General features: G+C 33.1%; 48 protein-coding genes and 3 pseudogenes. 3 read left to right on the top strand and 48 right to left on the bottom strand.

Annotation, left to right across the window (positions count from 1 at the left end; translation table 11 throughout):
• Positions 1 to 349 precede the first annotated feature (349 nt).
• The 41 genes and pseudogenes from ACI48Q_RS19715 to ACI48Q_RS19915 form a co-directional block, all read right to left on the bottom strand.
• On the bottom strand, positions 350 to 508 hold the full coding sequence (locus ACI48Q_RS19715) for a hypothetical protein (protein WP_474920831.1): 159 nt from the start codon (positions 506 to 508) through the stop codon (positions 350 to 352).
• Between the two features lie 350 nt (positions 509 to 858).
• Entirely contained in the window at positions 859 to 1,632 is a 774-nt protein-coding gene (locus ACI48Q_RS19720; RefSeq protein WP_474920890.1) for a CPBP family intramembrane glutamic endopeptidase, read from the bottom strand.
• Positions 1,633 to 1,873: 241 nt separating this feature from the next.
• Complete coding sequence (locus ACI48Q_RS19725) at positions 1,874 to 2,311, bottom strand: DUF3788 family protein (protein ID WP_474920832.1); 438 nt, start codon at positions 2,309 to 2,311, stop codon at positions 1,874 to 1,876.
• Between the two features lie 156 nt (positions 2,312 to 2,467).
• Positions 2,468 to 3,040 (bottom strand): GNAT family N-acetyltransferase, encoded by a 573-nt coding sequence (locus ACI48Q_RS19730; protein ID WP_474920833.1) that lies wholly within the window; start codon positions 3,038 to 3,040, stop codon positions 2,468 to 2,470.
• A 180-nt stretch (positions 3,041 to 3,220) separates the two neighbouring features.
• Positions 3,221 to 3,655, bottom strand: coding sequence for a GyrI-like domain-containing protein (locus ACI48Q_RS19735; protein WP_474920834.1), 435 nt, complete (start codon positions 3,653 to 3,655; stop codon positions 3,221 to 3,223).
• Positions 3,656 to 3,943: 288 nt separating this feature from the next.
• Entirely contained in the window at positions 3,944 to 4,756 is an 813-nt protein-coding gene (locus ACI48Q_RS19740; protein WP_474920835.1) for an alpha/beta fold hydrolase, read from the bottom strand.
• 271 nt (positions 4,757 to 5,027) lie between these two features.
• Entirely contained in the window at positions 5,028 to 5,534 is a 507-nt protein-coding gene (locus ACI48Q_RS19745) for a GNAT family N-acetyltransferase (RefSeq protein ID WP_474920836.1), read from the bottom strand.
• Between the two features lie 368 nt (positions 5,535 to 5,902).
• Positions 5,903 to 6,979 carry an HD domain-containing protein gene (locus ACI48Q_RS19750; RefSeq protein WP_474920837.1) on the bottom strand — a complete coding sequence of 359 codons (1,077 nt, stop codon included), beginning with the start codon at positions 6,977 to 6,979 and terminating at the stop codon, positions 5,903 to 5,905.
• A 219-nt stretch (positions 6,980 to 7,198) separates the two neighbouring features.
• Positions 7,199 to 7,684, bottom strand: a complete 486-nt coding sequence (locus ACI48Q_RS19755; protein WP_474920838.1) for a DUF3888 domain-containing protein — start codon at positions 7,682 to 7,684, stop codon at positions 7,199 to 7,201.
• 279 nt (positions 7,685 to 7,963) lie between these two features.
• Entirely contained in the window at positions 7,964 to 8,902 is a 939-nt protein-coding gene (locus ACI48Q_RS19760) for an aminoglycoside phosphotransferase family protein (protein ID WP_474920839.1), read from the bottom strand.
• Between the two features lie 156 nt (positions 8,903 to 9,058).
• On the bottom strand, positions 9,059 to 9,304 hold the full coding sequence (locus ACI48Q_RS19765; protein ID WP_474920840.1) for a hypothetical protein: 246 nt from the start codon (positions 9,302 to 9,304) through the stop codon (positions 9,059 to 9,061).
• Positions 9,305 to 9,540: 236 nt separating this feature from the next.
• Entirely contained in the window at positions 9,541 to 9,954 is a 414-nt protein-coding gene (locus tag ACI48Q_RS19770; protein WP_474920841.1) for a RidA family protein, read from the bottom strand.
• 177 nt (positions 9,955 to 10,131) lie between these two features.
• Positions 10,132 to 10,401 carry a CD3324 family protein gene (locus ACI48Q_RS19775; protein WP_027625631.1) on the bottom strand — a complete coding sequence of 90 codons (270 nt, stop codon included), beginning with the start codon at positions 10,399 to 10,401 and terminating at the stop codon, positions 10,132 to 10,134.
• Between the two features lie 495 nt (positions 10,402 to 10,896).
• On the bottom strand, positions 10,897 to 11,745 hold the full coding sequence (locus ACI48Q_RS19780) for a PhzF family phenazine biosynthesis protein (RefSeq protein ID WP_474920842.1): 849 nt from the start codon (positions 11,743 to 11,745) through the stop codon (positions 10,897 to 10,899).
• A gap of 299 nt (positions 11,746 to 12,044) precedes the next feature.
• The gene (locus ACI48Q_RS19785) at positions 12,045 to 12,503 is read right to left on the bottom strand and encodes an N-acetyltransferase family protein (RefSeq protein ID WP_474920843.1); all 459 of its coding nucleotides are present in this window, start codon (positions 12,501 to 12,503) and stop codon (positions 12,045 to 12,047) included.
• 490 nt (positions 12,504 to 12,993) lie between these two features.
• Positions 12,994 to 15,351, bottom strand: coding sequence for a virulence-associated E family protein (locus ACI48Q_RS19790; RefSeq protein WP_474920844.1), 2,358 nt, complete (start codon positions 15,349 to 15,351; stop codon positions 12,994 to 12,996).
• A gap of 291 nt (positions 15,352 to 15,642) precedes the next feature.
• Complete coding sequence (locus ACI48Q_RS19795; protein ID WP_474920845.1) at positions 15,643 to 17,580, bottom strand: DNA polymerase; 1,938 nt, start codon at positions 17,578 to 17,580, stop codon at positions 15,643 to 15,645.
• A 13-nt stretch (positions 17,581 to 17,593) separates the two neighbouring features.
• A complete protein-coding gene (locus tag ACI48Q_RS19800; RefSeq protein WP_474920846.1) occupies positions 17,594 to 18,136 on the bottom strand; it encodes a DUF2815 family protein in 543 nt (180 codons plus the stop codon).
• Between the two features lie 89 nt (positions 18,137 to 18,225).
• Positions 18,226 to 18,534, bottom strand: a complete 309-nt coding sequence (locus tag ACI48Q_RS19805) for an rRNA biogenesis protein rrp5 (RefSeq protein WP_474920847.1) — start codon at positions 18,532 to 18,534, stop codon at positions 18,226 to 18,228.
• 35 nt (positions 18,535 to 18,569) lie between these two features.
• Positions 18,570 to 18,716 (bottom strand): hypothetical protein, encoded by a 147-nt coding sequence (locus ACI48Q_RS19810; RefSeq protein ID WP_474920848.1) that lies wholly within the window; start codon positions 18,714 to 18,716, stop codon positions 18,570 to 18,572.
• A gap of 548 nt (positions 18,717 to 19,264) precedes the next feature.
• On the bottom strand, positions 19,265 to 20,122 hold the full coding sequence (locus ACI48Q_RS19815) for an AraC family transcriptional regulator (protein WP_474920849.1): 858 nt from the start codon (positions 20,120 to 20,122) through the stop codon (positions 19,265 to 19,267).
• A gap of 163 nt (positions 20,123 to 20,285) precedes the next feature.
• Entirely contained in the window at positions 20,286 to 20,678 is a 393-nt protein-coding gene (locus ACI48Q_RS19820; RefSeq protein ID WP_474920850.1) for an RNA polymerase sigma factor, read from the bottom strand.
• A 635-nt stretch (positions 20,679 to 21,313) separates the two neighbouring features.
• Complete coding sequence (locus ACI48Q_RS19825) at positions 21,314 to 21,499, bottom strand: hypothetical protein (RefSeq protein WP_474920851.1); 186 nt, start codon at positions 21,497 to 21,499, stop codon at positions 21,314 to 21,316.
• A gap of 192 nt (positions 21,500 to 21,691) precedes the next feature.
• Complete coding sequence (locus tag ACI48Q_RS19830; protein WP_474920852.1) at positions 21,692 to 22,891, bottom strand: helix-turn-helix domain-containing protein; 1,200 nt, start codon at positions 22,889 to 22,891, stop codon at positions 21,692 to 21,694.
• A 25-nt stretch (positions 22,892 to 22,916) separates the two neighbouring features.
• A complete protein-coding gene (locus tag ACI48Q_RS19835) occupies positions 22,917 to 23,657 on the bottom strand; it encodes a DUF5986 family protein (RefSeq protein WP_474920853.1) in 741 nt (246 codons plus the stop codon).
• 902 nt (positions 23,658 to 24,559) lie between these two features.
• On the bottom strand, positions 24,560 to 24,757 hold the full coding sequence (locus ACI48Q_RS19840; protein ID WP_474920854.1) for a hypothetical protein: 198 nt from the start codon (positions 24,755 to 24,757) through the stop codon (positions 24,560 to 24,562).
• A gap of 469 nt (positions 24,758 to 25,226) precedes the next feature.
• Positions 25,227 to 26,717: a BREX system Lon protease-like protein BrxL gene (gene brxL / locus ACI48Q_RS19845; RefSeq protein ID WP_474920855.1), complete on the bottom strand. Its 1,491-nt coding sequence runs from the start codon at positions 26,715 to 26,717 to the stop codon at positions 25,227 to 25,229.
• A gap of 13 nt (positions 26,718 to 26,730) precedes the next feature.
• Complete coding sequence (gene pglZ / locus ACI48Q_RS19850) at positions 26,731 to 28,977, bottom strand: BREX-4 system phosphatase PglZ (RefSeq protein WP_474920856.1); 2,247 nt, start codon at positions 28,975 to 28,977, stop codon at positions 26,731 to 26,733.
• Position 28,978: 1 nt separating this feature from the next.
• The gene (locus ACI48Q_RS19855; protein WP_474920857.1) at positions 28,979 to 33,139 is read right to left on the bottom strand and encodes a hypothetical protein; all 4,161 of its coding nucleotides are present in this window, start codon (positions 33,137 to 33,139) and stop codon (positions 28,979 to 28,981) included.
• Positions 33,132 to 35,528: a phosphoadenosine phosphosulfate reductase domain-containing protein gene (locus tag ACI48Q_RS19860; protein WP_474920858.1), complete on the bottom strand. Its 2,397-nt coding sequence runs from the start codon at positions 35,526 to 35,528 to the stop codon at positions 33,132 to 33,134. Before ACI48Q_RS19860 ends, ACI48Q_RS19855 begins: the two co-directional genes overlap by 8 nt.
• 2 nt (positions 35,529 to 35,530) lie before the next feature.
• Positions 35,531 to 37,711: a hypothetical protein gene (locus ACI48Q_RS19865; RefSeq protein WP_474920859.1), complete on the bottom strand. Its 2,181-nt coding sequence runs from the start codon at positions 37,709 to 37,711 to the stop codon at positions 35,531 to 35,533.
• A 31-nt stretch (positions 37,712 to 37,742) separates the two neighbouring features.
• The gene (locus tag ACI48Q_RS19870; RefSeq protein ID WP_474920860.1) at positions 37,743 to 38,039 is read right to left on the bottom strand and encodes a helix-turn-helix transcriptional regulator; all 297 of its coding nucleotides are present in this window, start codon (positions 38,037 to 38,039) and stop codon (positions 37,743 to 37,745) included.
• Between the two features lie 353 nt (positions 38,040 to 38,392).
• Positions 38,393 to 38,587, bottom strand: a complete 195-nt coding sequence (locus ACI48Q_RS19875; RefSeq protein ID WP_474920861.1) for a hypothetical protein — start codon at positions 38,585 to 38,587, stop codon at positions 38,393 to 38,395.
• A gap of 56 nt (positions 38,588 to 38,643) precedes the next feature.
• Positions 38,644 to 38,994: pseudogene (gene tnpB, locus ACI48Q_RS19880) on the bottom strand (IS66 family insertion sequence element accessory protein TnpB).
• Entirely contained in the window at positions 38,982 to 39,317 is a 336-nt protein-coding gene (locus ACI48Q_RS19885) for a hypothetical protein (protein WP_474920862.1), read from the bottom strand. The pseudogene tnpB and the gene ACI48Q_RS19885 overlap by 13 nt, the downstream one beginning before the upstream one ends.
• An 86-nt stretch (positions 39,318 to 39,403) precedes the next feature.
• The gene (locus ACI48Q_RS19890) at positions 39,404 to 39,688 is read right to left on the bottom strand and encodes a transposase (RefSeq protein ID WP_474920891.1); all 285 of its coding nucleotides are present in this window, start codon (positions 39,686 to 39,688) and stop codon (positions 39,404 to 39,406) included.
• 60 nt (positions 39,689 to 39,748) lie between these two features.
• On the bottom strand, positions 39,749 to 39,943 hold the full coding sequence (locus ACI48Q_RS19895; RefSeq protein WP_474920892.1) for a transposase domain-containing protein: 195 nt from the start codon (positions 39,941 to 39,943) through the stop codon (positions 39,749 to 39,751).
• The gene (locus tag ACI48Q_RS19900) at positions 39,943 to 40,098 is read right to left on the bottom strand and encodes an IS66 family transposase (RefSeq protein WP_474920893.1); all 156 of its coding nucleotides are present in this window, start codon (positions 40,096 to 40,098) and stop codon (positions 39,943 to 39,945) included. The genes ACI48Q_RS19895 and ACI48Q_RS19900 overlap by 1 nt, the downstream gene beginning before the upstream one ends.
• A 467-nt stretch (positions 40,099 to 40,565) precedes the next feature.
• Positions 40,566 to 43,517 carry an ATP-binding protein gene (locus ACI48Q_RS19905; protein WP_474920863.1) on the bottom strand — a complete coding sequence of 984 codons (2,952 nt, stop codon included), beginning with the start codon at positions 43,515 to 43,517 and terminating at the stop codon, positions 40,566 to 40,568.
• A gap of 1,124 nt (positions 43,518 to 44,641) precedes the next feature.
• Positions 44,642 to 47,812 (bottom strand): DUF3427 domain-containing protein, encoded by a 3,171-nt coding sequence (locus ACI48Q_RS19910; RefSeq protein WP_474920864.1) that lies wholly within the window; start codon positions 47,810 to 47,812, stop codon positions 44,642 to 44,644.
• Between the two features lie 93 nt (positions 47,813 to 47,905).
• On the bottom strand, positions 47,906 to 48,031 hold the full coding sequence (locus ACI48Q_RS19915) for a hypothetical protein (protein ID WP_474920865.1): 126 nt from the start codon (positions 48,029 to 48,031) through the stop codon (positions 47,906 to 47,908).
• 446 nt (positions 48,032 to 48,477) lie between these two features.
• Between ACI48Q_RS19915 and ACI48Q_RS19920 the strand changes: the two genes are divergently transcribed.
• Complete coding sequence (locus ACI48Q_RS19920) at positions 48,478 to 49,395, top strand: alpha/beta hydrolase (RefSeq protein WP_474920866.1); 918 nt, start codon at positions 48,478 to 48,480, stop codon at positions 49,393 to 49,395.
• Positions 49,396 to 49,609: 214 nt separating this feature from the next.
• Here ACI48Q_RS19920 and ACI48Q_RS19925 read toward each other — a convergent pair whose 3' ends face one another.
• The 7 genes and pseudogenes from ACI48Q_RS19925 to ACI48Q_RS19955 all read right to left on the bottom strand — a co-directional run bounded on the left by ACI48Q_RS19925 (position 49,610) and on the right by ACI48Q_RS19955 (position 55,145).
• The gene (locus ACI48Q_RS19925; protein ID WP_474920867.1) at positions 49,610 to 50,707 is read right to left on the bottom strand and encodes a hypothetical protein; all 1,098 of its coding nucleotides are present in this window, start codon (positions 50,705 to 50,707) and stop codon (positions 49,610 to 49,612) included.
• 341 nt (positions 50,708 to 51,048) lie between these two features.
• The gene (locus tag ACI48Q_RS19930; RefSeq protein WP_474920868.1) at positions 51,049 to 51,813 is read right to left on the bottom strand and encodes a hypothetical protein; all 765 of its coding nucleotides are present in this window, start codon (positions 51,811 to 51,813) and stop codon (positions 51,049 to 51,051) included.
• Between the two features lie 115 nt (positions 51,814 to 51,928).
• Positions 51,929 to 53,347, bottom strand: coding sequence for a sensor histidine kinase (locus ACI48Q_RS19935; RefSeq protein ID WP_474920869.1), 1,419 nt, complete (start codon positions 53,345 to 53,347; stop codon positions 51,929 to 51,931).
• Complete coding sequence (locus ACI48Q_RS19940) at positions 53,348 to 54,001, bottom strand: response regulator transcription factor (protein ID WP_474920870.1); 654 nt, start codon at positions 53,999 to 54,001, stop codon at positions 53,348 to 53,350. It lies immediately after the preceding gene.
• 403 nt (positions 54,002 to 54,404) lie between these two features.
• Positions 54,405 to 54,548 (bottom strand): annotated as a pseudogene (locus tag ACI48Q_RS19945) (IS66 family transposase); the annotation flags it as partial.
• Positions 54,549 to 54,786: 238 nt separating this feature from the next.
• Positions 54,787 to 54,930 (bottom strand): annotated as a pseudogene (locus ACI48Q_RS19950) (PC4/YdbC family ssDNA-binding protein); the annotation flags it as partial.
• 5 nt (positions 54,931 to 54,935) lie between these two features.
• Entirely contained in the window at positions 54,936 to 55,145 is a 210-nt protein-coding gene (locus ACI48Q_RS19955) for a hypothetical protein (RefSeq protein WP_474920871.1), read from the bottom strand.
• A 221-nt stretch (positions 55,146 to 55,366) separates the two neighbouring features.
• On the opposite strand from ACI48Q_RS19955, the gene ACI48Q_RS19960 reads away from it, so the two are divergent.
• Together ACI48Q_RS19960 and ACI48Q_RS19965 are read left to right on the top strand one after the other, a co-directional pair.
• Positions 55,367 to 55,921, top strand: coding sequence for an AAA family ATPase (locus ACI48Q_RS19960; protein ID WP_474920872.1), 555 nt, complete (start codon positions 55,367 to 55,369; stop codon positions 55,919 to 55,921).
• Between the two features lie 428 nt (positions 55,922 to 56,349).
• On the top strand, positions 56,350 to 57,342 hold the full coding sequence (locus ACI48Q_RS19965; protein ID WP_474920873.1) for a phosphotransferase: 993 nt from the start codon (positions 56,350 to 56,352) through the stop codon (positions 57,340 to 57,342).
• Positions 57,343 to 57,671 lie beyond the last annotated feature (329 nt).

The following is a 57,671-nucleotide window of genomic DNA, read 5'->3' on the forward strand; positions in this document are numbered from 1 at the left end:
AATGCATCTAAATCATTCATAAATTAATAACTCCTTATATATCTAAATTTTTTGTACATTAACACCTTACACTTAATGGTATTTATTTTACTTCATGAAATCAAAAAACTGCTGAATATAAGATGCAACAACACATTCAAGTATCAATATATATCCCATCCATGAAATCGTGCGGCAATCTTTGCATGCGTAATATCTAAAAGTAATGACACATCATTATCATGTAACAATCTATTTATTTGATCTGGAAAGACATATGGAACAAATTTATAAAATCGTCTTTCTACAAGACAGTCCGGCGTGTTTTCAATTAACAAAGGTACTGATAATTCCTTTTTAAACGAACTAATTACAGAACTTCATCAAGAGTAATCTTATCATTGAATTTATTTAGATATTCTGTTAAATATACTAACCCTTGTACATCTTTTTCATCATCTGATTTACCATAATGAAATTGCAATAAGGTATTTCTCATATCAAAAAATATTACTTTAATCCCATCCATAATTTCACCTCACATCAATATAGTTATTTAGTCATAATTTACTATTATGACTTTATTGTAACATATTTTGTAAATACCGTATTATTCAATTTTCCAAGAACATTTTTTTATTAATTAGTTCGTTCTATGATGTTAAAATGAATCAATACCTCATCCTATTTTTGTAGGACGAAACAAAATACCGCATATTCATTTCTGAATAATATGGCATTATGAATAACTTATCTAATTGCATATTGATTTCATCATTTAAGAAAGATATGACAAAACTGAATCTAAAATTATCTTGCGGCAACTCTACAAATTGGAATTTCTTTGAACTTCGCATTATTCTCACAATCTTTATTCACTTATAATGCTTCGTGTATTATTTTTCTAATTACAATTATTGCTACTATAATAAGCATAAATGCAGTTATCAAACCCGTTTCTCCTACAAAATACGCTTGTTTATTAGCACTGGTTAATGGTCCACATATCACTTGATCAATATAATTATGGCTTGCATGGAGTATAATAGCAGGCCATACACTTTTTGATTTCAAACGCAAATAAGCCATTATCGTTGTCATAGCAACAATTTCAATAGTAAACATTGGAAGCTGATACCAAATACTTGTCCCTGTTTGATACAAACCTGCTATCATAAGAGGGAAATGCCATACTGCCCATATTAACCCACTTATCAAAATAGCAATCTTAACATTCCAAATTTCAGTCAGTTTCGGTAGTAAAAATCCTCTCCATCCAATTTCTTCACCAGTTGCAGTCAATAAAGAAGAAGGAATTAGTAACAGTAATAATCCAATAGAGTTTGTATAGATTTCTCCAGTAAATGCTGTTTGATTTACGATCCAGTAAAGCCCATATGAAAATCCCAAATAAATAACTGGAATGAATACACCTGCCATAATATATTTTACTTGGCAACCATTCCATCCTAATACTTTTTCTTTGCGATAAAACTTACCTCGAACTATAAATGCTGCTATTGCAGGACACCACATCAGTATAGATGTCATCCCAGCTGCAGCATCGCCACCTCTTATTCTTATGTAATAGCATATACTGCTTAGCATTAATGTGATTATTAAAAATACAACCACTGCCTTTTTATTCTTCATATCTTCCACCTTTTTTCCTCCTTCATATTTTATTGATTAGTTCCTCCTATGATGCTAAGATAAATTATTAACTCATCCTATTTTTGTATTGCGACATAAAAAATATCGCAAATTCATCTCTGAATAATACGGTATTCTGAATAAATTATTTAATTGTATTTTTGTTACTCCATTTATGGAGATAGTTGATTAATAGATTCCTTACAATAAAAATATTTTCATCAATGTTGTATCTAAATCTCTATGACTTTATAACAGGCTTCTTTTTAAAAGCCAACAATCGCATTATCTCTGTAATATCTTCCTGTGCCTTAGGTCTATAATTAATCCATCCGCCATCACTACAAGGATATCTATTCTTCCATACTTCTTTTGTTAAAGCTAACCCTTCATTAATAACTTCATTGAGTTTTTCCTCATCTTTTGAACTTATTTGCATCATTATATCTATTTCTCCAATTTCAAAAAACACATAACATAAATGCTTGGTTTTATGCGAATATTTATATCCCCAACCATAATTATTTCCAAATGGGAACTTTAAATCTTTTTTCATATCATATTCTTTGTCAAACGCTTCCTCAAACTGCTTCAATAACACTTTTGCATTATTGCCGATATGTTCAAAAATCTCTGTTTCTGTAGGTATATTATTTTTCTGTAACATCCTATCACCCATACCATCGTCTCCAATCACATATTATATAAATAATCTATAACTCGCTGTTTCTTACTGTTCTAATTTGATTATAAGAAAATCATACTATATATTGTATGTTTTTGTATAAACACTTTACGCAACATATTAATTATCTTTATTCGCACTTTAAAAATATTATGATTTAATTAAATGATAATCTGACTTTAATAATGATAGTATTGTTAAATCTTTAAATTTTCCTTTATAAAATTCATATTCATACAAAATACCTTCCCCATTAAACCCAATCTTATGTAACAGATAAATTGAATTTTTATTCTCAGGTTCAACTAATGCTTGTATCCTATTCAATAACATATTGTTAAATCCAAAATCAATTATTGCTTGTAGAGCTTCTTTCATTAATCCTTGTCCCCAAAACTCCTTGGACATTTCATACCCTATATCTGTACGGAGTGAGTGTATATCTATGCTCTGATATCCACATGTACCAATTAATTTATCTGTATCCTTTAGATGTATTCCCCATCTAATTCCTTTCTTATTTTTAAATCTTCTACCAAATAGTAGTATTAACTTATTTGCTTCTTCCAAAGTCTTTAATGGCTCAATATCATAGTATTTCAAAACCTCTTCATCTGAAAATATTTCAAGTAGATCGTTACAATCTTTCACGGATATTTTTTTAAGTATTAATCTTTTAGTCTCGATTTGTGGAAAGTCATCGCAAATTATTTCAATAGGCATTCTTTCATACACTTCCTCTTCTAAAATATATAATATTATTATAAATGAAAACTCAATAGAGTGGACTTTTTTTAATGTCTACTCCATTGGGTACATTTTACTTGAATAATACGGTATTATGAATAAAGTATTTAATTATTTAATGTGTACGTGATTTAAGAATATTACGATCTGTCAAAATTATAGTATCTTAAGATAAAGTTCATGAACTAATTCATTGTTTTCCAAATTGGCATCAATTTTAAAGTCTTGTATATCTATCGTATATCCATTCTCTTTTGCCCAATTTTTCATATTCCAAAATGACACCCATATATCTTTTACATTTCCTTGATGCTTATAATGAATATATTTTTGAGATGGAATTATTATAGACTCCATTCCAATTGGCACAAAATTAAAGTTGTCAACTTTTAAACAAATACATTGGATGTAATTTTTCTCAACAACCTCTAAACAAACATCCATTATATAGCTATCAACTCTATTCTTTACTTCATGTACTCTATCCTTAAAAGACTTCCATAACTTAGGCATCTCAATTCCTAATTGATCTTCGCTACAAGTTAATCTTAATCCTATTACCTTAAATTCATCTAAAATAGTTATTTCCATATTCTTACCTCCATAAATTACTATCACAAATTAATTATAACATATTTTGTAAATACCGTATTATTCAGTTTTCAAAGAACACTTCTATTAGTTATTTCACCCTATATTCATAGTCTGAAGTAATAATTGTTTCGACCTTTTTTTGTAGTCCTAACTTATATTTCACTTTCGTCCCTCAATTTTTGTACTTCGACGTAAAAACACCGTATTATTCAATGAATCTTACGGTGTTTAAATTAATTATTCGTTTTCAATATTTTTATTAAGACCATCTACATTACAAAAACTTTACTCTTCAATAAATTTCATCAATTCTTCATTAAATTTATCACGTTGGTCATAGAAAGTTGCATGACCGCTGTATTTAAAGGGTAAGAGTTTTGAATTTTTAATACATTTGTTTTGTACTTCACCCAATGAAAATGGAACAACTTTGTCATGAATACCATGAATTATTAAAGTTGGAACATTTATTTTTTCTAGATCGGAAAATAATACTTCCTCTATCCACATTTTTTCGATGGATGCAGTTGCCCACCCTGCTGCCTGTAATCCCAATTGAAAGAACCAATCAGAGAATGGTCCAGTTATATGCTGGAAGAAAAATATATCGCCAAAATCACTCAGCATTTTGGGACGATCAGTATATGTTGCCTCAATCATTTTCTCTATATCCTCTTTATCTGACCCATAAGGAAAATTAGGACGCTTGATAAGACTTGGAGCCGCCGCTGCAAAAAGGGCAAGTTTAGACACTCCATATCCTTTGTGACGTGCCATGTATCGAATTGCTATAGCTCCTCCTGTTGAATGTCCTGCTAATATAAAATCTTCTAGTTTTAATGCATTAACCACACATCTTACATCATCCGACAATCGATCATAATTGTACCCTCCATAGGGTTTATCTGAGTTTCCAAACCCTCTAATATCTATTCCAATGCACCTGTACCCCATCTGTGGAAGCTGATTAAACTGATATTCAAATAAATTATGATTACCTGGCCAGCCGTGTATGAACAAGATTGTCTTCTTGCCCTCTGGATTAAGATCCTCTACAAAAATTTTTACATTTGGTTCTACTCTAATATAGAAGCCCACTTTTAACCTCCAATAATAAAATAATTCTATTAATAGGGTATTCACTAAAAAATAATTTGTGAATGATTGAGCCGGCTTTTAAATACCGTATTATTCAGTTTTCAAAGAGCATTGTTCGTAGTCTAAAATTTAAAACTTACGTCGCATTTTATTCAAATTGTGAAATAAAAAATACCGCATATTCATTTTGAATAATACGGTATTTAGAAAAATTATTCGGTTTTATAGTTTAGTTGTTAAATAAGAAAGTTGTGAAGTAATTTCTTTAACTTTATACTCTGGTATAACGTAGTTCTTTTAGTTCTTTGCCTGTGTTAATTATTTGAGATGTATTATCATGTTTAAATCCTATTTTCTCATAGAAGTTTCTAGCTCGTATATTCTCTTCTAATACCCAAAGTTCTATGTTGTTGAAATGCTCTTTTAGAATTTCATTGATTCCCCATTCCATTAACTCTTTAGCAACTCCACTTCCCCAGAATTTTGGAATAACATAAACTCTCCAAATCTCTATCCATGATTTATCATTATCACCATACCTACACTTCCCAAATGATAGTAATCCTGCTGGTTCATTTCCCTCAAAAGCAATAGCTGTTTTAGGAGAACCTTCTAATAATTCACTTGTAAAACATTTTGTTCTCCTTTCAGCAGAAAAAACATCATTCAAAACATGTTCTGGAATAATATCTTTGAATGCATTCTGTGATGATTCTGAATGCATTTTGCCTAAAGCATCTGAATCTTCTAATTTGGCATAACGAATTAATCTACTCAAAATAATTCCCCCTCAGTTTACTTCGTCTTAATTTACTATTATGAATTGATTATAACATATTCTGTAAATACCGTATTATTCAATTTTCAAAGAACATTTTTTATTATTTAGTTCGTCCTATGATGCTAAGATGAATTAATACCTCATCCTATATTTGAAATGCGACGTAAAAACACCGCAGAATTCAATCCTGCGGTGTTTAGAATAATTATTCGGTTTTTTATTGTTGTGACGCTAAATATTCAAATTGTGAAATAAAAAATACCGCTTATTTTTTAGAATAACACGGTATTTGAAAAAATTATTTAATTATATATTAGTTGCATCATTTAAGAAGATTGTGAAGTAAAAATAACTTCTAATTCAGATTACAATGCTTGTTTTAAATATGTCTTGTAATCGTATTTCCAGCCGTCATATTTAAAATCATCAGGTATTCTAACAAAACATCCAATTGTATTATCACGCTTTCTTTTTATTACCCCTGAAACATTCTGATTGTCTATATTACCTTCAGCAACGATAATAAATTCACTTTCACAAGATAGTACTATCCCGATATGGTCATGCCATGGACCTTTGGGTTTGTTATTTGGAGGAATAATATTATTATAAATAACAATATCACCTCGTGAGGGTACAAAGCCGTCTTTATCATAAAAGCATAAATCATTGGATTTACCCCATTCATACCACGTTCCTACACCTGCAAATCTGTATTGAAATGGTGGTAGCCTAATAGGAAGTTCAAGCCCTGCTATTATTGCACAATGATAGACAAAAGCGGCACACCATCCATTTCTCAATTCGTCAAATGCAGTAGTCTCTGGATAATACTTGATTATATCCTTATAAAACTTACTGTCTCTTTCACCATTAATGCTTTTTACAGCAAGTTCCTCCGCAATATCAGCAAATACCGACTTTTTAAACATCTTTTTCATTGACTTTTCTTGCTTTCGTACATATTCAGCTGGTATTGCTGTAATTTTAAATTCATAAAGCAGTTTATTTAGACGTGGGACAGCAAGATAAGAAATTTGAGAACATGAGTCATCTAAAAAAGGCTGTAAAATATCTGCATCTTTTAAAACTTCATCATATTCATCATGGATAATCTCTTTCTTGGAGTGGTAATATATTGCTGATAGAATAAGTATTTTCTCAGCATCTGAAAAGATATTCATATTTCTGATTGCTGGACGAGCCATATCCGCACCACTTTGGGCATGGCATAGGTAACTACCTGTATAATAAGCATATATGTCATGTAAAAGTCCACATATATATGATAGTTCGGAATTGAGTCCTCTTCTTCTAGCAATTATTGAACAACATTGAGCAACCCCATAAGTATGGATATATGCGTTTTTACGTTCCTCAGCAGATGCTATATTTTCAATAATTTTATCAACATATTGTTTTATCATTGAAATTCTATTCACATTCTCATTCCCCTTCATACTATATAAATAATCATTTATCGCATTAAATTACTATCATGAGGTAATTATAACATACTTTGTAAATACCGTACTATTCAATTTTCAAGGAACATTTTTTATTAATTAGTTCACCCTATATTTGCAGGGCGAAACAAAATACCGCATATTCACGTTGAATAATACGGTATGAATAAATTATTCATTTTTATAACTGAGTAGTTAAGGAATTGGATTCTTGTAACCTTTCCTAATAATATTTTGATAATTAGGAGGTAATTCATAACTCTTTATATGTTCAAATTTTTCAATTTTAACATCCCCTGAACCTCCAACAGTAGCAGTTATATAGTCAAGTCCAACACCAATATGAGGTCCTATATATGAATTAACTTGAAGCTTTAAATTGAAGAGAAATGTACGATATCCATTTGGTCTCTCAGCACTTAATACATACACTGTATAAGGAGCAACCATTGGAGTATCTATTAAATACTTTGAATAATATCTATCAATTTCCTTCTCAATATATGGCAATAGTAAAGATATAAAAATATCTTGATATAACTCTTCCTTTGATTGCTCTGGTGGCTTATATGGTAAATCCTGTGGATATAGGGTATTAGCATAAATAAGTGTAGTAAACGTAAATTGAAATCCTAACATTAGGCTAATTATCATTAAAATAGCTTTACTAGCTTTTCTCATCTTATCACCCTCTTCACAAATATTGATATTATTATCTGCATTAATCTTAAATTCTTACTAGAAAACTAGAATAATGTGAATATAAATATCTTTTCAATACCGTATTATTCAGTTTTCAAAGAACATTGTTGGTATTTTAAATTTCAATAGTTACGTCATGTTTTATTCAAATTGTGAAATAAAAAATATCGCATATTCACGTTTGAATAATACGATATTTAGAAAAATTATTCGGTTTTATAGTTTAGTTGTTAAATTAGAAGATTGTATCCTAACTTTTCAGCATGAGCATGTGCTTCTTATCAGCCTAATCAAGTCTCTATCTTTATTTTGTAAATCATGTTCGGAATTTAATAGTTGTAGAAGATTAACAAGGTCTCTTAATTTTGCCAGTTCCTTATAGTCACATGGTAGCTTGTTCTTGGAATAATAATTATAATTGTCAATAAATGAATTCTCATTCTGCGGTGTGATTTGCTCATTAAATCTTAAAAATTGTCCAATATCACCAAAAACATGCCCAGCCATTGTGCCTTCCCAATCAATAAAATATGGTCTATTATTACTAGCTACGATTATATTAATTGGCCGAAAATCGTTGTGAACAAATGTTACTCTTTCATCAATTCGCTTAATATTTTCATTATTACTTTCTATGTAAATTCTCACATCTTCTGTTAACTTTTCCCCTAATTTCTGTACTGCATTTTCTTTTAAGAACATATCATACCATGATTTTAGTTTAGGTAATACAGTGGTTACATTTAAACTTCCATTAAAGAATCCCACTTGATTATATGAAGTTTCATGTATTATTGCTAAACTCTGTCCTATTTCACAAACCACATTCTTGTTATAAACTTCATTTTGCAAATATTCATCTAAAGTAGGGCCACTAATATATTCAAACACTGCATAAGGCTTATCGATTACCTCAAATTCATTATTTAAATATAATAATTCTGGAACACTTATCTTATCCTTTATATGTTCGAAAACTGACTTTTCTTTTTCCCACCAGTTATCATCAGTTCCATAAATCCTTAATAGAAATTTATAATCTTCATATTCAACACAATAATTACTATTTCTTAATCCCTTTCTTATTAAATTAACTTTCTTAATTTTCCCTCTGGGTTTCACGCATGACATCATTCTATCAAGCATTGCACCGTTTAGTTTAATATATGGTTGTATTCTTTCCCATTTTGAATCCATTTTTCTCCCTTCCATTTCCAGAGATTATGCTGAACTAGGTCGTTATCTTCACTTGAAAATTAAATATCATGGTTATAATGTTAAATAGTCATTTGATATTAGTTCGTCTTAAAATACTATCATGAATTAATTATAACATATTTTGTAAATACCGTATTATTCAATGTAAATTAATACCCCAATTATTTTGAAAACTATTACTGTAATAAATCCAATTATGATTAATCTATTTGCTACCTTAAGTTCGTCTAAAATTTCCTTGCTAACTATTTCTGTGTCATCATGCTTCTTTAGTTTTTTGGATATCTTTATATGTCTTATATATCCCCAAAGTATTATACAATAAATAAGCAAAGAAAGTAGTTCTAGTAAAACAGGAAATTCTCTTAATATATCCCTCAAATCTATCCCCCCTCATATAGTAGTGCGTAATAGCTTACTATCATGGATTGATTATAACATATTTTGTAAATACCGTATTATTCAATTTTCAAAGAACATTATTTAGTTCTATATTTGAAATGCGACGTAAAAGCACCGCAGAATTCAATTCTGCGGTGTTTAGAATAGTTATTCGGTTTTTTATTGTTGTGACGCTAAATAAGAATGGTGCGAATTAGTTCAACTCTATACTTCAATCATTTTGTATTGTTTTCTACTGCTGCTACTGCTTCAATTTCCACCAATTGATTTGTATATCCTAATACTGTAACTCCAGATAAGGTGCTTGGGACATCATGATTACCAAACTTTTTTCTTATTGCTTCCCATGCAGTTACCAAATCTGACTGATTGTGAGATGCTACAAGAACTCTGGTATATACTACGTCTTCCAAAGTAGCCCCACAGTCCTTCAGTGCTTCCTTCAAATTCTCTACACAAAGTTTTGCCTGAAGCTCATAATCGCTCAAGCTTGGTACTTCTCCATCTTTATTAATAGGACATGCCCCCGCCAAAAATAATAAGTCCATTCCTGAAGGTATACGTCCAGCATAAGCATAATCTACTGGGGCTAAATTTGTAGAATGAATTAATGATATTTTTTTATTCACTTTGATTCTCTCCTTTTATTCTAATATCTACGAGAAGAATTATAAATTCATTTTTTAAATGAATTTTATGTTCAATATCATTTTAAAGCTTCTACATTTTTTAAGAAAGATAATAATCATTTCTATATCATCTTTTACACAAAAGCTACCACACATTACAAGAGTGGCAGCTTTAACCTACTTATCTTTTTTATATACAATTTTCTTAATACTACTATCTGAAAGAAAGAATTCTTCAGCCAGATTGCTAATTGATTGTCCACCTATATATTGGTTTAGTATCTTTGCATTTCTGGCTTTTATGTAATCTCGGCTTTTAGATTTTTCACCCCATCTTTTTCTCTTTTCAGGAAGGGAAGGGATGTATACATATTCACCTTGGATATACTTTTGAATTTCTTTAACTAAATCATCTGGTAATATTCTATCAATTCTTACATATTTCATAAAGCTCACTTCCTTAAATTTATTATTTAATTAAGGAAACAAAGCCTGTATATGTATGAATTTATTTATCAAAAGCGACTAAATATCTATCTCTGTGCAAATTGTCGCCCAAACTCATAACTACAGACTTTGCACAGAGCATTTTAATCATTTTTCTATCCATGAGATTAATATTCATGATATCACACTCCTTATCTGTATTAAATCAATTATATTCTTTATTAAGAGGATACGTGATTTTCTACAATATTATGAATTGATTATAACATATTTCGTAAATACCGCATTATTCAATTTTCAACGAATCATGACTTACTTCACAGCTGCCAATGAAAATAAAAACTGTTCTATTTTCGTAGCAAAGAACAAATTTTATTAATTACTTCATCTTTTATTCATAGGATGAAGTAGCATTTACTTCATCCTGTATTTGGATTGCGCAATAAAAAATCGCAAATTCAATCTCTTGAATAATGCGATTTTTTACGTTTATTATTATAGTAAAATAGTTCCCTTTGCCAAAATAGCTACCTCTCCAGACACTAATATTTCTTTTTCAGAAATGCTCATAGAAACCTTAATTTTACTAGGTCTGCCGACAAATCTTCCTTGATTTATTATAATCTCATGACCTACATTAAAAATATTATGCTTATATAAATATGCACCTAATGGTCCAGCTGCACTTCCTGTTGCAACATCCTCAACGTTTCCTTGATTATCCCAGGTCCGTCCTTCTATATAATTCACATCAAATATATAAGCAAATTTAGCACCTACTTCTTTTAACATTTCTTCAAATTTAGAACTAATTATTTTTGCATTCTCTATTCCTGAAGTTAATGGTACTAATAAGTATGGTAACCCTGTTGATACAACTTCCATAGGAAATTCTTCGCTTAAATTCTCTTCTGACAAGTTCAATGCATGTACATATTTATTTCTCTTCTCTTTTGAAACTTCACAGAGGAATTCCGCTTTTCCTTGATTCATTTGTACTTCATAATACTCCTCTACCTTTTTTGAATTAACTATAATTGTTTTTTGATTTAATTGAAATGTAATTGCTATATCTTCTTCATTTCTAAAAATATGACTATGAATAGTAGCAGCTGCTCCCAAAATAGGATGCCCCGCAAAATCCAATTCTTCATCTACTGTAAAAATTCTTGCATTAAATATACTATCATCTATTCTTCTCACAAAAATTGTTTCAAATTGCTTAAACTCTTGTGTTAATTTCAACATAAGATTATCTTCTAATTCCTCATTACAAAAAACAACAGTTAATCCATTGCCAGATAAAATTTCATTGCTAAAAACATCAACATGAAAATATTCCATTTTAATTCCTCCTTATATAAAAAATATAATTAACATTTATTTCACCTAAAATTATAACATATAGTGTAAATACCGCATTATTTAATTTTCAAAGAACATTTTTTATTAATTAGTTCGTCCTATGATGCTAAGATGAATCAATACCTCATCCTATATTTGTAGTGCGACGCAAAAATACCACAAAATTCATGATTGAATGATGCGGTGTTTAAAACAATTATTCGGTTTTTCATTGTTGTGACGTTAAATAAGAATATTGTGAATTAATATAACTTCTGATTATGCTTATTTTGCGGGAGTTAGAGGAACTTATTCATTGATGTATAATTTGATACTCGAAATCCAAGATTTTCATATAATGGTTTCCCTTTTTCAGTCGACATTAAATCAACTGCGGCAACGCCTAATAGCTTTGCTTCCGATAAAAGTTCAATCATAACTTTCGTTGCAATGCCTTTTCCTCTATATTGAGGGTATGTAAAAACATTGTATACCGTACCGACAAGATATGATGAAAACGCTATTAGCGGAGGTCTTTCCACGATTGACATAAATGCAGTTGCTAATACTTCATTTTCATTCTCGGCAATGATAGCAATAAATCCCTTGTTAAGGTGTTGAGTAAAATATTCTTCTAACTTCGTTCTAATATCTTGCACTTCTTCCGAAGAAGACACACCTTTTTCTGCAAACAGGTATTCCATACGAATCTTTATGAGGAGGTCAATATCCTCTTTAACCGTTTTTCTTACTTTCATGTTTTGCACCACCTTATATTTATAATCTTCAGTTCGCACTTTTCTACTATTATGAATTAATTATAACATATTTTGTAAATACCCTGCTATTCAATTTTCAAAGAACATTTTTATTAGTTAGTTCGTCCTATAATGCAATTATGAACTATAACTAACTATACCATATTTTTCAAACCAGACTCTTCCTTCTAGCTATAATAATTATTAGAATTTCTGTTAGAACCTTAACCCCTTGATTTTAAAGGAGTTCTGATATCTCTACTATCAAAGTGTAGTTTTCCCTATACGTGTATATGGGATTTTACGCGGGTACTGCTTATATATTAATAATTTATAAAGTCCTATATATTTTAGTTATTTGAGTAGAATCAGCCTAAGCCCTTTAATATCAACGCCTTTTAACTCTAACTAAAGCCTAACTAAAAGTTCTAACAAAATTCCAGCTAAAATCTAACTAAAAAATTCTAACAAAGTTCTAGCTAAAATCTAACTAAAACTTAGTTCTCTTAAAAGTCCTCGTATTTCCATATAAACTATTCCATTTTTGTTTAGGCTCTTGTACCCAGCCTGGGATTCTTTTTAGCATTTTTGTAATTTCAAAGGACTTGAATCTTTCTAAATCGGCTTTGTTTTTTCCAAAGGCTTCACACCAGATTTCAATAACGGAAACCCTATCTCTTTGAACTGTACCCTTGGGAATAATGGAATCCTTATTATAATATTCATTGATGTATTCCCTTCGCCTATTGATATCGTAATCGGCCCAATTTTCTGGAAGCAATATTTCAAGATAACTTTCAATAATGCCTTGGCGATCATCAGCTTCCATAGCTTCATTTTGTAATTCATTTGCCCTCTTCTCAAGTTCAGGAGATAGCTGTAAATCTTCCTTTGCTTCAAAATACACCTTAGCCTCTGCCCAAATCTGCATAACCTCTTCCTCTGTCATATGCCAAGGTTTTTTATCCCCTTCATAAACTTTTAAGGGCCAGAATCTACGGTTGCCTGTGGTATCACGAAGATAACCACGTTCTTCATTAGTAGTTCCAATAAATATACATTGACGAGGATGCGGTGTAGCACGTCTTCCAAAACTTGCCCTATAGACGTCATTTTGGCTTGAAAGAAAGTTTTTTAGGATATTCTCCTCAACCTTACTCATGCCAGCAAGTTCTCCTATTTCAAGTATCCAGTATCCTTGTAGTTTCTCTGCTGCTGTTTTATCCTTTGTATCTGGAAGTCTTAATGAATCATTAAACCACTCTGATGCAAGCTTTCTGATAATAGTACTTTTACCTATGCCTGGGGGGCCGTTTAAAACCAACATCCAATCAAACTTAATCCCTGGTTTCATAACTCTAGCCACTGCTGCAATAAAAACTTTCCTTGTTACTGCTCTGGTGTATTCTTCATCTTGAGAGTTAAAATAATCTATAAATAAAGTTTCAAGCCTTTTCACTCCATCCCACTTAGGAAGTCTTTGTAAAAACTCCCTTATTGGATGATAGGAACGGTCATCCGTTACCTTTGTTACTGCAATATCATAGTTTCTTGCTGTAAAAGAACCATAGGTTAAATCAATATAGCTTATAAGCTGAGCATCATCTGCATCTCTCCAAAACTTAGATGGATGTTTCCAAGGAACTTCACCTTTTATCTCCATGCCATCACTTAACTGATTAAAAGCTATGGATTTTAACTTTGGATCTCCTTCGAGAATTGTAATTAGGTTTTTTAAGGAATTAAGAACCTCACCATTTTTACCCAACTGAAGCCTTGTCTGCCAATCTTCATCATCAGTAGATGAAAAATCAGTGACAGCCTTTTCTATACGTTCTTTTGCTAGATTTTTTCTAACATTTTCATCTGATGTACACATGTCTTGCATAGCCTTAAAGGATGGCAGCTTTGATGGAACTGTATCCTCCTCTGCTCTGCCATCCAGTTCCCCAAATTTATGAATCCTCACCAAGTCAAAGGAATTACATAATTTACTACAAGCAGGATCTGTAGCATGATGGGAAAAAGCAAATTTATCATCATAAATAAGCACACCAGCAGTTGAATCAGCAGGAATATAATCATACCTGCCTTCAAGGATATTTGGCTTATAAACATCCCCTAGGAATTTGTCAATAGCCTCTCTTACTGTGTAAGTCCTGCAGAATACTCCTATTAAGCCTTCCTTTTCAAGTGGATTAGCCTGTTTTGAAATGCTATGTTTTACAATGGTTGTCTGCCTTGAGGATACTGGCCACTTACTGCTATCCTGCCAAACTTTATATCTTGAAAGCACCTGGTCTGGGTCTAAAAAAATACCCTGTTGCTTTTCAAAAATAAATTCCCCATCACTGGAGGTTGAAGGCCAATACATTAATCTTGTAGGTTCATAGGTAGTATCATCAAATTGTTCTATACCAATATCAGAAGCTACCATCCTGCCTATAGCTGTATATTCATCTGGTGTAACATTTCTTGATAGTGGTATAATTAATCTAAGTCTTGGTTTCTCAGCAGTGTGTTTATGGGTAGAATAAATGCAGCAGGTAAAATCATAAAACATAGTGATTTGCTCCCATAGACCACTATGAGCATAGTCCATGTCTAAGGTGAGCATAGAGCGATATTCAACAAATCCTGTTTTACGCTTACCGTTTTTTAATCTCCCACCTACAAATCCCCCTACATCCTTAACATTATCCTGTTGTGGTTTTGGTAGTTTTTTATATTCTAAAACACTCTCAGCGGTTCTGTGAGTATTCCTTACCTTAGTTAAAAATTCATCCCAAGAAATCTCGATGTTTTTCCAAATCTTATCCTTTCTTGAATTGGCTACTGCTATTTGCATAAGAATAATCCCCTCCATGTTTTTTTTACATAGTAGTGATAATGAACTACATATTATTACTCGCAACCCGTTTCGGAAGCTTGATTTACTAAAGACTCTATTCAAGTAAAAAGCTAAAATACAACAACTCGCTTCTCTCGGACAAGTTGTATTTCTTAACGCTTTTCACTTTCATATAGCCTAAGTAAATCTAAGCCTCCTGCAAATGGTCTGCTTCGCAATAATATGTAGTTCTAATATCAACAACCATTTAAAATAAAGCCATATTTTTAGTAAAATCCTTCACTGCCATCAATCCTTCCTGTAATATTCACATTGAAATCCATCAGCACGAAGAGTGAGCCCCTGTGCCCACTTTGGGGCAATAGACATGATATCACAGACTTCTTCTAAGGAACCAAAGTTTGCAGGTGCTTCAATAATCACTTCATCATGGACATGCATAACTATGTGATATCCACTATGGGCAACTCTAAGCATAGATTCAGCCAATAGATCCCGAGCAATAGCCTGTACAATATTTTCTACTAGCTTTGGTCCATAGGTTTCTATACGTTCCCATTTCTTCGTAGCCCCAATACCCTCATAGGTTATAGTGTCTCTTCCAAACTTATTAGGGTAAATTCTTGGTTTAATATAGGACAGCTTTCGCCCCGAGGGTAAGATTATAAATAGAATGGCACTTTCATAATGGATTTTTATTTTACCAACTGTTACAGTAGTTCTTTCCTTTACGGCCTTAAGTGCTGCACTATCAATATCCCACCATAGCTTTGTAATATTTGGGTTTGCCTGTCTCCAAGCATCCACAAGACCTTGAAGCTCCTCTTCTTCTACTCCCATATCAAGGGCTCCCATTGCTGTAAGTGCTCCAACTGAACCACCATAACCAAGAGCCAATTCTGAAATTTTCCCCTTTTGTCTAAGAGGTGAAGCTTTTGTAATCTCTTCAATAGGGACTTTAAACATCTGGCTGGCACTGGCTTCATAGATTTTACCGTGAGTCTTAAATACATTAATTCTCCACTTTTCTCCTGCAAGCCATGCAATTACACGGGCCTCAATAGCTGAAAAGTCAGCCACTAAAAATCTATGGTTATCCTTTGGAATAAAAGCAGTCCTAATAAGTTCTGATAACAACTGTGGTACACTTTCAAATAGAAGTTCCAAGGTATTAAAGTCACCATTTTTCAGTAAATTGCGTGCAAGGGTTAAGTCTTTTAAATGATTTTGAGGCAGGTTTTGTACTTGCACCAGCCTGCCTGCCCATCTGCCAGTTCTATTTGCACCATAGAATTGAAGTAGTCCTCTTACTCTTCCATCAGCACAAACTGATCTTTCTATTGCTTCATATTTTTTAATAGAGGTTTTGGCAAGCTGTACTCTTAAATTTAGCAATTTCTCCACCTCACCATGAGATGCTTTGGCAAGATCAGCTACAACTTTTTTAGATAGTGACTCCACCTGAACACCATTTTCAAGGAGCCAACTCTTTAGCTGTGCTACAGAGTTTGGATTATGAAGACCAGTAAGGTTTTGAGCCTTTGAAAGAGTATGTTCTTTATGAAGCTTATAACACTCCATAGCCTTTTCTACCAACTGTAAATCCACAAGAACTCCTCTATCATTGATTTCTTGGTCTAGATTATATATCTGCTCTTCTGTGTCACTTATAGGATACTTTTCAAGCTTTTTACGAATTGCTCTTTCAACTTCAACATCCCTTTTACAGTAAGTTTTAAACTCAGCCCACTTTTCCGCTGAGTTATGTGGCAGATTTCTAAGGCGATATCCATTAGTTTTTGTAGCTTTACAAGGCATAGAAAAATACCTTATTAAATCCTTACCTTCTTTCATTTTCTGCTCATTAAGACCTAAAACCAATGCCACTCCCTCTAAAGACAGCGGTACGGCTAAAGCTGCTGCTTGAACTGCAGTACACTTCCATGACTTTGCTGACAAATGCCTATTTAAATACGTTGATAGACAAATTCTTTCAAACTGTGCATTAAAGGCAGTTTTCATAATACTGTCATCTGTAAATGCTGCTATAATTTCACTAGGTAGTTTCTCCCCACTAGCTAGGTCAATAATTTCTATATCCTCATCATCAAAGGCATAGGCCAATAGTAAAATTTCAAAATTAGGAGAAGCGGTGTAGGCATAAACACCGCATTTTGCTAAGTCCACATCTGAAAAAGTCTCAATATCTATTGCTAAAGTCTGCATACACAAAGGCCTCCTAGCTTAGAAAATCTTCATCATCAAAGGATGAAAACTCATCTTCCGCTCTACTACGTCCACTTAATGGTTCACCATCAGAAAGCTTTTGTAAGTTTCCCAGGCCACAAGCTATCCCTTTATTTTCATTAGAGTTAAATGCATAAAATGTGATGCTGGCTCTTCCATAGCAGCCACTATATACTTCCCCTTGGTCTAATATGGGCTTAACATTTTTATCTACAATCTCAGGTTTGTCCTTGCTACTGGCATTAAGAAAATAGCTGTTGTTATAAGCTTCATCCTCTGGTCTTTCTATATCCCCATCGCGAAGTGGAGTCTTAAGATTTTCAGGTATTTTATCACCAAGCTTTTCTTTACCTTCTTCCTTTGCAGCTTCAATAGCATTCATTATGTCATTAACTGTCTTTGTATCATCCTTTGAGATTATTAGAGAAACACTATATTTTTCCTCTCCTCCATTTATTGATTTAGGCTCCCATACATTTGCATAAGAGAAACGAGCCTTTCCTGTTATCACCTTTGTTTTGTTGTTATTTTCCATAATTATATTCCCTCCTTAAAATCCGTTTCTTCTCTTATATTTGAATTAAAAAACTCATTGCACTGCTGATAATAAAGCATGTGCTCCCATCAAAGTGCCTCTGCTTCCTTTAGAAGTTCCTCATAGCAGGATGGTTTTAAATCCGTAAGTTTTTGCCCGCCGTGCTTTGTTATGAGAGCCTTAACTTCTGGTTGTTTTCCACTTTGAGCTTTTAAAGCTAAAACTGCTCTTACTTTTTCTAAGGTTATAGGTTCTGATTTTGGTGGAGCAGCTTCAGTAGAAGTAACTGGAAGTTCCACTGACTTTTCTCCTTCCATAGCTTGTAGAAAAATCTCAATACTATTTGCAAGGTTCCGTAAATCCTTTACTATTTCAAGAACTAACTTATTTTTATTCATTATGCAATTACCTCCTATTATCTAAAAGTGATCCCCTAAAAGTTTCTTCCCTCCTTTGTATCATTGGATTTTTTCAATAGTTCTGCTATCTTTCCGGTAACATCTTCCTCTTTAGGTTTCTTCTCCTTAAGTATAATGTTTGTTGGACCTTCACTTGTTACAGTGATTTTTATTGTCTGCATAAAATTTGCCTCCTCATGACTTATTTAATTGGGCTATGGCATAATTAAAAATTTAATATCTATGCAAAAGCCTCTTATATATAAGTCATAGGAATTAGCAATCCGAACCCCCTAAATTAAAATATTTTTAACTTTGGCTTTATTTGGTTTTAAAAGGGTTGTTGATTTTAGAACTATATATTATTGCGAAGCAACCCATTTGCAGGAAGCTTAGATTTACTTAGGCTCTATGAAAGTGAAAAGCGTTAAGAAATACAATCTGTTCGAGGGAAGCGAGTTGTTATATTTTAGCTTTTTACTTGAATAGGGCCTTAGTAAATCAAGCTTTCGAAACGGGTTGTGAGTAATAATATATAGTTCGTTATCAACACTGTATTAAAACAAAGCTAATAATTTATAGTAGGTGTTCTTGCCGATTTTCCTGTTTCGTCGCATAAAAACAAGGCCCAAGTGATTGGCTTTTCACTTGCGCCCCTTTGGATGTTTTCCCTATTCTGTTGTGGCTTATCCCCGATTATGTGGTACTACAAAAGTGGTATTTGTAGTTCTTATTTCTGCTGGACAGGAATCCAAATCTCGCTATAATATTTTTCGTCCTGCACACCTTTTGCATACTCGGCAGGATCACTATACATTTCAATATTGTAACCCGCCGCAATCTCATAGTCTTTACAGTTGGGTAACCATTCCGAAAAAATTTTCTTGTGAACATCTGGCAAAGTATGGGAACTTGCACCTGTGCAAGGAAAAACAGCCCAAGTGTGTTTAGGAATAACCCTTGTGATAAAACCCTCGGCAATTTCCTTGATTGGGTTGTAGTTATCCGCAATCAGATATTCAAACTCATTGCCCCCCATATTTTCATCAATGGATACACCGTAAACACTGCAAACAGTATCGCTTTTCCCTGTTTGATAATACTCCTTCCACATTTGCGGAATTTCTGTCGCCGCTTCATCATACTTGAACACCTTTGATACACCGATAACGGTAAACTCGTCTTTTTTTACGATTTTATAATCCATAGTATAACCTCCTTCTAATGTAAGTTTAATTTTTAGCGAAGCAAAAGATTTTATCATTGTTTCGCCTTTTCTTACAGAAGTGGGTGTTGCACCATGAAACCGAGTAAAAGCTTTTGTAAAGCTATCGGGCGAATCGTAGCCGTATTTTAGTGCAATATCAATAATTTTTCTGTCAGTGGAAACAAGCTCGCTGCCGGCAAGTGTAAGCCTACGTTTCTTAATATACTCCCCAATGGTAAAACCGCAAAGCATAGCAAATCCTTTTTGAAAATAGAAGGGTGATACCATTGCCTGTTTTGCAATATCTTCCATTGTGAGTTCTTCGGTGATATTGTCCTCAATATAGCTGATGGCTTTACTAATACATTCAGTCCACTCCATCCTCAACACCTCCTGTCTGTACCTATATCTTACGATTTTTGATGGAGGTTTTCCCGATTTTTAGTGTTTAGTTTTGTCTGTTAGTCCAATGATAGCAATAAACTTCCTGGCAGGCAGATTAATTTCTATTCTAAAACTTCAATTAGATAATTACAACAACCCTTTAAAATAAAGCCTTAAGTTTTTTATAAATCTTATTTAGACGGTTTCTTATAGCCGCCTCGCTAACCCCTTCATCACGAGCAATCTGAGCAATGGACATCCCCTGAAAGAATACCTTTTGCACTAATTCCTTCTGTTGCGGCAATAGCTTGTCCAGCATATTGTGTAAAGTTTCATTAGTTTCTTTTTCTTCAACTAAGGCAATAACGGATGCTCCCTTATCATCAAATTGCAAACCTCGACCTTGCATATGTTCCATAGAATTGTGTCTACGTGTTTCTCTACGGTTACTGTTATAGGTATCTCTTTCAATTTCTATTACTATCTCTTCAATATCATGGGATACCTGAATTTCTATAATTTCTCCTGTTACAAATTCATATTTAATATTCATGTTTACATCTCTCCCTCATTTTTTGAAAATTCCGAATTTTGTTGAGGTAATTTCAGCTAGATAAAATCCTTTAAGCTTTCTCAAAACTCCTGAATATTCAGGTGATAAAACTTTTTAAACTCCTGAAAATTCATTGAAATGACCTAAAAAGGGTAAAAAAAATAGCCGGATGACTGCTTTAATTAGCAATCATCCGGCTATTTGATAGTTCACTGACTCCGTTGCTCGGTATGGATTTTCATCTGCTTATTTAATTAAGTGGCTTTGTTTTAAATGGTTGTTGATATTAGAACTACATATTATTGCTAAGCAGCTTTGCATAAGTTCAACTAGAGATTCCTTTGCTCCGCAGGAATCTAAGTTTACACTTAAACCATTTGCAGGAAGATTAGATTTACTTAGGCTATATGAAAGTGAAAAGCGTTAAGAAATACAACTTGTTCGAGAGAATCGAGTTGTTGTATTTTAGCTTTTTACTTGAATAGAGTCTTTAGTAAATCAAGCTTCCGAAACGGTTTGTGAGTAATAATATGTAGTTCATTATCAACACTATATTAAAACAAAGCCAATTAAGTATAAAAAAAGTGCCGAATAACTGTTTTATTTAACAATTATCCGGCACTGAGGTAGTTCTTTTAGACTCCTTTTGGCTCTGAACAAATTAATGTAGTTTTCCTTGTTTTATTTAAAATAGGCTTGTCTAATCTTACTTGTGCAACTTGTTTACACTGGATGCATTTTATAGCTATTACACCTGTTGCAAATTCCTCGATATCAAATAATCTCCTACCACAAATGGGACATTTAACTTGTTCATTCATTTTTTACCCTCCATTACGAATTATATGGTTGTTTTTTATATATCCACTATCTATTTTTAATTATTCAAGAGTTAAAAAGAGGAAAATGACCCAACCACAGCTTAATGCTTGGTGTGTAGAAACAGGTGATAAATTGGCTATGGTTAGATCAGGAGGACTTAGTTTTATTGATTATGAAGAATGGTTAAAGATTTAAGCATTCTTCCAATTTTTTAATTGTATTATAGGGGACTTAGGAATATCATCTTTTGATAATGTACCAGGTTTTAAACAAAGTAAATTTTCAACTTGTTTAGGATATAGCACAATGCCCCTGTCAGCAAGTTCTGCTGTCATTTGTGATCCAGTTAATATATTATTTTCTATTAACATATCAACAGCAGTTTGTAGAATGTTGTTAACTAATTTATATTCAGTATCAAGGGGTTCATTTTGTCTCCATCCATTTTTAGACACCTGTCTCATCAAATACTGAAATTGGTTGTTTGATATTACTTTTAGTTGATATGCCCTATAAATCATTGCGGATATAGACACATTCCATTTCTTCTTTAAGTGTTTATAATAATCAAGGGTAGTAGGATAATGTAAAATATCCTGTCTAAAACTTTTTTCTGGTAACAAGAATGCCCCTGCAAAGGCATTAGCTTGTCGCTCCCTTGCCCTAAATTCTTCTTTAGTTATTAATTCCAAGTCTTCACTCCAAGGATGTAATAAAATATGCCCTAATTCATGTGCCATATCAAATCTAGCTCTTGCCACTGACTGTCTGCTGTCTGAAATTGCTATCATATAAATTTCACCTTGATTAACAATTGTACGTTGGCTAAAAGCATCTATTTTATCTGCCTCTGCATTAAAACTAGTTACAACCATGCCATTAGATTCCAGGGTATATCTTAAATCTATAATTGGTTCATTTCCCAGCCCCCAATGTTCTCTTATTTGCTTTGCTATGTTTTCAACATGATTTAATTCATCATCTGTTTCATCATTATTAGTAAAATCAGAAGGTGAAAATTCTATGTTGGGAATATTTAATGATGGAAAATCTATATACTCAAATAGCATCAAATAAATTTGCGATATATATTCTAATTTTATTTTCTGTGCTGCTCTATCTTTTTTCGTAGTACTTGCTAAGGCTCTAAAATATGTTGCGTCAGTTTTTACTTCAAAAATGCTTTCTTGGAAGAAAAATTCTCTAGGGAAACCCAAAGCTGCGGATAATCTTGATACGTTATCCCACTCAGGTTTATTATTATTATTTTCATAAAGAGAGAGGGATTGTTTGCTTATCTCTGTTATCTCTGAAAGTTCTGTAAGTGTATATCCTTTAAACATCCTTGCACTTTTCAGACGCTCTCCAATAAATTTTTTTGACTTTATCATTTTAATTATCTCTCGCTTTCATAGATTAACCTTTCTTAGTCACTTCTTTTATCTTTACTAGGCTTTTATTTGTAAATGACAATAAGCCAGCATTTGGTGTGTTTTGTGGTAACTTATCAATTTCTTCTGTTATAGCCATATTAGTAAGCTTACTGTAATCTGATTTAATATATTCATTTAGACTATAGCTATCAACTACATCTAAATCTTTATCAAGTATCCATGCACTAACAGCAGATAACTGCCCTAGTTCTGTATTAAAAGCTATAAGACAATGTTTATAACCATCTGTAGCATTTATACTCTCTCCACATAGATGTTCAAAGTCATGATTTAAAGTGTCCTGAGTAAAAAGGTTAGTGTAAAATCCATCAAGTGTTAATTGCTTGGTTTGAGATTTCAATTCAGCATTTAAAATAGAAACAAAAGTCTGCAAATAATGAGGTGATGTTCTACTCTTGCTCTTAATTCTTTTCAAACCTTTTTCTCTCATTACTGTATATACAATCTTATTCTCATCATCGATGATCATTTTACGCTTCCAACTATACCTATTAAATTCTATTACTCTAAACTCTTTGGGAATGTATCTCACAATATTCCCATTTATCCAATCATAGATACAATGTGGAACCCCATTTGTAGTATCTGGATGAAACTCCTCCACATATCTTTTATAATCATCAGATAGGGCCACGTCTATGCAGTTAACAATATATCTACAAAAATTCTCCGGGATTTTATCGCTGATTGAAAATTCATCCATTACTCTTACCTCACTTTCAAACTTTATAGTATAATTTTTACATAAAATCTTTAATTTGTAAAGTAGCTTTTGTAAAATATTACATTTTTTCTAGTTTGTATTTTGTAAGTGTGAAAAGGAACTATTGGAATGCTAATTAAATATAAGTTTAATTTGGATATATAAAAAAGAAGGACACTTGTAGAGATTTACTCCAAGTGTCCTTGTTTTCAGGTTATAAAAGTTTATTAATACTTATTTTTCAAGAGGAAGGAGATTTCCTTCCGGTAATCGCCTATGTGGGCTGACCCCTTTGCTACTTCAACTTCTCTAAAAATTTACATTCCTTATAGTTAATCTAAAACGATACTTCCCAGATAATACTATATCTATGTTTAGTGAATTTACATTCCTTATAGTTAATCTAAAACTGATGCAGTTAAATCTAGTGGAGTTACTATTGCTATATTTGTAAGCGTAAAAAATTAAGCACCTAGATAACTTACCCTCTCATTGATAAAATTAAGAAAAATAATTATCAATGGGAGGGTAACTATGTCTAGAAGATTAGATAATGCTACTTGGGAAGAGTATATTAATAAATTTGATGCCTGTAATGGTTCAGTAACTTTAAAGGATTTTTGTATAGCTTCCCATGCATGCATATAATTAGTCCCTCTTTACATACAAATATATCATAAAAAGCAGGCAGACGCTTGACTATGTATGCCCTTTTTTCGATAAATACATAAAATGTAAATTTTCAAGTTCGCCGTTATTATCATGGTTTACTGCAGCTTACTGCTAGATTTAGTTTATTAAGGAATTTCTAATTTTTAAATACGGACATTTTTTGACGCTTACATAAAAAAGTTGTCTACCCTGTTAAAGAGCAAACAACTTTTTGTTTTCGTAGTCAGATATTAAATTACTTGAAAATGCTTTAAAGCATCCTTGATTGCATCTACCTTTTCTGGTGTCGGGTGCTTTCTCGGCTGTTTTAATTCCTCTACTGCATTGGGTGCGTCATACATTGGCAATCCAAAATCTCTTTTTACTTCTGCGATATAAGCCGTGTGTACTTTAAAACCGTATTTATTTTCTATATACTCCTGCATCATTTTATAGGTAACTCTTTGGCTATTTCTATATTCTTCTGCCTTTTCAGCGATTTTGCCAACAGGAATTTTCCCATCGCCCTCGCCAACTCCACATTTACGTTGATATGTGTGTCTGCTTTTTTGTGGGAAAGAAGTACAACCGTCCTAACGTGCCTACGATTTTTAAACATATCCCCATAATGGCTTAATATAATACTTAATAATTTTACACCACATCAGATATTATTATTGTGGCAACATTACCAGCATAATTTATAAGTTTTTTCACTAAAACAGAGTACACCCTTGATCTTTGAACTCTTCAATCTTTGCTAATAAAAATTCAGTATCCACTTCCAAATATTTCGCAAGGCAATCAATACAATAAAAATATTTGGAGTTTCTACCGAGCAACTTCTTTGTCAGCCCGATTTCATTTTTACTTAGCGTTTCTTTTCTACAAACATAACAGTTTTTCTTGTCCAAATCATCACACCTCTTGTTCTTCTTGGTCTTGTCGCACACTGAATATAGGAATGTCCTTACCTCTATACTCTTCATCAAGAACACCAAGTTGATATTTTATAGTATCACGCATCTTGCGCGCTCTATCAAGACAGTAACGTTTAAATTCACGAGCGGTAATATCTCCGGGTTCACGTACATTAGGAAACAATAATTTAAGATAGGCAGTTGCAATACGTTTAACAGCTTCCGTATCACGGGTATCTGCTGCTTCTGGAACTTCAATAAGTTCATCGACAATGGCACGGTAGCTCATATCCTCACGCAGTTCGTGTAATATCGAACAAAAATACTCTGAATTTAATGCCCACCCTGCCACTTTTAAATCATCATTCATTCGTGGAATGTTCCAGCCCTTGATAAATCCGTGGAAACGCTCTATTAAGGCTGATTCATGAAATACAGATGGCAACTCTTCAAACATATTGCTATATCCATCTGCATCCATTGTTTCTTTCCTAATGTTACCGCAGAGAATAACCCCTGCATCAGCAGCTCCTTCATAGTTTCCAACTGTAAAAATACCCGATTCAAGGTATCCTTTTAGAGCTGCTCTTATTTCATCTACATCAGTAAATGATATAGTCTGTACTTCATCAAGAGTAATAAAGTCATTCCCTGATACTAACCCAACTGTCCGTTTGTTTTGGTCGTAGAACATTTTTGCACGGCTCATAATACCGCCACTGGAAAGCCAACCATAACGGCTGACACGGCCAAAGAGATATGATTTACCTGTTCCCTTCGGGGCAAGCTCTATGAGATTTAGTCGTTTTTCCACAAAAGGCAGTAAACGGGTTAGCATTGTTAGTTTCTTTTCTTCATCACCAAGGTATCCACTTGCATTGTAGTCTACCGCTCCTAACAAAACATCGATCCACTCGGATGTACTAAACTCCCTACGAGCATCTTTATAATAATCAATATCTATGGTATAGGGACAGAAAGTCTTAAATGCTGTTAGCTTGATTTTACCTCTATTTGCTCCTTTAGCTCTATTTTTTTGAAACTCCATATCGTAATCGTCTGGAGGTCGATAACCTATTTCAACCATTCCCCATGTTTCACGGCCACGCACCAAATCATCTTTACAGTTCTGCCAAACTATATCCTCAATGATTGTGTCTTTGCTCGACAAACCAAAGTCTGGCAACGCAAAGGACACTTCTCCTGTTTTGATATCGATATCTATCGAAACCTTAGCCAGAAACTTTACACGCTCGTGTTCAATTATCACTCGATTTTTAATAGAGGTCCATTCATCCTTTCGAGGCAAGTAAGTACGCACAAAACGCACCAATTCGTCAGAATCGAAATGACCGTTTTCATCCTCGAATTTTTTTAGAAGCCAGTCGCGCATAAAAGAGGGCAGACTAAGCGCAGAAAAGAAATTGCTTTTTTTGAGGTCTTTATAAACAACCATCTCATCAAAACAAATTCTCAGTTTCTCTATCATCAGATTTCACCTCCTAAAATAAGTCAAACAAATTATCAAAATCATCATTAGATTTTCCACTCTTGCCTTGCGCATTAATCAGAACTTGTCCGATTAAATCATCTCCTGCATAAACATCTGCCGGATAGTCTCCAGCACGTTTTGTGTCAGGCAAAGCTACCTTATAATGGTTTTCATCTGTAGGCAATGCGATATAACGCTTGCTATTTAATACAAGTGACACATCACTCAACGGAGTGTTAGTAAACAATGTTATAGACGTCCCGGTGCGAAAATCTACTGTTACGCTATCCTCCACAAGTTTTACTGTTACATTGGATTTTTTCAATGTAAGTTCAATAATCGGAATTATTACTTCCTCAAGAGAAGCACCTCCGTGAACTTCAACATTAGCCGCACGACTCCCTTTGAATCTGCCATAATCAGCAAGAACAAGGTATCCCTTCTCCTGTGCTGCAAACGGCAAATCATATGGTTCAAACAACTTACAGCAGCGACCGGAATGCTCGCCTTTGGTATCTGTATCATATTTTTCTTCTTTGCGGCGAAGAACAGCAAGTCGGGAAGCACCGTGGTCGCTTGCTATCACGAATCTCTTGCAACGGCGTAAAGCCAGTTCTGTGGCAGCTCTATCAATAACCCCAGAGATTATTTCCAATTCCTTAACAAGATGAACAGGCATTTCGTTAATTGTAAAGTTATATCCTCCTGCATCCTTATGTTTCGCTTCATCAAGTGTGTCCAACTTTTCCTTTTTCCCTGTCCACTCATCGAAGAAACTGCGATTTATTGAAGTTATGGTTGGCAAATCAGCACGGGTAATGTTTATGGAAATTGAAAGCCCTCGATTATGTGCTAACTCTGAAATATATGCCAAATATTCAACTCCGAGAGCATCAAGCCAAAATAGAAAGGTTTCATTCTTGTCAAAAGTATTTATAATCTCACTCCGTTGAGGAAGTCGATTATATTTACGAAATATGGCAAGTTCATCTACCTTAGTTAAAAAATCTTCTTCAAGAAAATTAGAAATCTTTTGGCGTTTATAGACTTCAAAATAGTCGGTCAATAAAGCTGATAATTCGCCACAATTGAATATATACTGCTTTTGGTACGCTGCTAACGCAGGATACTTATCAGAAATTTGCGGAATGAATCCATTCTTTGCAACCCATGAAATTATTTCTTCTCGCTCGGTTTTCGTACTGTCTGTGAGCTTATAGATACTTTCAGAAGGATCTTTTCTATTGTTGATGACGAAATCTGCTATATCCGGCTCAGGAAACTTCTCTACAAGGATTTTCCTTTCTGCATAGAATTCCGAAAAACGCTTATCTGTATAAGAAATGTCTATTATTTCATTCAGCACATTTGCTCTAAAATCCTCAAAACGACTTGTTCGCTCTGCTACAAATCGAAGATAACTGTTTTCAAGTGTAGTTGCCTTTTGCTTTATTGCTATGAAGTACAACCAGTTTTTAAAATCATTGCCAGAGATACGAGTATAAAAATTCGTTTCAAGATTTCCACTATAATCATATTTATCGAAAATCTTATCAAGAGAATTGTCCTCCTGATTAAGTTCCGAAAGCAACTCAGACCATTGAGTATCGCTACCACAGGAACGAGACAGTCCAAAGCCGGCAATAGTGAACTTTATACCTTCATAGGCATCATTAATTCTGTGTATTGTAAACAAGGCATTATCAAGCTGCACGGCTGTGTTTACAACAACATTTCCACATACTCCGTCTTCAAGTTTTGAGAGCATAGATTTAAAACCCTGTTCTGCTTGCAGTCCAACAGAAGGTGAAACAAGTGTAAATGACAAATCACAGACCGTATTGTCTATAACACTAAAGCGGCGACTATCAAATCGAGGGTCTGACTGTAAATCAGCAATTTGTGCGGCAAGCCCACGCAACACAAATATAACCTTTACTCCTCCGACATTCATATCTTTCAGATACGATAAAACATTTTCCGCTTCCAAATTCCCTTTAAAAGCCAAATACTCTCCCAGTCCTAATATAAGCAGCTTTTTATCTTTTGCATTAACATCAGCAGTTTTGATATGCTCAAACAACTCGTCGATATCCGGAAACTTGTCATCTTTACAAAATGCACTTACTCTGACAGGAATAAATCCGAGAATAGACAGTTCCTCAATTACAGAAGTAAGCTTTTCGTCGCTTATAAACAAAAAATATGGTGTCTTGACAGACGAAGTTAAGTATCTGCTTACCGCTTCAAGTTGCATATTAATTCCCACCCCCACCTGCTAATATTTCAATCCCAACAGCCATACTTTCTTTAACGAGTTTTTTGAGATATTGTTTCAACTGTTGTAAATCATCCATTTCATCAATTTTATGGAGAGCTTTATCACTGCCGCCGGAATTATATTCAGCTTCAGCTAATTGTTTCACCTTATTATTGACTATTGGATTCCCATACCAACCGTAGGTATCTCCTTCAATCGACAAGCGTTCAAGGGCATCTCTTACCTTGTCCAGCTCCGGAAGCATTGCTCGGTACTCGCCAATAATGCCACATACAAAAGCAGCATTGTATTTTTCTTTATCGGATAAGACATCAAAGAATTCAGCAGCTTCTAAGAATTCAAGTGCTGCTTTGATTTCACCATCTGTTCCCCAATTCCTATTAAGGGTTTCAAATGACTTTTTCGCTGTTCCAAACTCTGCTTCTGAAACACAGCATAATATAGGTGTTCTATGATGAACTGACCAATCGTGTGGATTTTTTGTGCCTGTTTTATCCCTCCAAAGATTAAAGAGCTGAGTTTTTAATTGACTTTTACGATATTCTTCCGCAGCTTCTTTGACCTTTGAATTGCAGTCTGTTTTTGACAATTCATATAGACCTACCGATGAATTTCCTTTTACATTACTAATGTCATTTTCACTCAAATTTTCAAGGTAAGGTGCATACACTTCGGCAAAAATTCTTTTGTCATTATTCAGTAAATCCTTTATTTCTGCACTATGCTCTGTCAATCCTGACAAAAAAGCTTTCAGCTGGTCAGGCAACACATCTGACTGTTGATATACTTTCAATAGTGTATCAAACACCTTTGAGATGGCTGGGTATTTTGAACACATTGCCTCACAGGAGATGCCGAGAAACTTTAAACGCTCACGCCATTCCTTAAAAGCCTCTGACAACGAGTGTGCTGAGGTATCTAAAATGGTGTTACTCTTCTTTACTATACTGTATTCGGTTAGGAGCTTACGGATTTCGTCCTCTCCAGTCTGTTTATCCCATAAGCACGAATGCTTAACTCCAAACAATTTACGAATGTCAGCAATTACACTACCTTCTGCACCGATTTCCTTAGCAAGTTCCATTATTTTTCCACCCTCAAATGAGCGCAAATATTCTTCCATTCCCTTGCGGCAATTATCGCCTTTCAGTAGTGTGAATAAGTTATCGGCAAGATTAGGTTTTGCAGATGCAATTTTCCCAATCTCAACAGCTTTTGTATGTGCCTCATTGCCTTCTTTTTGTACAAGCTCAATGTATTTTTCGATAACATCAAAAACCCCTAACTCATCAATCTCTTCCAGTCCCCATATAGGCAATCCAAATTTACGCATTTTTTCTGCAACCGCAGAAGCCGCTTGTCCGGCAGAGGAACATGAATTTGGAGTAATACTCCATGCTTTTTCAGTAAGTTCATAAAACGCCTTCTCATCAGGGGTCATTTTTACAATGTAAGTCGGCTTCGGCGTTTTTCCTATATAATTACCTATCATTTCTGCAAGTTTCTCCGGTGTCATAGGCTCATGTCCACTGGATGAATCACTGTAACGATACGGCTCACTACCATATTCTTTTAATAAAAAGCCTGTTATAAATGCAGACAGATTACACGGTGCAAAGCCATACTTATTTTCGAGGAAATCATAGATTTCGCCAATGGAAATCTGTCCACTCTTAAATGCATCTTCAATAAGTTTGTCTACCTCAATTTTAATTTTTGTGATACTAAGCGAAGAAAAAGCCGGATTCTCCCAATATTTCTCCATATTCCACACAGTAGGCAAAACATGTTTCTCTATACCTGCGACAACACCACTAGTACTTTGTGTTATCCCGCCTTTAGCCGATAGCCTTGCCTGTGTCAGTTTCATCTGATTCTCTGTAAGATTTTTGAAAAAATCAAACATAAATTCAAAGCGTGTGGTAACAATAGTTTGAAGTACACTAGCCACGCCTTGTCCGTTACCCAACTTTTCGCCTTCTTTATTCGTATGTGTATAAACAACAAACTGCCCATTATAAACACGATTTTTCCATTCTTGGTCTAATACACGGCGAGCCTTATCAGAGTTTTCCCGTGATGGTGTATTGTTATTTTTATTGTAATACATTGCCATTGCAGAAAATTCCACATACTGCTCAAATGCTTCCATTCCAAGCGGAGTTGAGAGTGCATCTATAAATACAATATTCTTATATTGCTTATCTGCAACAGCCTCTTTAATTGTTTTACGGAATCCGGCAGCTTCCTTTTCGTCTTTTGCAAATGCAATGACGGCATGGAAGTTCCAGCCTGTTGCTTTATCACGCATAATATTGATTGTTCGTGTGAAGTCAGTAACTGTTACAGGTGTAATTTTCCCTGTATTCGGTTCGGATTCAAAACGCAAACGAAGAGCAGGAGAAAGCGATAGTACAGTAGAAAGTCCGCCTTCTGTTACAAGTTTTGATGTTGTGCTGCTTTGACGTACAGCTTTCTTATATCCGTCAATCTTCGCTTGGTCACCGGCAAGTACTGCAGCAGCATAAACAGAACGCCCACCACTTATCGGATTAGAAACCAATATTCCCTTTTTTTCAAGTCCCTTTGCTAAGTTTTTGCAAGACACATCCAAACCAGATGAGATGCCCTCAAATACATAACTAAGATTTTGTTCTGTAGCCTTAAATAATTCAATAGCTCCACCCAATCTTTGGTCTATCGCCTGCATGATAAGTACCGCTTTTAGTACAGCTTTCTCATCTTCTCTCAAATTTTGCTGCTGAGGAAAGGTGTCTAAAATAAGTCGTATATCGGAAGTCAAATTATCCTTGCCATTTTCATAGAAGAAGTTCCACAACATATCTACAGTGAGCAGTGGATGGTCATCTTCTGGACCTGTGGTTTCGATAAACCATTGAAATGCTTTTACATCTTCCATATTTGATGATTTAATAAAATCAAACATACTGCGTTGGTTTGACTGGAATGCAGAAGCAATATTTTTTAGTATCAATGCTGCTATTGGGTGAATCGGCACAATATTTTTCATAACTTGTGTGTCTTCAATCTTCGCTACTTTCATCACTGCCGTTCTTGATGCTGCAAGTTGCTCATTCAAATCTCCATCCACTAATACATCCCAACTATCTTTTGCTGACTGCTTCACATTGAAAGCATGGCCAATAAGCTCAAATGCAATGTTGTCAGGAAGAGTTATCTCCGTGAATTCAAAACGTTGCCTAACAACTTTCCATGATTGGTCTTGGTTAGACATAACATAATCGGTTTGGTGCGTTACGACAACAAGATAAAACGGCACTTCTTGACATAAAGATACAATATTCTGAAATTCGTCCAGTGAATTATTATTTTTAAAATAACCACTAAACTCATCCCAAACAAATACAATCTTTATATCATTTTGCTTTATAACGTCACGAAGCCAATCCTTAAGGCTCTCAGCATCTAATGAAAATGCTGTGATGCCATCTTCGGCAAGACGAAAAAGGTTGTTCATCAAATTTCTAACATCGCCACTTCTTTGCAATGCGGACAGCACTTCATCCGCTGTAGATTGCGAAAAAACCGCTGACCATTTTGGCTTTTTAAGAAGTTCATCAATGATAAACTTATTTTCTTTAATCCACGCGATTGCATTCTCCTTTAGGGTATTTTCACCTAATTTGAGTAGATTTTCGCTTGAACGATTCTTATTATCAGAGATAAGAGCTGCTTTTACACTCTCTTGTATAGCAAAAAAGAATTCGCGTGGAGTGCTGATACCTCCGGAAGCATAGCGATGTGCTGTTACTATACCACGAGACTTATGGCCTAGCAGTTTTTGAAGTAAATCGCTATGTTTTTGTAGCGACTCATACTTATTCCAATAGTCCTGAAGCTCATCTTCCGGAGCTTCAAGGATTTTTCTGAGTGCCAACGCACACTGGCTCTTGCCCGTTCCATATGCACCATGAATCCAGAGGGAGCGCTTTGTGCTACCGCCAAGCATATACTCAGTCTTTTTCAAAAGACTGATAAATGTTTCATGAGGATATGTATTATCCCAAGGAGCACCTGCATTGATTGCAGAGTCATCAATGCAGGGAAAATACGCTTCGTCAATATCAAAATACTCACGATATTTATTGTTAGCCATTTGCTATTCCCTCCTTAAATAAATCAAGAACATCCATCGAAGTTTTATCTTCTGCAAGTGTTATTTTTTCAAGATCATTCGTGAAGGATGCAGTAATGAACTCCGGATACCTCGCTGAAAGCCCTAACAGCATCGGGGTCATATCCTCACGGTCAAGTCCGAAAATACGAGTAGGGCTTATACCATCACGGTCAATGCTATCGTTAAGAAGGATTGCAAGGGTAAACTCTTTGTAGTCATTACACTTCTCTGCAAACTTGAACAAACCGTACAAAATCACTCTTGAGTCAGTAACGGAACATATCGTCCGTACAAGGTCGCCTTCTTCGGTAACATGACCGAAGCGGAGGATAGGGCCGAGTGGGGTTTTAGTAAGTCGCTTGAAAGCACCACAAATAGACTTTGCTACAGGTGGTTTAACATCATGAGTAGCCAACATATCTTCAGCTTCTTTGCGCATGTAAGCTTTTCCAATGTCAAAATTTCTTACATACCACTCAATCTGCGGATTTTCAAATACAAGATTAAGTAGAATTAATCCTTGCGCCACATCTGTATCCCATCCTATAGCAGAAACCAACTGGGCAAATTCGCTTACTTGATTTTTTTCAGCTAATTTTGCATCTTTTAAAAAACGTTTGAAAAATGATATTTGCTCCGAACCTAAATTGTGTTCTAAGAAGAAGTCATTCTTCCTCTCAAAGAAATCTGCTAACCATTCAGTTTTAGGTGCATGGTTAGACATTGTGTTTAAACTCCTCATAGGTTTTCCTCCTCCTTGCGGATGACGTAATGAGTGATATCGTAAACATCCGCTATCTATTTCATGGCACTTATGACATTGAACACAGCCATTTATACTTACTCGGTTACCAACAAATCGTATCGCTCCATTTGGGCAGTTAGCTTCACATACTCGACAACCATTGCAGCAAGCAGCTTTATGGAACACTTGGCGAAATAGTCTGCCTAACAACGGATTTTTCTTTATAACCTCTTCTTTTAATCTAGCAATATATCCCGTTTTTGTTTCTTGGATTAAAAAATCATCTTTATCTATATAAATGGTTTTAATCCATTCTTGCCAATCGGAAACCGGGTTTTCGATTTCAATAATCAAGAACCCATCTTCTATACGTTCAGAACAACGGTTTGGATTATCTGCTAAATCTCTACCATTCTTTCTTGCACTCCATCCGCCACTTTTTACATACTCATCTACATTTATATTGCTTCTTCCGTTCGATTGCTTTATGAAGTCAAAGTAGCTGCTTACCTCGGCAGTATAGTTTTTAAATTCAACATACCCAGCCTTACCACCGCCCATAGGACAGCAAATACAACCAACCCTTGCACTACCTTTTTTATAAGCCTCATTAATTAAAATATTATTTCCATATATATATAGCCATATCTCTGCGGAAGTCCATTCAAGAATGGAATTGTGGCTGTATTGCCCTTTTATCTTTTTACCATCATTAAAGTAATCGTACTCTGATCGCGTGGCACTTTCTTGTGCACGAACACCTACAAAAGCCAATCCCGTATAATTATCTTTTCCTGTAATCTCTCTTAGCTTTAATGTCTGAGGTGTGCTTTTATGTACAGAGCAGCACCAACGCAAAGTTCGAGATGGAGGACCAAATAACTCCCATGATTTCTCTGGCTTGAGATGTGACTCAGCAATATAAAACGGTATCTCTTCCTCAATGCACTGTCGATGTGTTTTCTTAATAACATCATAGGTATCGGGGAACTCCATACCTGTATCGCCAAATACCACAACAAAGCTGCCTTTCGGCAATGCCTTTTTAACAAGGTCCAGAAGTACTTGACTATCTTTGCCCCCACTAAATGCTACATGAAAGCAATCAAGCTTGTTTTTGTACTTGGTGTATATTGCTAATATCTTCTTAACGGTTGTCTGCTCGATGATTTCAAGCATCTCACGGTTTGCTTGAACCATCGCTGTAATATCAACAGGGCGGAGGAAATTACCATTCGGCTCCGGTTTAACAATATTGAATACATTTCCTCTGTCATCGGTAAAAGTAGGTTGTTTGTCGGGAGAATCAAATAATACCTTTTCACTTGTCTTTCCACTCGGGCTTTCTCTGTATTCATTGCACAAATAAGCAAACTGTATCTTAGGGGCGGTATACAAATTCCCACCTTTCAATTTTGCTATTAGAATACCTCTATACCAGTAGTTATTAGCCTCAGCCCACATATATGGAACATCGTTCTGCTTATCATATTTCCAATATTCATAAAAGCCCAGTGTGTCAAGCTCAGAAGCATAGACAGGACGTGGCTCCTTTGAAAAAACCGTAGGTGAGGAATTAAGCAGTATCCCACCTGTTTTACGGTCGTAAGTATACGAGTACATGGCTAATTCCTCCTTTCTCGTATGGCTTTCGCCATTTCAATTAATTCATTGACCTTTGCATATGACCTCCTGCCAATATATCCATTGTTATACAAGAAGTCTTCAATTGCTGCTTTCTCAAGTTCTAAGTCAGCAATAGCAACAGCATCAGCCATTATTTCAATGTAGGATGCTGTGTGATTTTTGCGAACAATAGCTCCTGCATTTTTTGAATTTATTGAGAGTACCTCAAAACGGAATCTCTCACTAAACCTGCGACAATAGCTTTCGAGCAAAAATAAATTCCATACATGTCCACAATCAGGAAACACCGAGAAGGTAGTAATACTCCTAAGCGGCAGATAATTATCCTCAACAAATTGGTCAAGAACATTATCTATTTCAAATGTGTTGAAATGAACATATTTTTCAGCAAGAAAGGTGTCCTCGTCTGTACGAATCATAATAGAATAGCCAGCTTCCATTGGAATCAAGCGGTGCGATTCTCCCGTCAGTTCACGCTGGAAATCAAGAAGATCACGCAAAGAGCATTTCTCCAAAGAACGACAATACTCTTTCATAATAGATAGTGCATCAAGTATATCCCCATTTCGTATTATGATTTTACCTCGCTTATCGTACTTGTCGGCAAGAACAATGGAAAATACCGCATTTTGAACTGCTGTAAGTGATAGTTCATAATTACGTTCTGCGATTTCACCGAGTGGAATATCACTTAACGAGGAATACCCTTCTTTAAGATAGGCTGTCGCTACAAAATCAGTAATGACAGAACGTTCTTCATCAATAATGTCTATTTTACCGATATACGCGTAAACACCTTCTGAATTCCATATGAAATCTGCATTCTGTGACAGGGCATACTTTATCTTATCAATAGGGATATATGGAAGTCGTTGTAAAAGTTGTTCATAGCTTAACAAAACATCGTCGCCCCATACACGAAGTACCTCGTAACAGATTTTTGAAAGTTCACTTCCACTTTTCACTTCAAACATAAGATAATTCTTTTTATGAACAAATTGAGGATACAAACTCATAAGAGTGTTCTTTAACATTTCCTCAGAGATAACGCTTGCAGGGAATAACCAATCCTCATTTTGCTCGTAAAAAGCGTTGTAAAAGATAATCCCCACTCCTAATTCAATTGCTGAATCGATTTTACTTTTGATTCTTTCTGTGGCATCTACTTGGACAATATACACTTTTCCTTCAAATAATGTGCCGAAAGATAAAATCAAATTGTTAAGCTCCTCATCAGATAGCATTATCCCTTCATCATAATCTTCCATTGCAAATCTGCGGAAACGCCGCAACTCAATTGACGAGTTGCTTCTAAAGCCATTCGGAAAATGCCTTTCCAAAGTTTTCAGCATTATAGCATTATAAGAAGAAACAACCTCTTGTTTTGGGGCTTTTACCGACTGTACAGCTTCATCCTGATTATAGTTATCTGCAATGCTCTCTAAATATCGTCTGTATACCCCTAATCCAGCAGAAAACATACCACTCATGTCACTATTTACTTTTTTATAGTTTTGTGCTGTTTTAAAGATATTCCATAATTCATCCAGCTCAGAAACCGTGTGACAAGCGAACACATCCCTATTTTCTATGGACAGCAACGATAGCTTCATGGGAGCAGAGCGTAAACTGCGCATATACTGCCTTACAACGTGTTCTAGGTATAACGTTCCATTTGCATTTGGCTGAGTTACCAACCATGAAATCACGTCTTCAGTTGCGATAGTTTTTATTGGATGATTTACTTCATCTATTTGTTCTTTATCTGTAGTTCTCTCTATGCCCCCATCTGTAAATGACACTTTTTGTATCCACGGCTTTTCTTTCAGAAATTTTAAGTATAGCTGTCCAGCAACGATGAACACTTTATATATACTCTTGTTAGTCACTCTCAACAATTTAGCTTCCAACAGTTTGTTGTATAATGGCTTAAAAGCGTTGAACTGCATATATTCCCAAATGCCGACAGAACTAATTTTCTTTTGGATAGTATAATCTGAAATCTTGTCTATACAAGAAAGAATAACCTCAACTGGATATTTCTTTGCATTGCCATCAACAAGCCATTTATTAAACTCTCCTCTCATTGAAACAGATTCCAAGGAAATTTGCGTGGCATTGAAATTTTGTACAGTATTTAGATTATCTTTTATATCCATTCCTTGAACTCCTTTCGTAATTTTAGACTCTTTAATCATTGCTAACGCCATCCGATGAAGTAAGGTAATTATTAAGTTCAACCGTATAAATACCAAAATAGTCAAGCAAATCACTTGTGCCACTATTTTCACGAAAAATTAACAATAACGCTATAAAATTGTTCCAAGCCATAGGACGCTTCTTTTTTTCAATGTCTATTAACGTCTGTCTGCCGATTCCTACCTTCTCCGCTAGTTTGGCTTGTGTCAGACCAAGTTTTTTTCTTAGTATCACAAGGTTGTCGGCCATAGATGCCATAAGTTTTTCTTTGTTAATATCGCTATGCACGAATGTATTACCTCCTCCAGAAATTGAAACGATTACAAAAGACAAAATGTAACTACATTGTACAAAATATTCGCATTTCGGTCAAGAGAAATTCAATGAAAGCTTCATACATACTTGCTTTGTTTTTTCTTTTCGACTAAATAAATAAGCAGTTAAAAACTGAGTATTTTAGTTTTAACAGTTTTTTCGCTGGAGCGGATATCTCCACCCCTGCTTAATTCCTTATACCACACATCTCTTATGAATGTAAGCGTAAAAGATTCGACGTATTAAATTCCATAAATCTTAAATTATATAGTTATACCCAGCAGGACTTACTACTGTTAGTCCTACTGGGTTTTTAAATTTTAACTTTAACTTTTCTTAGTGGTTAAAATTTTCACCTCTTTAGGAAGTGTTTCCGACCAAGGCATTATATTTAGTAGATATTCTCTAGATTTCGCTCCATCCTTGGATAGCATATCAAATAGATAGACCAAATATTTTTCTACCATTAAATTATTAGCTTTCGCTGTTTCGATTATGCTATAAATTAAGGCGCTAGCCATTGCTCCCTTTGCATTATTAGAAAATAGCCAGTTTTTTCTGCCTATAACAAAAGGCTTTAATAAGAGTTTTTTTCTTTTATAGATTTAAATTTAGATGTAGCTCTTACCTCATATCCTTTAAGTAACCAACTTAGTTCATCCTTGTTTACTTTAACAGCTTCTTCCTTAGTCATAGGCCACTTTAATCTATTATTTTCCAACCTATAATAATAAAGCCAGAATCCCTCATCAAAATGAAGTATTTTTATTCTATTCATTTGCCTATTTCAAAATACAAACAATGCCTTTTCAAATGGATCAAGATTTAGCGTAGTCTCTACGAGCATTACTAATCCGTCAACACTTTTTCTTAAATCTGTAGTACCACAAGCTAAGTACACAGTATTAACTTTGCTTAAATTAAGCATGATGTTGAAAGTTCCTTAATTATCTTTGATAGTAATTCGCCTTCATTAGAAGGAATGTATATCTTAGCTGTGCCTATTTCTATTTTAATTTCTTTAATTACATCCTCCCGATATATGTGCGGAGCACTAATCGAGCAGTCTTTATTTAAAGTTACAGCATGAAAAATCTGTTGTGTTTCATTTCTAGCTCTTTTTCTTCTGTAATATAATTGATGGTGGTTAACATTATTTTCTTTACAAAAATCTATTATCTTGCCTTGATATGAATTGAACTTTGTTAATATATCCTCCCAGTTTAAATCTTCGGCTACGTCCTTTGACATTATTGAAATACCTCCTTTAAGTCATCTTCGATATTTCAAGTTTATCAAAGGAACTTATCAGTTAATAGGCGGTAATTCTTTGACGCTTACAGAGAACCAGTTTTAAAGTATAAATCAACATTTAAATTTATACAAAATGAAACAAAGCTCTTAAATACATTTTCAAGAGCTTCACTATTGTCTTTGCTAAAGTTTGCAATTATTCTATATTTGGGTTTAATACCTTTTAATAACCAAATTACTTCTTTATTTATTCGGTATTGCTTGGCTAATTTACGTGATGACCTTGTTCCATTAAAATATTCATAAATATATAGTTTCAGAATATTTCTTAGTTTAAACTTTGGTCTTCCATCGTAAGCGTCAATAATTAGACACCTTGACTTTTGATTTTAATTATAAAAATAGCCCCCTGCTTAAGCATTATAGCTTTACTGAGGGCTCAAATTATTTTTTATTGAAACTGAAATTTTTAATTTCTCCGGAATAGTTTCCGACCATGGCAATATATTTTTTAAATCTTTTTGTGTTCTATGCTCTGAATCTGATAAGCTGTCGAATAAATATACTAAGTATTTTTCTACTACTAGGTTATTAGCTTTTGCTGTTTCAATAATACTATAGATTAAAGCGCTAGCTCTTGCACCTTTGCAGTGCTAGAAAACAGCCAATTCTTTCTTCCTATAACAAACCATTTTATAGCTCTCTCCGAGGCACTATTATCTATTTCTAATGATGCATCTTCTAAAATTAGCTCCATACCTGGTAAAACTTTTCTAATATATTATTCCAATATATTCCTATATTTGAGATGTTTTACTCATCAACATACCAACCTTCCTAACTTTAATTGATATCTCAAATTTAGCAAAGGAGATTAGTTGTTAATAGGCTGAAATTCTTTGACGCTTAGCAAGCTACTTAACATACACCATATCTAACTCGGTGACTCAACCCCACAGATATTATCTTTTATGATATTTTACCCAATACCATAAAAATAAAGATTTCTAAAACCAGAAGTTACATTTACAAGAATAGCAGAATTATCTCCAATTTCAGAAACCCTTTATTTATCAATGTTTTTACTACACTTTATTTCTCTGCCCTTGTTATCAATACCACGCACTCAACGTGGGTTGGGACTAGCCCTCTGCTATATTTTCACCTTATATCCATACCTTTCAGTAAAGATACGCAATATTATGAAAGCATTTCTTTCAATCTTATCCTTCCATATTATATTGCTTACTTAATAGTAGCTGCAACTTCATCATTACATATATCAGGCGAAAAAATAATGTTAGAATGAGCATCTTTATAAGCTTGTATAAAAATGCTATTATCAAATGGGTCAAACATATAATATGAAGATGATTTACTTCCATCAAATACTTCTATCATTGCATTATTAGAAAATAAAGATTTCTCCGCATTTGTTAAATTAAATGTATTATTCATATATACAATATCAATATTAGATAAATTTTTAGATGCTTTAACTTGATTAAATTCATTCCATATATTGTCAGCACTCATATTTTCATCAATATTAAAATTACATGAATAATCATAATCAAATCTCTTTAATATTTTAAGTAAAGCTTTTGTTTTTATACCCGTTCTATAACTTCTTTCATTAACAGCATACTTCTTAAATAGATTGAGAGAAAATCCATCTACAATGTTATCTATTATTTTATCACCAAACTCACTTTTACTAATGTATTTTTCAACAAAATAATATATAGTGTTCTTTTCAAATTTAGTAGCTTCAACATTAATGCGATCACTTGTAATTTTAACAAATCTGCTGTAACCATTATCGACAAGGCGTTTTATTATTGCCGAATTGCTAAGAAAAAAACCCATATCACAAAAAAGTATTGGTGGTAATTCAAAAAAATAATTCATTTCTTCATATTTAAAATTTCGAATACTTTCTAAGTCATTTATATTAATTTCAGTTTTAAAATCATCAATTGCTTTTTTATATAAGCTATAAAATATTCTTTCTCGTATTTTACCTTTTATTGAAATTAGCTCTCTATCTAATGGGATTTCAATTTCTGGATTTTCATATGAGTTTATATCATCTATCTTATTTGTTTTATTTATTATAATAAATGGTATGTACTGTAATTTTATTCTCGTTGAACCATATAAATTATCTGAGTTAAAATTCCCCTTCATTAATACATCATTATATAAAATATATTGATCATATACTCTTAAATTTTTATTATTTTTTTTATTACTTGAATTATCTCCATCTGAGTTACTTTTTGAAGAAATATCAAATACTTTTAATTCAAGACATTCAGAATTTTCAATGCTTATCCACTTTAAAGAACTATCATTACAAGTAATTGATTTAAATCCCTCAACTTTGTCATCAACAGAATTTGTATATACAAATTCAAGATTAACTCTAGAATTTATTAACCAATCATCTAATTTAAGTTTATTTCTTAGTACATTAAAATCTTTGATATTACCTAAATCATTATTTAATTCAATTGTAATCTTAGTTCCACTTTCATCATGTTTTTTATTTATTCTACTTATATTAAAACTCTTCATATTTTTATCATTTTTAGCATCAATTAATTCCTTTAGTAATTGAAATTTATATAAGTATTCATCTACATCACTCTTTGTCTCAATCTCTATTTTATTTCCTAGAAGGAACCCTGCAAGTGCTCCTATTCCAAATTTACCTACAACATTTGTTTCAAAATCAGATTTATCAGAATTACCTACAACAAAATACACATTTCTTAATGTTTCCTCACCCATACCATTCCCATTATCAATTATCTCTAGTATTGTATTGTTTTCATTCTTAAAAAAATTTATTCTAACATTAGGAGTATATTCTTCGTTATCATTTTTTTTAGTTTTCATTTTAATTTTACAAGCATCAATTGCATTCTGTAATAGTTCTCTTAATCCAACATAATAGCTTTCTTTTCCATATAAAGGCTCAATTAAATTAGAAATAATTTTATTTGATACTTTAAACTCTGCATTAAAGTTAACAAAATTCATTTCCTTTGGCTTTAGCCTTTCTATGTCAATACTTCTAATTTTTAAAATATTACTATAATATTCACTACCATCATTAAATTTCAAATGATCAAAAATAAGCTTAACTTTATTTAATTCATTTTCTGCTTCCTTGTATTCTTCGTAAGTTTTAATATCATTCCTAATATTAATCTTAATACTATTGCTTGTTATCTTTACATTAAACGCAATAATATTTTTTTCCAACAAATACAACTTATTAACTAATATTAGTACTTTTATTATTAGAGAATTAATACCATTATCCAAATGCTGTTGGATACTATTATAATCTTTTATCCCTAAATTAATAATCTTAAATGTTTCACAAACATATGCATCTGTTGAGTTTATTTCATATTCTTCTGTTATTTTAACAATAGATTTAACTAAATTTATGAATTTTTCCTTGAGATCTTTTTCTTTAAGTGAAAGACTATCAAGAACAATTTTATTTAGTAATATATCTAATTTCAATACAACTTCATTAACAATATTATAATTTATTTGGTTATCATCAAAATCAAAATAAGCAAATATTGTATTTTCTCTTTCCCTGCATAATGAAACCAACTCTTGCTGAGTCATATGAGCGGTTTCACTACCTCTTCTTACAAATGATGCACCAGGATAAACTTTAAATTTCCCATTTTTATTTTCATTTTCTATTTCTTGCTTTAATAAATATGGTCTATTATAATTTTCTTTTTTTATCTTTATAATGCATAATTCTTTATTAGGATATTCATTCACATAAAAATTTTTAATAATACTAATTCTAGGTGATGGACTTATAAAATTCTGAATGTGAGCTTGTATAATATTTTCATAACTGCTAGTATCATTTGATTGAACACCCACAACATTAAATTTTTTATTTACCTTATCCTCTTGAACCCCTAAAATAATATACTTATCAACATAAAACTCAACATTTAAAAATGCTAAACAATCTTTTATTATTTCATACCTTACCTTTGAGTTTTTCTTATTTACATCATCATCTACGTGATATGCATATTCTTTAAAATCCAAAGTATCACTTTCATAACCATTTTGTAATATTTTTATAATATTTTCCTTTTCAAAATCAGAAATATAGCTCTCATTCTCTATTATAGATACTATCATAAGTTCCCCCTTAAATACTATTATCCTTAACTCTTCAGATCAAATCATTTCTTACTTCAATCAAAATAATAACATTATTTCTACATATTATTATATAACTATTTAAATATACATTCTATAATTTTTTACCATATTCTACAAATTAACAGCAAAAACTGAATATAAAATAGTATATCAGTTTCTTATATATTTCTATAAAATTAATTATACAAATTATTAATGTATCATTTAAATTCCAAATCTGAAATGCAAAATTGAAATGCTAATTATATCCTTATCAACTTTCCTTCCATTCTGCAAAAGCAAAACAAAATGTGTTGATTCAAGAATATCAATTCTATCTACCAACACATCATTTTTACATTTATAGAACCATCTAAATGCTCTAAATCTCCACCTCCATCTCAATCCCACTCTCAAATACAAACCTAAAATGCTTAGGTGATTTTATAATTACCTTATCTATAAGGGCTACAAACAAGCTGTCATTAAACTCAGTAGCAAAATCAGTCCTAAGTCCTTAGCTATCACCCCTGAAGTGTAAATTTTTCCATTTTCCAAAATAGCTATTCAAATCCCATCTTTACAGAATATTTTTTAATTATTCTATAGTATCTTTCTCAAATATTTAACTAATCATATTATCATTCATGTTGATTCTAACAGTAACTATATAAATAGTAAATATATAACTTTAATTACAGGAACTCCTCCTATTTAAAATCCAATCCTTTATTTTTAAAAACAATTCCATAACAGGACACTTTCCTTACAGCCGTCTCCTATAAGGTCACCCCAATAAAAAATTTATACCCTTTGCCCTTTTCTCTATTAAAGATTTATCATCAATGTCAAATTCCAATTCCCCATATTGTTATATTGTTATATTGTTATATTGTTATATTTATATAAATATATAGATTCCATGCGGGTTTGCACAAATTCACCTCTGAGGTGATTGTGAGGGAACTGAGGTTGCTACTTAATGGAGTTTTCCATGAAAACTTTAAGGAAAGATATTGGGAATAATTCGACGAAGACTTAATGAAAAGAGAAAAAAACATCAAATAAAAACAAGAAGCATAATTCAAATTCCATGCTCCTTGTTCTTATTTTCCATTCACTTATATCACAATACTCTTATTAGCCCTATTTATCATAGCCGGTGGGATATCTTCATGCAGCTCCCACACAAAGCTTATTGGCTTACTACCTGTGTGACTTCTATATTCACAGGTACCAAGGTAAGTATAGGATGATGTTAAGCCTTCTTTATTTTTACCTTCCCTTACAAATAAAGCAATTTTATTGCCTTCCTTCAAGTGATTAATATATCTTTTGCCTGTGGTGCTTTCAACTGAAGTTGTACTTTGACTTTGCCAATGGAATAACTTCTCGTTTATAGCATAATCCTCATAGAGTGTTGATGGTGAAAAGTCTTTATCGCTTTTATTTAAGGTAATGAAAAATATATCTATGTTTTTATCTTCAAAGTACTTAACACCTTCTCTAAAGGCTGGCTTTCTTTCTTCATTAAAATAACCAAAGGCGGCCATAATTGCATCCCTTGAGTAATCACAATGCAAGTCTAGTGGGCAATGAAACCCTAAGTCAACACCTTTATCTACAAAGCCAAGTTGATGATAGTTATAATTTAAAATATCACAAGCTTCCTTCATCATAACCCTATTTTTCAGTAATCTATTTATACCCTGTACTAATGAAGTTAAGCCTTCTTTCCCTGGAGGATTATTGTAAAAGGTATAATACATCATATTAAGCATTAGTCTTTCTTCTTCATTAAAGTTAATGTGAGTAATGTCATCATAATTTTTTACAATATTAATAATAAACTCAATAAATCTTCTGGAATTTATAAAGAATAAATTCTTTAGCTTCTTAGTAATTTCCTCTTCTAATTCCTCTGTAAAATCACCACTAACTTCCGCCAGCACACACATTCTACTAAAACTTCTATCTCCTGACTTACCATAAAAATCAATTAAAGATAAATGATGATATTCTAAGAAATTTTCTAAGGTTAGGTCAAGTCCCGTATCTACTGTGAAGGTTCTTAGCTTATTTAATAAGTTAGTTTTATTATTTACAGCTGACTTTATATTTCTTAATATATATTCCTTAGCTTCCTTTTCAAGCTGTATATAACAACCTTTAGGTAAGTTCAAAAATCCATTTTCTAAATAATGCTTCACTGGATGGTCGGTTCTTCCAATAAGTGCTTTAAACTTATCTTCAAAGTTGTAATTCTTATGGGCCTGACCAACAAAATCCAATACAGTTAAGCACTCTTTACCTTCACTTAATCTTAATCCTCTTCCTAGTTGCTGAAGGAATACGGTTAAACTTTCTGTAGGTCTTAGGAATAAAATAGTATTAACTGCTGGAATATCTACCCCTTCATTGTATAAATCCACAACAAAGATAAATCTCAACTCTTTATTTATAAGCTTACTTTTTGCTTCATTTCTCTCTTCCTTCTTAGTTTCATCCGTTAATGCTAAAGAAGGAATCCCTAGTTTATTAAAGCTTTCAGCCATGAACCTTGCATGTTCTTTACTCACACAAAAACCTAGACCAATAACTTCATCTATATCTGTAACATACCTATCTAAACTTTTGGCTATTTCATTTACCCTTAAATCGTTTCCCGTATAAACCTTCTCTAGTTCACTTATACTATAGCCTCTTCTTTGCCACTTTAACTTAGAAAGATCTACAGAATCTGAAACTGCAAAGTACTGGAAAGGACTTAAAAGCTTTCTATCAATAGCTTCTGGTAATCTTATCTCCTCTGAAATTCTATCTTCAAAATATTTAAATACATCTTTATTATCATTTCTTTCAGGGGTTGCAGTTAATCCTAGTAGCACCTTTGGAGTATAATAGCACAATAATCGTTGATAGGATGGTGCTGCTGCGTGGTGAAATTCATCCACAATAATAAAGTCATAGTAATCCTTTGTAGTTATCTCACATAAGTCCTTACTATTTAAGCTTTGAATGGACACAAATAAATGGTCTAAGCTTTCAGGATTATTTCCACCAACCATTAAATCTCCAAAGTTATTGTCCTTAAGAATTGCTCTAAAGGTATCTCTAGCTTGTTTTAATATTTCTTCACGATGAACAACGAATAGCAACCTATTAGGCTTTCCAAGATTTTTCTTACAGAAATTTTTATAGTCAAAGGCTGAAATTACAGTTTTACCAACACCGGTAGCTGCAATTACAAGGTTTCTATGCTTATTAAATATCTCTCTTTCCACTTGAAGCTTTTCTAATATCTCCTTCTGATAAGCATAAGGTCTTATATCAAAGGTGAAATTAAAACCATCTGATCTACCCATTTGCTGTTTTTTTAAGGATATTGCTAATCTTTTTCTATCCTCATCTGTACTCTTATAAAGAACAAACTCTGAATCATTCCAATAACTTTCAAAGGTAGCTTCAAATTTCTTAACAATATCAAAAGAATCCTTCTCTGTTATCTTAATATTCCACTCTAAACCTGAAGTTAATGCTGCATTTGAAAGATTAGATGAGCCTATATAAGCCGTAGTAAACCCTGTATCTCTCTTAAACATATAAGCCTTGGCATGGAGTCTTGTTCTTTCTGTATCATAGGATATTTTAATTTCAGTGTTAGGCAGCTTACTTAATTCTTCAATGGCTTTAACATCAGTAGCTCCCATGTATGAAGTAGTAATTACCCTAAGCTTCTTACCATAGGTTAAAGTTGCTTCTTTAAGACTTTCAATAATACATCTAAGGCCACTCCATTTAACAAAGGAAACCAATAAATCTATAGAATCACAGGATACTATTTCTTTATTCAGCTCACTCAACATATTTGGCTCCATGGATGCTCCTGTAAATAATGAACTTTGTGATAGTGGGGTTACTGGTCTTACAGCTTCTTTCTTATTTAAATCTCTTTTATTATTTACCCTTGAGTAAAGAGAATTTAGCATCTCTCCATTTTTATCTATTTCATATTTTTTAATATCATCCTCATTGGATACCTTACTTAAAATATTAATTATGTCATTACAAGCCTCTATTTGTTTAAGTAGCTTTTCACTATCTTCTTTTTCCTTATCCCTAATATAATTTAAGGCCTTTCTTATAACCTGGGCTATGTATTGTGATAGAATTGACTTTGCTTCTTCCTTATCTATATTACTCTTATCTATAATGAATTTTTCTTCCTCTAAAGTTTTTAACTGTTCTAGTATTTCAGTGTTTATAACCTGTTCATACAAGCCTTCCTTCAATGAACTCACCTCAATTTTCCTTATGAAATTTTTTCTATAGATCTTTGATTTTCTCTACTACTAAAATATCTGCTGGAACCCAATTAAGAGTATCTAATTCCTTAATATGAACCCACCTGGAAATTCCCACAGATTTTCAAAATCACCATAATCGCGACGAGTAACAAATATTTTATCACCATCTTTTATTATTCCTGCAGCTACTTCTATTTTCTTCATAAAGTTTCTCACCTCAAATACTAGATTTTAAAATTTAGTTAATTATATCCACATAAATTATATTATAATATAATTTATGGGAAGGGGAAAGTATGCCCTCAAGGCACTCATACCTTTGCAGTTATTGCAAACTGGAACAAGGGACAAGTTCTTTATGTATTCAAAATAAATGTTAAATTATAATTCTGCGTATTTATATATTGTTATATTGTTATATTGTTATATTGTTATATTTATATAAATATATAGATTTCATGCGGCTTTGCGCTATTTTCACTATTTTTAACATAAGATTTAAATATGCAGATTTTTCATCTCTATTTCAAAATATTGGTATTGTCTAAAAATTTCATATATAATTATAATGAATACTTGTAGGATAAGGGAAGTAAATAAAAGCCGTATATCGCAAAAGTATAAATTTATAATTATTATAAGGAGATAGTATGAGTACAAATAGTGAAGAGATGATAAAGCTTATTGATCTGGAGCCTGTCAGTAGCAAAATAGATTATGAGGTTTTAGAAACATTCCAATGTAATGGATACAGAAGGGAGCTTATTCAATATTTCATACATGGACGTAAAAATACTGCCTTTTTGCTTTTGCCCGATGGAGAAGGAAAGCACCCAGCAGTTTTGATAAATCATCAACATAACAGAGAACGAAATCTTGGCAAGAGCGAAGTTTGCGGTCTTGCTGGAAATCCTCTTCAAGCCTTTGGTCCTGCCCTTGCAGAGAGGGGCTTTGTTGTCATCGCACCAGATTCCTTGTGTTTTGAGGATAGAAGAGCTAATGCCTCAGGAATTACTAAAAATGATGAAGATGATGACTGGCAGCATTTTGTTACAATGTGCTACGGAATACTCACAGGTCAGACTCTGGCAAAGATAGTAATTGAAGATGCAATGGGAGCAATCAGTGTGTTAAATGGATTAGATTGCGTTGATAATAATAAAATAGGTTGTTTAGGACATTCATATGGAGGTAATACAACGATTTATCTTTCTGCATTTGATAAAAGAATAAATTATGCTTGTGCTAGCGGTAGTGCCGTAACCTTTAGAAACAGAGTTAAGAATAATGTTGGTATTGAAATGGCAAGTGTTATACCAAATTTTATGAAATATTATGATATTGATGATGTAGTATGTGAGATTTGCCCAACTAAATTTCTAATTGTATCAGCAACAGAAGATAAATACTCAAAAGATGCAACGGACATCTATAAAAAGGCAGAAAAGGAATATAAAAAATGTAATGCAGGTCAACAACTTAGTATTAAACAATATGAAGGTGGTCATGCACTTACATCAGAAAGATTTAATTATATAGTTGACTGGGTTACTGAGGCTGCAAAATAAATATAGAAGTTTAATTAATTCGTATATAATTTTCTTTTGTGTCTTTATTTTCTCTCTTTAGCTTCTCAATTTCCTTCCTTTAAACGTTAAAAATGACATCCTGTTAGAAAACGGCAGACATTGCTCGATCAAAATGTAATACTGCCGCCTCTATGTATATGATGTTAGATTATGTTATAAAATATAAACTTATAAAACAAGCTACTTTTTAATATCAATTACTCAAATGCTTTTTTCCTTGTAAACATGACACCTCTTTATCAAGCCATACTTCAATATCCTGGCTTATATCAATTATTGAATCATCTAAAGGAAAGCTAAACCCGTGACAACCTTTTTGGCAGGATTCCCCGAATAATTTCTTGTTGCATCCATAACCCCGGGAGATTTTTTCCTGTAAAGGCAATGGAAACGTTTCAATAACATCAGAATATATGTGAGTGTTTTGTGCCTTAATGAGGATGCGGTAACCGGATTCATGCGCTGCCGAAAACGTCCATATTTCTTTATTTTTATGTGAATAGATAAACCGAATACCAAGATAGAATACATCCACTATACATGTCAATCCCGCGTCCAGATAACGCTGATGTAGTTTCAGAGCGAAATTTTGTACCACGGCAGGCAACGGATCAACAAAATCTTTCAAGATAGAGATGACTTCTGTATCTTCATCTTTCAAAACCCTATAATCGCACCGCAAGAAAATATCATGATTACCCTTGGCGTACAAATCTTTTTGGGCAATCGCCATAACCTTCAAACCTGTCAGCATAATAGGATTATCTGGATATGAAATTTTAAGTGATGCAGCTTTTGACATATCTAATGTTCGCGCGTCTAAGTCGATACCATCAAAATAAATACCGCAGCAAGTCATAAATTTTAAGGCTTCAATTAGTTTCGGAACAGAGATTTTCGCTTTCATCTGCCCGCCGTCCGCACCTATGACGGAGGTGAGTAATTTCAGGTCGTCAAGCAATATTGACCCACCATTTTCGATGAGTTCTCCATGATATCCTATATTGAACAATATGCTTTTAACGTTGTTCAGGAATGGATAGCTTACCGGCAAACTTGGATGAGAAACATTATTCTGCGTGTTTTTCACAGGTTTGTCATATAAACTACCGTCAGCAATTAAACGGTCGCAGACCAAATAGAGAAGATCTCTGAAAGCAAGAATGCCGTTTCGTATATTTTCTTCTCCCGAAACGTGTTCAAACATAGCTTTGAGAGTATATGTTTCTGGTATATTGGGCGGAATTATGTTTTTTATATATCTCGCCATATCACTAATAGTATTTTGCATTAAATCACTCCTCATTTTTAATTATTATAGTTTCCTGAATCATTGCGTTCCTTTTAAAAAGCAATGATGTATTTCTAAAAAATTTCATATCATCTAAAGTAATACTAAATGATACAGTACTTTAATACCATCTGATTATACCATTAATACCCATTCCAACCAATAAATACTCTCGGTCCACAGCTCTGAAGATATTATCTCATAGGTATCAGATATGCGACCTAAGATTAAGCGCTTACCCCAATAGAAATAGGGAGCGTACATAGATTTGATTTACACAAATCTATGTACGCTCCCTATACTAAGGATACCAACGGCTCTCTTTTTGCTCGTTATATTTATTACTTCATCTTATTTTGAAATTCTGATCCAAAATTATACTCATTTGCATGCTCAATAACTCTCACACATATATTGTTGTTTTCAAAATACACCAAAAATGCTTTACCATTTTCATCCTTAGTTTGTTTATACCTTACATTCAAACGTTTATCTCCTTCTGCGTATCCTACTCCCTTTATCTCCTTCGCTTGTTTTTCCAAATACGTATCATCAATTTCAAATTGATATTCCTTAAGATCAACACCAAGTTTTATTAGTAACTCATCTGATCTTCCCTTGATTTCTTCGTTGTTCAGTGCAGCTATAGATTTATCAGTATCCTTCCAATTAACTTGTTGAATATCTAGCAATGCTCCTGTAGTTGCATCAATTGTAAAATTTAATTCTTTACCGTTGTTTGCTTTTTCCTTTAATCCAATCATGGTGCAATTCATTTCTTGACCTGTTACATTACCTTTATTCGTGTGGATAGAAGCAATCTCAAATTGTTTTGTTTCTGGGAAATAGCTATAAATTTTATCTATAGCCGCCTTAATTACTTTGTCACTAATCGCCTCATTGGCACTATATTCTGTAATCTTTAGATTTACATCTCCAGTATTGATTACTTTTACTTTTGCCTCATCCTTTGGGATTGTACTAACCACTTCCGTCATGAGTGTATTTTTAGGTATTGGATTGTTTATTTGTGCATAAACACCTCTACCTCCTGCTAAAACTACTGCGCAAGCTGCTATACCCAATAAAATTTTATTTGATTTCATACTGAAATCCTCCTTCTTTAATTGTATTTAAATTTAGTAGCAACGTTGACTACAATTAAAGTATATCCTTGGAACATATTGTAACTATGGTTTAGTTGTAATATAGTTGTAAAATCTATAAAAATATTATTTTTATGGAAGTCCCGTCCCCGATTTTACTCTCTATTTTTATTTCTGCTTCGTGAATTCGAGCTATTTCAGCGCAAATCGCAAGTCCAAGACCAGCCCCATTAACTGATCCAGTTCTCGATTTATCTACCATATAAAAGGGTTCAAATACTTTTAATAACTCTTTCTCTTCAATGCCTATTCCTTCATCTTTTATTTCAATTACTATTTTTGAATCTTTGTTTTTATATCCATTTAAATGTATTTTTGAGCCACTATTAGACGCTTTGATGGCATTATCTATTAAATTGAGGATCAAATTTTTTATTAAATCTCTTTCTACTAAAACTTCCAATTCTTCTGCTGAAATAAGAAATTCTATATTTTCACTTTCCAACCTAGGCTTTAAAAAGTCTTCAATTTCACATAATATAATCTTTAGATTCTCCTTTTTCATTTTGAAATTTTCCCTTTTCAGCAAAGTTAAATCCATCATTTTAGAAGAAAGTGCCTCTAACCTTTTTCCCTCCTGAAAAATATTATTTAACCCTTTTAAAAATACTTCCTCATTATATTTTGTAGAACGAAGAAAATCTGCATAGCCTATAATAGACGTTAACGGTGTTTTTAATTCATGAGTTAGGTTATATATAAATCTTTGTTTTTGCTCAGAATTTTTCTCTAATTCTTTAATTTTTTCTTCTACAGCCTCTGCCATTGTATTAAAGTTTTGAGATAACATCCCTATTTCATCATTTGTATTGACAACTATTTTTCCCGAAAAATTTCCTTGTGCTATGCTTTGAGTAGACTTTATAAGATTATTTATAGGCTTTATTATACGATTAGTCAAAATATAGATTCCGAGTGCCAACACAATAATGATAAGTACATTTACATTTAGAAAAAATAAATATTGGCTTTTTCGCTCTTGATAAATCTCGCTTATATCTCTTATATATGAAAATTTAATTTTTTGGTTGTCTATACTTAATAAATTGGTTATAAATAAATAAGTTCTCCCACCTACATCTCTTATAATATATTGTCTTCTATCTAAAAGTGGATTTTGAAATTCCTCTCTTTCATCTGGAAGCTTTATGTCTGTACTGCTGAAAATCTTGTTATTATTCTCATCTAAAAGTTCTATGTTGATATCTTGATCATTAAAATTAGATAAAAAACCTTTTATGATACTATTTAAAATATCATTTTCATTTTTCTCATACATCATTGTACTGTTTTTAGTGACAGATAGAATAATTCTTACCCCAGAATAAATGCTTAAATGCTCACTTAATCCTCGATCTACCTCCTTTTTTAAACTTAAGTTATGATTATTTTCTATTACAATGATTCCGCCTAAATTAAATATGAATAAAAATAAAAGTAAAAAATTCATGATTATTTTTTGTCTAAGCTTCATTTATTCCTCCAACCTATATCCATATTTATATACAGTTTGTATCTCATCCCACAAGTCTAATTTTTTTCTCAATTTTTGAATATGCATATCTACTGTTCTCGTCTCCCCAATATAGTCATAACCCCAAACTTTGTCTAAGATTTTTTCTCTGGATAAAGCAATGTTTTTATTTTGTACTAAAAGCTTTAATAATTCAAATTCTTTTAAAGTTATATCTACGCTCTTTCCATCCTTTTTAGTCACTCTCTCATTTAAAAAGATTTCTAAATTTTTAAATAATAAAATATCCTCCTTCTTACCATAACGCCTTAAAACTGCTTCTACCCTAGCTAACAGTTCCACCGATTCAAAGGGTTTTATTATATAATCATCCGCACCCATTTTCAACCCTTTTACCCTATCTGCAATTGCATTTCGTGCTGTTAAAAATATTACAGGTATTTGAATGCCTCTTATATTTTCCATAATGCTGAACCCATCTAATTTAGGGAGCATTACATCTAAAATGATTAAGTCGAATTTTTCTTCTTTAATTAACTTTAATGCTTCTTCGCCATCGTAAACCTGTTTTACCTCATAATTCATCATATTTAAATTCAATTTGATTAAATCTGAAATTGATACATCATCCTCTACAATTAAAACTTCTTCCATTTGTAATAAATTCACCACCTTCAATAAATTCTTATAATATAGAGGAGCAACTCCCCTATTAAATATGAAAACAGTATAAAAGTTTCTTCTATATATATAAATCATAATAACTTCCTTACCATAAGTTGTCTATAAGTTGTAATGTTTTTGTAAAATTTTAGTTACTACTCAGCTATGCAAAAATGCTCACAAATCTGAATTGCAAGAAAATGACCTTTCCCCAATAAAATAGACAGCTAAAACTCGTTGTATCTCGTTTTTTGGTAGATTATCATTATATTTTAAATTTATGTAAGCGCTCAATCTTAGAGCGCCTTGATGTTAAAAACGGTTCTGCTAGAATATATAGCAGAACCGTTAATATTAATCATTGCTATTACCACACCACTTGGGCAGTATTTCTTCCATCTTGAAGAAAAGCATTTAATGTCTCCTTCTGGTTAAGTGCATATGTTACTGCCTTTCCAAGATTTGAGCCTTGTAATACGCTAAGTGATGAAACCCATGCCCAATAAGCATCTAATACAGGTTTTGCCTGCTTTAGACGCTTTTCGTTGCACTCTAATTGTTTTTAAATTCCTAATCTATCTATCTGAATCCAATACTCTGAAATTTTTTCATTTTCTATTCTATATACCGCACTGGCCATTTGTATCACTGGGAGTCCTGTAGACTAGAAAAATTCTTTCCTATATATCTCTCTTAAAATTAATCCTAAAAAATATTAAAAAACCTTTAACCTATGCATCCTTGCATTGGTTAAAGGTCCTATGTGTTCTTATTAATTATATATCCATACTATTTAATAATTCTTTTAGTGACTTTAGCTCTTCTTTTGTTAAGGTAACACCTTTTCCAATCTTATTATGCTCTGACTCCCAATCTCTTAAATCATATTTTGCCTCTTTACCATTCCAGCTAATTAAAGAGAATGTTAATTAAATGATAGATTATAGTAGCTTCTAACGATTGTCGGTATCGGTTCATAATATGCACTACTATTGTGATCTTCAATAATATTACAAATTTCCGAATTATAAACTCTTATTAATCCTTGAATATAGTCTTCCTTAGGTTCCAATGTATTAAGGATTAATACTTGTGGTCTTTCTACTACACTTCCACCACCATAAAATAATTCCATATTATTTTCCTGCTTGCCCCTTATATTAATCAACTTCTATCCCTGAATTTATTAAAATTAACTGAGGACATATATTCTTCAAATTCACGACAAGCCTGACCTGATAAGATAGTTATAAATGAAGGAAGTACTCCGGCTTAAAACTTCAGCAAATAAAAGTCTATTTTTCAAACAATTTTACTGATAAACTTATAAAATAACATTAAAAGGAGGAATTAATTATGTTGCAATCAGCCCCAATCATTATTATCTCAGGTCCTCCCGGCGCCGGGAAAAGCACTATTGCTCGACAATTCACAAAGCAATCTATTTCTGCCCTTTCCATTCACATGCATACAGATGACTTCTATAAATATATTCAAAAAGGATACGTTCATCCATGGTTGCTTGAAGCACAAAATCAAAATATCGTTACGCTCGAAGCATTTAAGGCCAGTGCAACTCGCTTTGCCTTGGGAGGTTATGAAACAGTTGTAGACGGGATTGTCGGCCCTTGGTTTTTAGAACCCTGGTATCAAGCTGTTAGTGAGGGGCTAGATGTCCATTTCATTGTTTTGCGTCCAAATGAAAAAACAACAATTGCACGTGCAATAGAACGACAAGGTTCTGAGGCGTTGGTAAATCCTGATGTTGTCTCAACCATGTGGGGACATTTTGCTAATTTAGGGAAATACGAATCACATGTTATTGATACGACGAACCTAAACATTGATGAAACCGTGACAGCCGTTATGAAGTTGGTGAGTAGCGGAGCAATGAAACTATCAAAAACATAATGCAATGGCCTTATTAAACCCAGACAATACAAAAGCTAACAAAAAGGTATTTTAGCAAGAGGATTAGAATGATACGTAAGAAATTTTCTGATAAAAATAAAAAAACATTACTTCAAATCAAATGTAAATTCGAATTCAAGTAATATTTTTACTTATTTAAGTCTTATGGATGGGAAGTGCTTAGCTTTAAGTTTTTTCAATGACTAAAGATATTATCTAAATGATATTTTGCATGAATTAAAATTAGCTCGAGCGAGTGACATAATACTTCCCTAATTCTATTATACTAGGAAAGATGTACTAGATACAAGACTTGTTATGAATTGATTTTTTACATATACTTATACTTAGTCAGTGCTGTTTGCAAAGAATTGATTTGTATTTGCGCAGCTAGTGCCATTCTAAATAACTCATTTGGAGGAGATATCATGATTCCAGAAACAAAACAAACTGCTGTTGAAAATGCCTTACAGAAAGCCTTTGGAGTAAGTACTTACGAGGAAATCAGAGAATTGACGGCTGGGCTTACGTCGGCTTTAGTGTTTCGCATTATTGTAAAAGGAAAACCTTACTTGCTTCGCATCATTATGAGAACCGATGCAATGGCTGATCCGACACAGCAATTTGCTTGTATGAAGATAGCAGCTGAGGCTGGACCTGCTCCTCGTGTCTGGTACACGAGCGTAGAAGATAGAGTTTCAATCACTGATTTTGTAGATGCTCAGCCACTTTCAATCGCTGAAGCGAAAACTAAATTGGCTGATGTGCTTCGAAACCTACATGCATTACCATCATTTCCAAAAGGAATAAATAGCTTAGATACGGTTGATATTGTTGAGGGATTCATACAGAAATTTAAGGAGGCTAAAATTCTTCCGGAGCATATGACTGAGGAACTATTTCAGCTTTACGCACCAGTTGTAAAAGTTTATCCACGTCAAGATGATCAGAATTTTGTTTCATGTCACAACGACTTGAAGCCTGAGAATATTCTCTTTGATGGGGAAAGTGCATGGCTTGTAGATTGGGAAGCAGCTAGTTTAAATGATCGCTATGCAGATTTGGCTATGGTAGCAAATTTTGTGATTATGAATGAAGATGAGGAAATTGCTTATTTACAAAGATATTTTGGAACAGAAGTTACTGAGTATCAACAGGCACGATTTTTCCTTATGCGTCAAGTGAATCATATGTTCTACTTCACTGTCTTTATGTTATTTGGTTCGGCAGGTCAAGCGATTGATTTGAATATGGAAAGACCAGAGTTTAGAGATTTTCACAATCGCATTTGGGAAGGTGAAATAAGTTTAGCCAGCAATGAAGCGAAATTGCAATATGCGTGGGTTCATATGGAACAACTTTTAAGTAACTTGCGAACAGAGCGATTTAAAGATGCAGTGGCTATTATCTCCTCTTATTAAGAAAAATACTTCGAAGATAATATTTAGCCGTCTTAAATTCTTTAAACTCGTATGACTGTTATTCTTCTTAGAATAACGACATTCATTATGATATTCTTTTATTAGCTAGATATATCTTCATAATAGAGCTATTTTTGGTGATTCTAATATACTCTCACACTATATATAGTTGATTCATATAATAAATTAAGAAACAATTATATATGTATTGCTTTTTAAGGGTATTACTATAGTGACAAGCAAATAACTCCTGTATTAAAAGTCAATCTAAATAATAATTCTATAAATGTACTATTTAATGACTTCCGAATCTTATAAAGATAAAAAGC

Source organism: Clostridium sp. LXY-7 (assembly GCF_056172015.1).

Excerpts from the sequence above, each read along its gene's own strand:
- ACI48Q_RS19715 (WP_474920831.1), bottom strand. The coding sequence starts at position 508 with ATGGATGGGATTAAAGTAATATTTTTTGATATGAGAAATACCTTATTG.
- ACI48Q_RS19720 (WP_474920890.1), bottom strand. The coding sequence starts at position 1,632 with ATGAAGAATAAAAAGGCAGTGGTTGTATTTTTAATAATCACATTAATG.
- ACI48Q_RS19725 (WP_474920832.1), bottom strand. The coding sequence starts at position 2,311 with ATGGGTGATAGGATGTTACAGAAAAATAATATACCTACAGAAACAGAG.
- ACI48Q_RS19730 (WP_474920833.1), bottom strand. The coding sequence starts at position 3,040 with ATGCCTATTGAAATAATTTGCGATGACTTTCCACAAATCGAGACTAAA.
- ACI48Q_RS19735 (WP_474920834.1), bottom strand. The coding sequence starts at position 3,655 with ATGGAAATAACTATTTTAGATGAATTTAAGGTAATAGGATTAAGATTA.
- ACI48Q_RS19755 (WP_474920838.1), bottom strand. The coding sequence starts at position 7,684 with ATGAGAAAAGCTAGTAAAGCTATTTTAATGATAATTAGCCTAATGTTA.
- ACI48Q_RS19760 (WP_474920839.1), bottom strand. The coding sequence starts at position 8,902 with ATGGATTCAAAATGGGAAAGAATACAACCATATATTAAACTAAACGGT.
- ACI48Q_RS19775 (WP_027625631.1), bottom strand. The coding sequence starts at position 10,401 with ATGAAATATGTAAGAATTGATAGAATATTACCAGATGATTTAGTTAAA.
- ACI48Q_RS19780 (WP_474920842.1), bottom strand. The coding sequence starts at position 11,745 with ATGGAATATTTTCATGTTGATGTTTTTAGCAATGAAATTTTATCTGGC.
- ACI48Q_RS19785 (WP_474920843.1), bottom strand. The coding sequence starts at position 12,503 with ATGAAAGTAAGAAAAACGGTTAAAGAGGATATTGACCTCCTCATAAAG.
- ACI48Q_RS19790 (WP_474920844.1), bottom strand. The coding sequence starts at position 15,351 with ATGCAAATAGCAGTAGCCAATTCAAGAAAGGATAAGATTTGGAAAAAC.
- ACI48Q_RS19795 (WP_474920845.1), bottom strand. The coding sequence starts at position 17,580 with ATGCAGACTTTAGCAATAGATATTGAGACTTTTTCAGATGTGGACTTA.
- ACI48Q_RS19800 (WP_474920846.1), bottom strand. The coding sequence starts at position 18,136 with ATGGAAAATAACAACAAAACAAAGGTGATAACAGGAAAGGCTCGTTTC.
- ACI48Q_RS19805 (WP_474920847.1), bottom strand. The coding sequence starts at position 18,534 with ATGAATAAAAATAAGTTAGTTCTTGAAATAGTAAAGGATTTACGGAAC.
- ACI48Q_RS19810 (WP_474920848.1), bottom strand. The coding sequence starts at position 18,716 with ATGCAGACAATAAAAATCACTGTAACAAGTGAAGGTCCAACAAACATT.
- ACI48Q_RS19815 (WP_474920849.1), bottom strand. The coding sequence starts at position 20,122 with ATGGAGTGGACTGAATGTATTAGTAAAGCCATCAGCTATATTGAGGAC.
- ACI48Q_RS19820 (WP_474920850.1), bottom strand. The coding sequence starts at position 20,678 with ATGAATATTAAATATGAATTTGTAACAGGAGAAATTATAGAAATTCAG.
- ACI48Q_RS19825 (WP_474920851.1), bottom strand. The coding sequence starts at position 21,499 with ATGAATGAACAAGTTAAATGTCCCATTTGTGGTAGGAGATTATTTGAT.
- ACI48Q_RS19830 (WP_474920852.1), bottom strand. The coding sequence starts at position 22,891 with ATGATAAAGTCAAAAAAATTTATTGGAGAGCGTCTGAAAAGTGCAAGG.
- ACI48Q_RS19835 (WP_474920853.1), bottom strand. The coding sequence starts at position 23,657 with ATGGATGAATTTTCAATCAGCGATAAAATCCCGGAGAATTTTTGTAGA.
- ACI48Q_RS19840 (WP_474920854.1), bottom strand. The coding sequence starts at position 24,757 with ATGATGCAGGAGTATATAGAAAATAAATACGGTTTTAAAGTACACACG.
- brxL (WP_474920855.1), bottom strand. The coding sequence starts at position 26,717 with ATGATAGAGAAACTGAGAATTTGTTTTGATGAGATGGTTGTTTATAAA.
- pglZ (WP_474920856.1), bottom strand. The coding sequence starts at position 28,977 with ATGCAACTTGAAGCGGTAAGCAGATACTTAACTTCGTCTGTCAAGACA.
- ACI48Q_RS19855 (WP_474920857.1), bottom strand. The coding sequence starts at position 33,139 with ATGGCTAACAATAAATATCGTGAGTATTTTGATATTGACGAAGCGTAT.
- ACI48Q_RS19860 (WP_474920858.1), bottom strand. The coding sequence starts at position 35,528 with ATGTACTCGTATACTTACGACCGTAAAACAGGTGGGATACTGCTTAAT.
- ACI48Q_RS19865 (WP_474920859.1), bottom strand. The coding sequence starts at position 37,711 with ATGGATATAAAAGATAATCTAAATACTGTACAAAATTTCAATGCCACG.
- ACI48Q_RS19875 (WP_474920861.1), bottom strand. The coding sequence starts at position 38,587 with ATGGCTAGCGCCTTAATTTATAGCATAATCGAAACAGCGAAAGCTAAT.
- ACI48Q_RS19885 (WP_474920862.1), bottom strand. The coding sequence starts at position 39,317 with ATGTCAAAGGACGTAGCCGAAGATTTAAACTGGGAGGATATATTAACA.
- ACI48Q_RS19905 (WP_474920863.1), bottom strand. The coding sequence starts at position 43,517 with ATGATAGTATCTATAATAGAGAATGAGAGCTATATTTCTGATTTTGAA.
- ACI48Q_RS19915 (WP_474920865.1), bottom strand. The coding sequence starts at position 48,031 with ATGAAGAAAATAGAAGTAGCTGCAGGAATAATAAAAGATGGTGATAAA.
- ACI48Q_RS19920 (WP_474920866.1), top strand. The coding sequence starts at position 48,478 with ATGAGTACAAATAGTGAAGAGATGATAAAGCTTATTGATCTGGAGCCT.
- ACI48Q_RS19925 (WP_474920867.1), bottom strand. The coding sequence starts at position 50,707 with ATGCAAAATACTATTAGTGATATGGCGAGATATATAAAAAACATAATT.
- ACI48Q_RS19930 (WP_474920868.1), bottom strand. The coding sequence starts at position 51,813 with ATGAAATCAAATAAAATTTTATTGGGTATAGCAGCTTGCGCAGTAGTT.
- ACI48Q_RS19935 (WP_474920869.1), bottom strand. The coding sequence starts at position 53,347 with ATGAAGCTTAGACAAAAAATAATCATGAATTTTTTACTTTTATTTTTA.
- ACI48Q_RS19940 (WP_474920870.1), bottom strand. The coding sequence starts at position 54,001 with ATGGAAGAAGTTTTAATTGTAGAGGATGATGTATCAATTTCAGATTTA.
- ACI48Q_RS19955 (WP_474920871.1), bottom strand. The coding sequence starts at position 55,145 with ATGGAATTATTTTATGGTGGTGGAAGTGTAGTAGAAAGACCACAAGTA.
- ACI48Q_RS19960 (WP_474920872.1), top strand. The coding sequence starts at position 55,367 with ATGTTGCAATCAGCCCCAATCATTATTATCTCAGGTCCTCCCGGCGCC.
- ACI48Q_RS19965 (WP_474920873.1), top strand. The coding sequence starts at position 56,350 with ATGATTCCAGAAACAAAACAAACTGCTGTTGAAAATGCCTTACAGAAA.